This is a genomic window from Micromonospora sp. NPDC023956, from assembly GCF_040639195.1.
In the GTDB taxonomy this organism is placed as follows: domain Bacteria; phylum Actinomycetota; class Actinomycetes; order Mycobacteriales; family Micromonosporaceae; genus Micromonospora.
In genome coordinates, this window is record NZ_JBEZZN010000004.1 from 320,472 (window position 1) to 377,298 (window position 56,827).

Sequence of the window (56,827 nt, forward strand, 5' to 3'; positions counted from 1 at the left end):
TCGGTGAGCGCGAGGAGTGAGCTTGCGAGCCCCGCAGTCGCGAACGGAGGGCGGGTTCGGTGAGCGCGAGGAGTGAGCTTGCGAGCCCCGCAGTCGCGAACGGAGGGCGGGTTCGGTGAGCGCGAGGAGTGAGCTTGCGAGCCCCGCAGTCGTGAACGGAGGGCGGCCCCGGTGAGTGGAACACGGATCGTCCGGGGGCGGGAGTGGGCCCGGCCGGTACGCCCGGCCCGCCGTGAGGTGCTCAGCGCGCTGCCCGAGTTGGAGCAGGGGCGCCCGCCGCTGCTCTTCGTCCCGGGCTTCGGTCACGGCGCGTGGGCATTCGCCGAGCACTGGCTGGAGCACGCCGCCGCCCGGGGCTTCCCGGCGCACGCGGTGAGCCTGCGCGGGCACGGCGGCAGCGAACCGGCGCCGGAGGCGTCGCTGCGGGCGTACACCCACGACGTGGTCCAGGTGGCGGCGGAGCTGCCGCGTCAGGCGGTGCTGGTGGGGCACGGCGCGGGGGCTCTGGTGGTGGCGCACGCGCTGGCCCGGTACCCGGCGCGGGCCGGAGTGCTGGTCGCCCCGGTGTTCGGTGGCTGGGGCACGCTCGGCGCGGCGCTGCGCCGCAACCCGGTCGGTACGCTCCCCGCCCTCTGGGGTGGCCGGCTGCGGCTGAACCGGCGGCAGCTGTTCAGCCCGGAGCTGCCGGAGACCGCCGCCCGGGCGCACCTGGCCCGGCTGGGTCGGGCCGGTCGGCGCGCCCAGTGGCGGCTGCTCTTTCCCGGTGCCGTGGAACCGGCGGTGGGTCACCCGCCGGTGCTGGTGCTGGGCAGCCCGGACGACCGGGTGGTTCCGGCGGCGGCGCTGACCCGCGCCGCCCGGCGCTATGGCTCGGCTCCGCTGCTCTTCCCCGGCATGGGGCACGACCTGATGCTCGACGCGCGGTGGCGGGAGCCGATCGACGCGGTCCTGGACTGGCTGGTCAAGGAGCCGACGCCGGCCGTCGTGCCGGTCTGAGCAGCGGCCCGCTCAGCCGGTGGTCACCCCGGGCGGTACGGGGCCGATCTCGTCCAGGGTGGTCAGGTAGGAGCGGACCCAGGACCGGATGTCGTACCGGTGCAGGTGTTCCCGCATCGCGCGCATCCGGGCCGCCGCGTCCTTCGGATCGGCCTGGAGGGCCGCGAGCAGGCCCTGCTTGAGCCCCTCCAGGTCGTGCGGGTTGACCTGGTACGCCTCGGACAGCTCCGCCGCCGCGCCGGCGAACTCGCTGAGCAGCAGCGCGCCGGAGTCGTCGACCCGGGCGGCGACGTACTCCTTGGCGACCAGGTTCATCCCGTCCCGCAGCGGAGTCACCGCCATCACGTCCGCCATCCGGTAGAGCGCGGCCAGCTCGGCCCGGTCGAAGGGCTGGGTGAGGTAGTGGATGGCGGGCTCACCGACCCGGCCGAACTCGCCGTTGATCCGCCCGACCTCCCGTTCGACCCGGTCCCGGAGGATCTGGTACTGCCCGACCCGTTCCCGGCTGGGCACGGCCACCTGCACCAGGACCGTGTCGTGCACCTTGATGTGACCGCCGGCGATCAGCTCGCTGTACGCCTTGAGCCGGTGTTCGATGCCCTTGGTGTAGTCCATCCGGTCGACACTGAGGATCACGTGTTCCGGGTCGCCGAGGTCCTCGCGGAGCCGGTCGGCACGGGCCACCACGTCGGGCCGGGCGGCCAGCGCCGCCATCTCGGCGGTGTCGATGGAGACCGGGAAGGCGCCCACCCGCACCGTGCGGCCGTCCACCTCGATCTGCCGGTCGGTGGCGGGCACGCCGAAGACCTTCGCCACCAGCTGTGCGAAGTTGTGCGCGGCCTGGGCACGCTGGAAGCCGACCAGGTCCGCGCCGAGGATCCCGCGCAGCAGCTCGGCCCGGCGGGGGAGCTGCATGAACAGCTCGGGCGGCGGGAACGGCACGTGCAGGAAGAAGCCGATCCGCAGGTCGGGGCGGAGTTCGCGGAGCAGGGCGGGCACCAGTTGCAGGTGGTAGTCCTGCACCCAGACCACGCCACCCGGCTCGGTCACCTCGGCGGCGGCCTCGGCGAACCGCCGGTTGACCCGCTGGTACGCCTCCCACCAACGCCGGTGGTGTTCGGGCTGCTCGACCGCGTCGTGGTACAGCGGCCAGAGGGTGGCGTTCGCGAAGCCCTCGTAGTGGTCCCGGAAGTCCTCCGGGGTGAGCGGGACGGTGTGCAGCCGGACGCCGTCGACGTCGGGCAGGGCGGGGGCGGGACCGGTGCCGCCGGCCCAGCCGATCCAGGTCGCGGGGGTGTGCTTCAGCAGGGGGTGCAGGGCGCTCAACAGGCCGCCGGGGCTTCGGCGCCACTCGCAGGCGCCGTCGGGTGCCACGCTGTTGTCGACGGGAAGGCGGTTGGCCACCACCACGAGGGAGCTCTGGCGCATCTCGGTCATTCCGATCTGCCGAGGGATGACCGCCCTGAGTGGGAGGAACCGGGCAGTCAGCGAGGGGAGTGACGTTACAGCCGTATTCCTACTGACCGTAAGTTACACCACTGTTACTTTCCCTGTCCCGGGTGGTGGGTGTCCCGCCATCCGGACGCCCGGGTGGCACGGATCCGGACCGACGACGGTCAGACGACCGCGCCGTCGTCCGGGTCGTGATCCTCCGGGTCACCGGGCCGCAGCCGCCAGATCAACGTGACGAACCCGGCGAGGATGCCGGTGAAACCGAGCAGGGTCACCACCGCCCGGTCGGCCGGCAGGACCGACGGGAAGAGGAAGAGCACGAAGCCGACGATGACGGAGAGCACGCCGGCCACGGCGTACTTGGAGACCGCCGGTAGCGGCGGGGGCGGTGGCGGGGTGTAGCCCTCGTCGTCCGGGCCGTCGGGCAGGTCCGCACCGAAGGTGTCCAGACCGTCCAGGAGCGAGGGCTCGTCCTGCCGGCGCCCGACCGAGATGCCGGAGAAGTCGGCGGCGGAGGGGAGCGGACGGACCCCGGTGACGGTCGGGGCGGTGCCCTCCTCGGTGCGGCCGAGCGCGCCGGCCGGTGGCTTCGGGGTGTCGTCCAGTTCCTCGGCGGCGGGCCAGGGCGTGGGGCCGGGGGTCGGGGCGCGGTGGAAGCCGGCCACGATCCGGGCCCACTCGGCCTCGACGTCGGGCTCGCCCGGGCGGGTCGGCCCGCTGACGCCCTCGTCGCTGAGCTGGGTGAGGTAGTCCCGGGCGGTGGTCAGGTGGGAACGGTCGACGTAGAGCCGGTCGACCGGCCGGGCGGGCACGGTGGTCGTCCGGGTCACCGGGTTCAGGTCGGCCGAGGGTTGCAGGTACGCGGCGATGCCGCCGGCGGCGAGCACGTCGAGCAGGTGCTCACCGACGCGTGGATCCACGTCACCCGCCACGGCGTACTCGCTCGCGTCGAGCCCGTTGTCCCGCCGTCCCCGGCGTGCCCCACCCGCTGACACCGGCGTCCTCCTCCTCGCACCTGGCGGCGCAGGTTCTCCGGCGCCCCCGCCCGCACGCCGTGTCCTGAATCGTGACACGTCCGCCCCCGGTTCCGGGAGTGCGTTGTGGCGCGTTGCCGAAAGTCAACGACGGCGCCGCAGGTCGCGGCCATGGATTTTTGTCTGTTTGTGCGGGAAGTGCGAGCACGCGGCGGAGCAGGGCGACCCGTGTGACCTACCCGTCCCCGTTGGTACCCGGGCGCGCGTTGTGGGGCTCGGCTTCCGGTTCGTAGGCTCAGGGCCGACGGTTCGTGGGCCTCGGCCGACGCTCGGCGTGCGCCCCGGACGCTCCGGCGGTGCCGTCACGGACCCCTTCGGGAAGGACAGCGGTGCTGTACTGGCTGATGAAGTACGTCATCCTCGGCCCCTGGCTGAGGTTGATCTTCCGACCTCACGTCGAGGGTTTCGCGCACCTGCCCGCCACCGGGCCGGTGATCCTGGCCAGCAACCACCTCTCCTTCTCGGACTCGATCTTCCTGCCGCTGATCGTCCCCCGGCGGGTGACCTTCGTGGCCAAGGCCGAGTACTTCACCGGCAAGGGGATCAAGGGCTGGCTGACCCGGTTGTTCTTCGTCGGCACCGGCACCCTGCCGATCGACCGTTCCGGCGGCCGGGCCGCCCAGGCGGCGCTGGACGCGCAGCTCGCGGTGCTCCGGGCCGGCGGGGTCGCCGGCATCTATCCGGAGGGCACCCGGTCCCCGGACGGCCGGCTCTACCGGGGCAAGACCGGGGTGGCCCGGCTGGCGCTGGAGAGCGGCGCCCCGGTGGTGCCGGTGGTCATGGTCAACCTGGACGAGATCCAGCCCCCGGGCAAGCTCGTCCCCAAGGTCGCGCAGGTGCGGATCCGGTTCGGTGCGCCGCTCGACTTCTCCCGGTACGCCGGCCTGGCCGGCGACCGCTTCGTCGAGCGCGCGGTCACCGACGAGATCATGTACGAGCTGATGGAACTCTCCGGCCGCGAGTACGTCGACGTCTACGCCCAGAAGCTCAAGAACCAGCCGGCCACCCCGGTCCCCGCCTGACCTGCCCCGCCCTGCCCCCCCGCCGTTCCGTCCCGGTCGGACGGGATCAGGAGGCGAGCGTGGGTGAGGACCGGGCGGACACGTCCGGGTCGCCGATGCGGAGCAGGCCCGGAGCGCGGTTGCGCAGGGCGAACGCGCGGACCTCGCCCTGTACGGTGGCCGCCCCGGCCGGGTCGCCCGCCCGCTCCAACTCCTTCGCGGCGAGCGCGAGCGCGAGCATCCGGTCGGTGACCGCCGGGATCCGCCCGTACAGCTCGGCGGCGGCGCCGTAGAGCTGACCGGCCCGAGCGTGGTCGCCGTCGGTCGCGGCGAGCGCCGCGGTGACGGTCTGCCGGGCGGCATCGGTCCACGGGGTCCGGTGCGGCGCCCGCTCCAGCATCCCGCGTACCCGTACCGCCGTGTCCCGTCCACAGAGCACCGCCGCGTACGCCGCCGCCGCGATCCACTCGCCGCTGAGCAGCGCCGGCACCGCCGACCACGAGTCGTCCAGCTCCGCCAGGAGTTCCCCGGCCTCACCGGTACGCCCCTGCAACGCCCGGCAGAGCGCGCTGATGCCCAGCGTCGTCCAGTGCAGCCGCCGGAACCCGCTGCGCCGGGCGGTGTCCAACGCGTCGCTGACGTCGTCGACCGGCCGGGGCGCCGGTGGGCCGACCGCGGTGAGCACCGGTCCCGCCCCGCCCGGCCGGCCGCTGCGCTCGCCCGGCGTGGCACCCGGCCCGCCCCGTTCGCCCGGCACCGGCTCGTCCCGCAGGATCCGCAGGCCGGCACGCAGCCCCCGGACCTGCATGTCCCACCGGCCGGTCGGCGTGTCCACGAAGGCGTCCGCCGCCGTCAGCAGCGCGCCGAACTCGCCCTCGAAGTACGCCCGCATCGCCTCGCCGGAGTACCCCGTGGTCAGCCCGGGTGAGCCGGACAGCTCCGCCGCCTCGGTCAACAGTTCGTTGGAGCGGATCCAGTCGCCCTCCTCACACACCACGTAGGCGAGGTTCTGCATCGCCCGCGGCAGGGCGAGCAACCGTTGGGTCCGGGCGGCCTCGAACGCCGCGTGCAGCTCGTCCACCCCGGTCCGGTCCCCGGCCTGGTAGCGGGCGGTGGCGGCGGTGATCTGCGCGTCCACCCGGGCCTCCACCAGGCCGAGCCGCTCGGCGATCCCGGCGGCGGTGCTGGCCGCCGCCACCGCCTCGGCGCTCTCGTTGTTGAGCATGTGCAGCCGCCCCAGCTCGGCGTAGGCGTCCGCCTTCTGCTCGCTGTCGGGCAGCCCCTCGAACAGCTGCACCGCGCGGGCCAGCCGGGCCAGCGCGGTGTCCCGGTCGGTGCGGATCCACGCCGCGCGGCCGAGCAGCGTCCAGGCCCGGGCGGCACAGCCCACGTCGCCGTGCGTGAAGAGCCGTTCGGCCAGGTCGGTCAGGGTTTCGGTGCCGCCGGCGTCGAGGAACGCCGCGCCGTCGCGGAAGAACGAGATTTCCGCGCCGAGCAGCTCCAGCTGGAGCCGGTCCAACGGGTCGGCGTCGTCGGCCAGACCGAGGGCCCGGGACGTGTGGTGCGCCGCCGCGTCCAGGGCGTGCAGGCTGTACGCGCGCCGCGCCGCCCGGTGCAGCGCCTCGCGCGCCGTCGCGGCGTACCGGCCGGTGTCCAGCCCGAGGGTCCGGGCGATCTCGTGCGCCGCCCAGCGGTGGTTGGCCAGCACCTCGGCCAGGTCGGTGTCCCGCCCCCGGGCCAGCGCGTCGATCCAGTCGGCGGTCCGTTCGTGCCGGGCGACCCGCTCGGTGCGGGGCAGCCGCTGGTAGCAGACGTCCCGGACCAGGATGTGCCGGAACTGGTACTCGGCCTGCCCCGCCATGGTGGACGCCGGCAGCTCGACGACGAAGTCCCGCTGCCCGAGCCGGCGCAGCGCCCGCTCCACCGCCTCGACCGGCTGCCCGAGCGCGGCGGCCACCGCACCGGGCCAGAACTGGGTGCCGACCACCGAGGCGGCCAGCAGCACCGCCCGGTCGGCCGGGTCGAGCAGGTCGACCCGGTTGGCGATCACCGCGTGCACGTTGTCCGGGATCGGCAGCCCGTCCTGCTTCTTCAGCAGCCAACCCCGCCCCGACTGGCGCAGGAAGCCCTGCTCGATCAACATCCGCACGTACTCGTGGGCGTAGAGCGGGTTGCCGTCGGCGACGTCGACCAGCGGGTTGATCAGGTCGGGGGAGAAGACGGACTGGCCGAACAGGTGCGCGTACAGCGAGGTGATCCCGCTCGGGCGCAGCGGCGGCAGGGTGATGGTCAGCGACCCGGCGATGGTCCCCGCCCAGCTCGGGTCGCGGTTGATCAGTTCCGGCCGGGCGGTGCAGAGCACCAGCAGGGGTACGTCCCGCGCGGACGCCCCGAGCAGCTCGATCAGGCGCAGCATCTTCTCGTCGCCCCAGTGCAGGTCCTCGAAGACCAGCACGGTCGGGCGGCGGGCGGCCAGGGCCAGCAGGAAGCGCCGCCAGGCGGACTGGGTCTCCTCGGCCGGCAGCGTGGGACCGGGCAGGCCGACCAGCGGGCGCAGCGCGTCGACCAGCCGGTCCGCCTCGCCCGGCCCGACCAGGTCGGCCACCGCCGCCCGCAGCCGGGGCGCGGCGGCGGTGGCCGGATCGGTGTCGAGGATGCCGGCCTCGGACTTGACGATGTCGGCCAGCGCGGCGAACGTGACGTTCTCACCGAACGGCGGGCACCGACCGGTGCGCCAGGTCAGCGAGGCGTCCGCGCCGGCGCGGGTGTGCCGGTAGAGCTCCCGGACCAGTCGGCTCTTGCCGATGCCGGCCCGGCCGAACACGGTCACCAGTTGCGGCATCCGCTCCCGGGTGGCCCGGTCCAGCGCGTTGACGAGCAGACCCAGTTCGTGTTCCCGGTCGATGAGCGGAGTGGCGTCCGGTTCCCGGTCCGGCTGCCGACGCTGGGCCGCGCCGAGCGCCAGCCACACCTCGGTGGGCGACGAGCGTCCCTTGAGGGTGACCGCCGGCTGCTGCTCGTACCGGACCGCACCCCGGGTGAGCGCATACGTCGTGCCGCAGACCAGGACGCCACCGGGCGGGGCCACCGACTGCATCCGGGAGGCGGTGTTGACCACGTCACCGGCCACGATGGCCTGACCACCATGGTGCGCGGCGGCCACGTCCACCAGCGCCTCGCCGGTGGCCACCCCGACCCGGAAGCGGAGCCCGTCCGCGCCCACCGGGGCGAAACGGGCCAGCACCCGTTGCAGCTCCAGTCCGGCCCGGACGCAGCGCAGCGCGTCGGTCTCGGTCGCCACGGGCGCACCGAAGAGGGCCATCACGGCGTCCCCGATGTACTTCTCCACCACCCCGCCGTACTGGCCGATCACCCGACGGGCGGCGGAGAAGAAGCCCGTCTGCAGTCCCCGGACCAGTTCCGGATCGGACTGTTCCACGTAGGGGGTGAAGTCGATCAGGTCGACGAAGAGGACGCTGACCCGGCGACGGTCCTCCTGCGCCGGTGCGGCGGGGGCGGGGCCGCCGCCCCGGACCGCCGGGTGCGTGTCGCGGCCGGTGCGGGCCCGGCCGCAGCCGGTGCAGAACGCCGCGTCCGGGGTGAGTGGCCGGTCGCAGTGTTCACAGGCGAGGGCCAGTTCCACACCGCAGCCACCGCAGAAGCGGTCGTCGGGCGCAGCGGGTCGGCCACACTGGACACAGTGGGCGGCGATGCCAACCTCCCGGGACGATCCGAGCTGAGTGCGCCGGCCGGGCGCGTCGCGCCGGCGCGGCGGTGACCGAAAGTGGCCGTCGACGGCCCACGGGGCCGTCCTGAGTCAGTATCCCGGTAACGAGCTGCTGTCGGGTACCCGCCTGTTGGCTTACGGACAGTGTCTTTGTTACGGGGAACGGCTACATTCAGTCAGCCGAGTTTCGATCACACAGGGGGAGAATTCCATGGTGTACGTCCGACTGAACGCGGAGTGGACCGACACCGACGGCGTGAACCACGCCGCGGGGGAGACCGTCGACGTGGACGCCGCGACCCTGGCCGAGCTCCAGGCCGCCGGCATCGTCACCGAAGGCCCGAAGTCGGGCGGCGGCGAGACCACGGAGTGGGTCGGGCCGACCAGCACGAAGCCCTGACCGCCGTACGCCACCCGGTGTCCCGCGTGCCACCCGGCGCGCGGGACACCGTCGTTTCCACCCCCACGCAGCACGCAGGGTGCCGCGTCACCGGGATCCGCCCCACCGGGCGCGACGCCTGACGGGAACGCGCCCCCACGGGCCCCGCTCCAGGTCAGCCACCAGGTCAGCGGTCGTGTTCGTCGACAGTGGCACGCGCCGGCCCGGTCAGCGGTCGGGCATGCCCGCCCGGCGGCGTAACGCGGCCACGTCGGTCACCACGATGCGGCGTCCCTCGGTGCGCAGCCAGCCCCGGCTGGCGAACGAGCCGATCGCCTGGTTGACGCTCTGCCGGGAACCCCCGGCCATCTCCGCCAGCTGGGACTGGTTGAGCTCGATCGTGATCATCGGAGCCTGGCTCTCGCCGGCCAGCCGGACGAGCGTCTTGGCCACCCGGCCGGGCAGGTCGAGGAAGACGTGGTCGGCGTTCTGTTCGGTCAGGCGCCGGATCAGGGCGCCCAGGGAGCGCATCACCGCGTCCAGGATGCGCGGGTTGGAGTGCACCAGCTCCATGAAGGCCGGTCGGGACAGCGCCAGGGCGCTGCAGTCCTCGATCGCCTCGGCGGACGCAGACCGGGTCGAGGCGTCGAGCAGGGACACCTCGCCGAGCACGTCCGGCGGTCGGATCACCGACAGCACCGCACGCTCGCCGGTCGGGGCGGTGCGGAACACCGCCACCGCGCCCCGGCGGAGCACGATCAGGGACTCGCCGGGGTCGTTCTCCACGAAGAGCAGCTGCCCCTTGCGGTAGGTGCGCGGCACGGCCGCCGCGATCACCCGCTGACGAACCTCCGGCTCCAGGCCGGCGAACATCTCGACTCCCGTGAGCGCGTCACCCGGCTCCGGCAGGCGCATCTCCACGGCCCAACCCCTCCCCGGTCAAGGACCACAACTCGCAGCCGGGTGAACCTGACAGCCCCCGGGTGGAGGTGAACTGACACCGGTTCGGCGTCCGGTAGCGGTACACATCAGATCATGACGTCCCTGTCGCTTGCTGTACACCCCTGAAATCACTTCCGTGACAATCCTGAGCTGCGGCGGATGCCACGGTGAGGGGAGAACTCCACCGTCGGGCGGTGACCGTACGGGGGTGCGGTGGAACGGGTCGCGGACCATCTGCGACCGGTCGGCGCGGGGGGCGGGACCATCCCCGCGCCGACCGTCCGTGCCGCCGGTGACGGGCCTGCTCCCGCAGCCCCCCGCCGGTCGGGCCGCCGGACGGGTGCGCGAGGATGACCGGGATGGTCTACCGCTACTTCTACGACTGCGAGTTCATCGAGGACGGCCGCACCATCGACCTCGTGTCGATCGGCGTCGTCGACGAGTACGGCCGTGAGTTCTACGCGGTCTCCACCGAGTTCGACGACTCCCGGGCGGTGCCCTGGGTGCGTCGCAACGTGCTCGACAAGCTGCCCTCGCCCGCCGACCGGGCCTGGCGCTCCCGGGAGCGGATCCGGGAGGACCTGCTCGACTTCCTGGTCGAACCGGTGCGCGGCCGGCCGGACGAGCAGATCGAACTCTGGGCGTGGTACGCCGCCTACGACCACGTGGTGCTCGCCCAGCTCTGGGGCTCGATGATCACCCTGCCCCGGGAGATCCCCCGGTTCACCAAGGAACTCCGCCAGCTCTGGGACGACCGGGGCCGCCCGCCGCTGCCGTCGGCCGAGGCCTCCCGGCACGACGCGCTGGTCGACGCCCGGCACAACCTCGCCCGGTGGCGGGCGATGACCGGCGACTGAGTCGTCCCGCTCCCCGGCGTCCCCCGTGCTCCGGCAGGGCGGTGACCGTCCGTCACGCGCTGCGGTCGGCGCCGGGTGACCCGCTTCCGTCGTCCGGCCCGGAGCTGGTTCCGCCATAGCAGGTTTGGGCGGTTCCGTCCCGGGCACCGGGACGTCAGCCGGCGCGGGCGGAGCAGTCGGCCCGCGTGGAACCGACGCGAGGGAGTGTCACGATGAGTCCTGAGCCGACCACGGACGCCGAGGGTCGGCACCGGGTCACCGAACTGATCCGCGCCGCGCGCGTCTGCATGCTCACCACGATCGCCGTCGACGGTCGGCAGGTCAGCCGTCCGATGGCGCTCCAGGAGGCGGAGTTCGAGGGCGACCTGTGGTTCTTCACCCGGGTGGACTCGGCCAAGGTCCGGCAGATCCGGGTCAACCCGGAGGTCAACGCGGCCTTCGGCGACCCGCGGCGACACACCTGGATCTCCGTCTCCGGCACCGCGCGGGAGGAGAACGACCGGGCCGACGTCGAACGGCTCTGGCACCCGGCGCTGCGGGTGTGGTTCCCGGACGGACCCGACACGCCCGGACTGACCCTGATCAGGATGCACGCCAGCTCGGCCCAGTACTGGGCCGCGCCGGACAGCACGGTGGTCACCCTGCTCGGTGCCGTCCGGTCGGCGGTGACCGGTCGGCCGCCCGGACCCGGCGACAACCGCGCGGTCCGTTACTGAGCTGTGTGCTCTCCGTGGCCAGCGGATGGACACCTTCCGGGGCGCGCTGTCGGGGCACCGCCGTGCCGACTACAGTGCGCTCTGACGGCCCGCCCCGGGCCGGCAACGGCGCCGTGGTCGGATTGACCCATATCCTGGGGCTTTGTTGGGCTAACCGAAGCTCCAGGAGGATGAGCAGATCATGCGTATCGGCGTGCTCACCGGCGGTGGCGACTGCCCCGGTCTCAATGCGGTGATCCGGGCGGTGGTCCGCAAGGGCGTCGCCAGCTACGGCCACGAGTTCGTGGGCTTCCGGGACGGCTGGAAGGGCCCGCTGGAGGGGCTGTCCCGCCCGCTGGGCATCGCGGAGGTCCGCGGCATCCTGCCCCGCGGCGGCACCATCCTCGGTTCGTCCCGCACCAACCCGTTCAAGATCGAGAACGGGGTCGAGCGGATCAAGGAGAACCTCGCCGCGCAGGGCGTCGACGCCCTGATCGCGATCGGTGGTGAGGACACCCTCGGCGTCGCGACCAAGCTGCACGAGCTGGACGTCAACGTCATCGGCGTGCCGAAGACCATCGACAACGACCTCGGCGCCACCGACTACACCTTCGGCTTCGACACCGCCGTCAACATCGCCATGGAGGCGATCGACCGGCTGCACACCACGGCCGAGAGCCACCACCGGACGCTGGTCGTCGAGGTGATGGGGCGGCACGCGGGCTGGATCGCCCTGCACGCCGGTCTCGCCGGTGGCGCCAACGTGATCCTGCTGCCCGAGCGGCAGTTCGACGTCGAGCAGGTCGCCGGGTACGTCGAGAAGCGCTTCCAGCACCAGTACGCCCCGATCGTCGTGGTCGCCGAGGGCGCGCAGCCGCTCGACGGGCAGATGGTCCTGCACAACCAGGAGCTGGACGCCTTCGGTCACGTCCGGCTCGGCGGCATCGGCCAGTGGCTCGCCGAGCAGCTCGAGGCCAAGACCGGCAAGGAGGCCCGCACCGTCGTGCTCGGCCACATCCAGCGCGGCGGCACCCCGACCGCCTTCGACCGGGTGCTCGCCACCCGGCTCGGCCTCCAGGCGATCGACGCCGCGCACGAGGGCGACTGGGGCAAGATGGTCGCCATGCAGAGCACGGACATCGTCCGGGTGCCGCTCGCCGACGCCACCCGCGAGCTGAAGACCGTGCCGCTGGAGCGGTACGCCGAGGCCGAGGTCTTCTTCGGTAGCTGACCGGGTGGGGCGGCGGACGTCTCGGCGTCCGCCGCCCCCGCACCGGGTCGTCGCGATCCGACGGTGTCGCCGTCGGCGCTGCCGAGGAAGAGGAGAGGGGTACGGCGGGATGTCGACTGGGGTGCACACGGTCGCGGTGATCGGTGCCGGCAAGATCGGCGAGCTGATGCTCTCCGGCCTGCTCCGCTCGGGCTGGCCGGCCGACCGGTTGCTGGCCACCGCACGGCGTCGGGAACGCGCCGAGGAGATCGCCACCCGGTACGGCGTCCGCGTGGTCGACAACATCACCGCGGTACGGGACGCGGAGGTGCTCGCGATCTCCGTCAAGCCGCAGGACGCGGGGGTGCTGCTCGACGAGATCGGGCCCAATGTTCCCGCCGGGAAGCTGGTCATCTCGCTCTGCGCCGGGCTGCCCACCGGATTCTTCAGCCGGCGGTTGCCCGCCGACACCCCGGTCGTCCGGGTCATGACGAACACCCCGGCCCTGGTCGACCAGGCGATGACCGCGATCTCGGCCGGCGCGCACGCCACCGGGGAGCACCTCGCCCTGGCCGAGGAGATGTTCACGCCGCTCGGCGCGACGATCCGGGTGCCCGAGTCGCAGCAGGACGCGGTCACCGCCCTCTCCGGCTCCGGTCCGGCCTACTTCTACCTGCTGGTCGAGGCGATGATCGACGCCGGGATCCTGCTCGGCCTGCCCCGCCAGGTGGCCCACGAGCTGATCGTGCAGACCGCCATCGGGTCGGCGGTGATGCTGCGCGACTCCGGCGAGCACCCGGTGAAGCTCCGCGAGGCGGTCACCTCACCGGCCGGTACCACCATCTCCGCTATCCGCGAGCTGGAGAAGCACGGCGTACGGGCGGCGCTGCTCGCCGCCCTCGAGGCGGCCCGTGACCGGGCCCGCGAGTTGGCCGCGCAGGCCACCTGACCGGTCCACGGCTGCGGGTCCGGTGTGCCGCGCCCGGTTGCGCGCCGCGCCCGGACGGAGATCAGCCACCTCGTCGGGCTGCGGCCGGTCCGGGCCCGGTGGAAGCGCGGCTCGTCGGCTTGCTGTCGGTTGCGCCGTGATTGATGGCTCTCGTCCGTGCCCGCTCGTGGGGTGAGAACGAGCGAATCCGGCATGTCGACGGGGCTCGTTCCCCGACCGGACCGGTGTCGTTGCTGGTGACCGGGCCCCGGGCCCGCGCCGCCGAGCGACCGGCCACGGCGTCCGTGGAGGTTGCCGGTCCTGCGCGGTGAACCGTTCCGCCCGCTCCGTCCGTGCCTCTCACCGGGGAGTTGGTCCGACCGTCGCGGTCGACTCGTCCCGCTCCTGCCACGGCGGCGCGACCCTCCGTATGACATCTATTGACTTAACGCCATCAATAGAGCATAAAGGTTGTAGCGGACTTCTTGCTCAGTCAAAAGTCGACTTCTCCTGTAGTTCCGGGCCGCAACCGGGTGCCACCCGCGGCGGGAGAGGGGGTGGGAGATCCGTCGGTGCCACGAGAACCGGCACCGGTCCGTGCGACGCCCGCAGGTACCTGTCGACGAGAGGGACGATTGTGACTGTCAACCGCCTTACCGACCCGGTGATCAGCCTGTTCCGAATGGTCATCGGACTGCTGTTCCTGACGCGCGGCCTGTCCTCGATATTCGGCGTCTTCGGGGGCAGCCAGGGTAGCGGGGACGCTATCCAGGTCGGCCTCTGGCCGCACTGGTGGGCCGCGTTGATCCAGCTCGTCGGGGGTCTGCTCGTCCTGCTCGGTCTCTGGGCCCGGCCGGCCGCCGTGATCTGTTCCGGGTCGATGGCCTACGCCTACTTCGTCGTGCACCAGCCGATGGCATTGCTGCCGATGAACAACCGGGGTGAACTCGCCGCGCTGTTCTGCTGGTCGTTCCTGCTCGTCGCGGTTCTGGGTCCGGGTCGCTGGGCCCTGGACTCCCTGCTCGGTCGGCGACGGGACGGAACGCGCGCAAGGGAAGCGGCCACTGTGGTCTGATCACGACGTCGATCGGGGTGGCCGCTCCGGCGGGGCCACCCCGATCGGGGTCGATCTGTTCGCGACGGGTGCGGGCTTCCCGGCGGGGCCCGCCCGGCGGTGCGGGGTCACCGCCGCTCCGTGGTGTTCAGGCGCAGGTGCCGTCGACCAGGAACCAGCACCTGGTCTGCGGTGACGACCGGAAGAAGTCGAGCAACAGGGCGCCCACCTTCCCCTCGCCGGTCTGGGCGGGGTGGGTGCCGTCGTCGGCGAGATCGGAGCGTGCCCAGGTGAGCCCGTCCGACCTCGGGGTCGTCCCGTTGGCCCACAGGTAGGGGCCCCAGGCCAGCCAGGGCGCGACACTGTTGTAGTTGAGGTTGCCGGCCCGGGGGTCGACGGGCGAGCCGGCCATCTGGTCGATCTGCGCCTGGATCACCCACTTGACGGCGAATGCGCTCTCGTACGCGTAGGGCTCCGGATTCAGCCTGGTGGTGGCGTACCCCGCGTAGATGCGGCTCGAGAAGAACACCAGTTGCAGGTTGGGGTACCGGATCCTGAGCGCCCTGGCGATCGCGCCCTGTTGGGTGACCAGCCGGTAGGCGTCGGCGTTCGAGGCGGGTAGGGAGCTGGTGGGGTTCGCGTTCGCCACCTTGACCCAGACCGCTTGGACCTGGTTCTCGGTGAGCCCGAGCGGGGCGAGACCGGTCGTCCGGACGCGCTCGTAGTTCTCCGCGTTCGGTGACGTCCAGGTGTCGGCCGTCTGCCCACCGGCCGCTCCGTCGACGATGGCCAGGGTCGAGTGGTCGACCTGCGGGTCGACTGCTGCCCGCCCGCTGAAGGACCAGGGCGCGCACTGCCCGTTGGGTCGGCGGGCGCAGAACTCCTGGGTGGTGTTGGACATGCCGACGGAGAGCAGCACGACCTTGCCGTTGACATTCGGGGCGCCGTTCGCGTCCAGCGGTCGTACCCGTCTGGCGCGGTTGATCCCGGCATTGCCGTGGGCCGCCGGGAGGACGTTGCTGCCGTTCGGATAGAGGCCGCCCGGGAAATTGAGATAGGTGCGATTGGCCAGGTCGTTCAGGGGGATGGACGGCGCCGTGACGGCGGCGGCTTCGGAACCGAGCGGGACGGCCAGGGCAAGGGCGACGAGCGCCACCAGGACTCGGCGGGGGTGGGCCATCCGCGCTCCTTCGGTCGTGTCAGATGAACCTCGGCACACTATATGCATCCATGTTTGCCAATGGAATTGTGCGTCGACGCGGGGTGGAACTTCTGCGTGTTGACACCGCACTTCATTGAAGTCTATAAATATTCTGCACCGTGTCCCGACGTCGGGACACGGCAGTTGGCCCGACTGTGCCCCGGTGTCGGCACCTCGTCGGGCGGCCGGCACCGCTCTCTTCCTGCCCCCACCGGATCCTCCGGTCCGTCGTCGTCCCCGGCGCCGGCCCTTTCCGACCGGCTCATCAGAGACCACCCGTCACCCGTCGAGAGGAACCACCATGCCCAGGCACGGAGGAACCCACGCCGCCCTCGCCGTCGCGGCGCTGCTGACCACCCTCGGGCTGGCCGCGCCGGCCGCGGCCGACCCGCCGCCGACCGTAGCCGTCGGGGTGCTCACCCACACCGGCGTCGGCGGCCCGGACGTACGGGTCGGAGATGTGGCGCAGGCGAAGCTGAAGGCCGGGACCACGGCCAACCTGTACTCCGGCCTGACCTCCACCACCCGCGTGTCGTGCGCCGAGTCGACGTTCACCGCCTCGATCCGCACCAATCCGGTGGCGCCCGGCACCGCGACCGCGAGCCTGACCGCGCAGACCTTCGGTAGTTGCACCAGCACCATTCCGGGCACCTTCGGTGCGAGCAAGGTCGTGGTCGACAACCTGCCCTTCGCCACGGCGATCTCCAGCGGGGGGGCGGTGAAGGTGAGCGGCACCAACGCCGCGCCGATTCAGGTCACCGTCACGCTACAGAACGCGATCGGCGCGCTCACCTGCGTCTACCGGGCCAACGGCAACACGATCTCCGGGGTCGCCTCGAACGCCTCGGCCGCGACCTCGATCGCGTTCACCCACCAGCCGTTCACCAGGGTCTCCGGCCCGAACACCTGCTTCGCCGCCGCCTACTTCTCGGCGACGTACGCGCCGGTGCGCGACATCAGCCAGCCGGGTTCCCCGATCATCTACGTGAACTGAGCGGTGACGAGGGCGTCCGGCCGGCCCGCCGGACGCCGTCGCCGGGCAAGGGCACGGCCTTCGGTCGCGCGCGGGTGCGGGTTCCGCCGCGAGGTTCGGAGGCCCCGTCGACGTTTGTCAGAGTCAGGTCAATTCCCGGTCCGCGTCCTTGCCGTCGCCGACAGCCCCTGGCTCACTGATCCGGGACGGACGGTCTGTCCCCGATGGATGGGAGTGACAGTGCGACGTTTGTGGTGGGCGGCCATGGCCGTGGCCGTGTCGGCCGTGGGGACGACGGCCGCCTGGTCAGGTGCGCCGGCGACAGCGGGTCAGGTGGCCGTGCCGGCGCCGCCGCCGTTGTCGACACCCGGGGACGTGTCGAAGATCAGCGTGATCGCGTCGACGACCACGGGTGGGTGGACGTACGACACCTACCGCAACCGGGCGTACGAGTGCTCGCTCGGTGGCTTCCAGACCTTCACCATCGGCACCCGGGTCGGATCGTCGGCCACCCAGCCGGCTCCGCTGTGGACCTACCTGCACGGTGGCGGCACCGGCTACTTCGACCCCTCCGGCACCCCGCAGCCCGACGACAACCACATGAGGGAAGAGACGCCGCAGCAGCAGCGCGAGAGCCTGATCGAGGTCGCCCTGACCGCCCGCCTCAGGTCGGCGAGCGCGAACAACCGGCTCCTGGCCGTCTCCATGTGCAACCGCGACATCTACGGCGGGGTGGGACTACCCGACCCGAACAACGTCACCCCCGAGGGCCGGAACCGCACCACCAACGGCCTCCTCAGCACCAAGGCGGCGGTCCAGTTCACCACCAGCCGGTACCGCACCAACGACAACTTCCTCTACGGGACGAGCGCCGGTTCGCACGGCACCTTCCACGTCTCCTACGGCCTCCAGTTGCAGGGGCTCGCCCCGGCCGGGCTGGTCGCCGACTCGGGAGTGATCAACACGCTCGCGCAGGAGCGACCCAACCCTGATCCCGCCTGCGGACGCACCGACGAGTGGCGCGACATCTTCCCCCGGCGTCTGCACCCCGCCATCACCAACGGCGACAACGACCCGGACCAACTGGTCTCCTCCGGGGCGCTCAGGGTGCCGGTCCTACAGGTGTGGAGCCGCAACGACGGGGGACAGTGCGGCGCGAGGCCGATGGCCTGCCCGCTGCGGGACGGCAGCACACCCACCATGGGGTCGACCGACTGCACCCACGAGCTGCTGCGCCTCGCCATCGCCGACCAGGGGCCGACGTCGAGGTCGTACAGCATGCGCCTGTGCGTCAGCCCGCCCGGCCAGCCCGGCACCTGCACCGTCCACACCCCGACCACGGACGTCGGCGCGGTGAACACCCTGCCGAGCGAACCCGCCGACTTCAACGCCAAGATCCTGTCCTGGGTGCAGCAGCGGAGCCTCGACGACCGGGACTGACGCCGCCGGCTCCCGGCTACGGCTGCTCGCCGCCGGCGCCCGCCCACCGCATCCGGCTCCCCGACCGGTTCACCTGGCCCCGCCGGGACTGCCCGCCGACCGTGGACAGTTGCCGATCGATCACGACGGTAACTGTCCACGACAGGCCACGGGCGACGGGTGCGCGGGGGTGGTGCGGCGACCGTCAGTCGCGGTCTTCCGTCTCCAGGGGCCACTCCAGGCCGACCGTCCGGGACTGGCCGGTGCGGTCGAAGTAGCGCTGGAGGTCGCGGCCCTGTTCGGCGTACCAGTCGATCTGCGCCCGGTGCAGCTCGTCCACCGGCATCCGGGCGATCCGCTCGTGCCGGGCGGCGATGGACCGGGCCAGGTCGACGGCGGCCCGGGCGTCACTGGCCGCCTCGTGGGCGGTGCCCGGCTCGACCTCGTAGTAGGGGCAGAGGTCGCCGAGCTGCCGTCCGCCCGACCAGTACCGCTCCACCTCCCGGTGCAGGACGGACGGGTCGACGATGACGGCCCGGTCCCAGGCGATCGACGGCAGGCCGTGCCGGGCGAGTTCGGTGTGCAGGGCGGTGACGTCGTAGGACGCGCAGAAGGCGACCAACGGCGTCCCGTCGGCGATCAGCTTCGCCACGGTGCTGCCGATCTCGGCCAGTGCCTCGAACGCCGGCCGACCGTTGGCCCGGACCATCTCGTCGGTGATGCCGTGCAGGGCGGCGGCGTCCGCTGGGATCGGCACGCCGGGATCGATCAGCCAGGTGTCCTGGGTGCCGTCGGCGTAGGTGAGGGCCGCCGACACGATCCGGGTCCGCATCGGCTGGGGCACGGTCGCCTCCAGGTCGAAGCCGACCAGCGGCAGGTCGTGCCAGCCGGCATGGGTGCCCCGGGGTGGCGCGGTCCGCACCGGAGCGCATCCGTGGTGGTACGAACTCCAGCGGTTACCGACCCTGATCGCCTGGCCGGCTCCGGCCTCGACCCACATGCGGCACGTGCCGCAGCTTCCGCCGTACTTGTTGATCACGTTCTGTTGTCTCCTGATAGGGGTGGTGACGTGGGGCCGATCGGGCCGCTGCGCACGAAGGGACTGGATCATGATGGCCGGTCGGAACCCGCTCTCGACGCGGCCGAACAGATCGTCCACCACCCTCTTCGGACTGTCCACAATGGCCGTGCGGTCCCGTCGCCGGGACCGGTCATGCCTCGCCTCCCGGAACAATCGCCGTCCGACCAGGAGAGTCGGTCTGTCGGTGCCGGCACCGTCGTGGGTAGGGGTGTCGCCGGCTGACCGGGCTCCGTCCGTGCGGCGCGAACCGTCCCGGGGGCGGGGCTGCTCAGCGTGGCGACGATCTTCGGCTAGGGGTTCGAGATTGAAAAATATCGACGTCCACCCCTATTTGGCCTTCCGGGCGAGGCTATTAAGTGATATCTATCTCTTGCTGATCTTTCTCCTAGCCCCCGGGAGTGTGCGACGTGCGGAGATCCCGCTTGGTAACCCTCGCCCTGAGCCTCACAGCGGCTCTGGGTGCCACCCTCGTGACGGCCGTTCCCGCTCAGGCGGCGGCCACCGACCGGTACGTGGCCATCGGTGACTCGTACGCCTCCGGCGTGGGCGCCGGCAGCTACACGAGCGAGAGTGGCAGCTGTAAGCGCAGCACCAACGCCTATCCCGCGCTGTACGCCGCCAACATCAAGCCGGCCTCCTACAAGTCGGTCGCCTGCTCGGGGGCCACCACCACGAGCGTCATCAACACCCAGCTCTCCGCGCTCACCTCGACCACCACCCTGGTCAGCGTCCAGGTCGGTGGTAACGACGTCGGCTTCGCCAACATCATGACCACCTGCGTGCTCTACGGCACGAATCAGTGCGTGGCCGCGGTGGACGCCGCCATCGTCAAGGCCCGCAACGACCTGCCGCGCCTGCTGGACGGCGTCTACAACGGCATCAAGACCCGGTCCCCCTCGGCCCGCGTCGTGGTCGTCGGCTACCCGGTCTTCTACCAGCTGAACACCCCCTGCGTCGGGCTCAACGACACCGCGCGGGCGAAGATCAACGAGGGCATCAACCTGGTGGACGACATCATCCGCGCCCGCGCCACCTCGCACGGCTTCCGCTTCGCCGACGTGCGCAGCGCCTTCGTCGGCCACCAGCTGTGCAGCTACGGCACCAAGTGGCTGCACGCGCTGAACGTCCTCGACATCGGTGTGTCGTACCACCCGACGGCGGCTGGCCAGTCCGGCGGCAACTACCCGGTCTTCCGCTCCGTCGCGGGCTGAACCGGAACCTCGTCCGCACCGGGCCCGCCGCGTACCGACGCGGCGGGCCCGGTGCGTCGGTACGCCCCTACCGGTTCTGCGTCCCGGCTGTCGGCCGGGCGGACTCCAGGTTGCCGGCCATCACCGCGAGCACCCGTACCGTCTCCACGTACTGCTCGGTGGTGAGGCCGCGCATCAGCAGGTCGCGGGCGGCCTCGACCCGGGCGGCCAGCTGGGTGTGCGCGGTCCGACCGACCGTGCTCAGGGTGAGCCGCCCGTCCTCGCCCCGGGTCACCCAGCCGCGTCGGGCCAGCTCGTCCACCGTGTCGCCACCGTCCGCGCCGAACGGGGCCAGGGCCTCCGCCAGCTGCGCGGTCGTGCGTGGGCCCTCGTGCAGCAGGTGCAGGGTCTGCCAGTGCCGCCGGCCGAGCCGGTCCTCGGCGAGGGTGGTCTCGAACTGTGTCTCGATCAGGTCGTGCAGGTGGCGTAGCCAGTAGCCGATGGGCCGGCTGGTCGGTTTCATGGCACTCCCGGTCGTCCGAAATGCGGGCGGTCGGTCCGCAGTGTGAACGGGTGGGCCCTCGACACGGTCGAGGCGGGCTGTAGGGGTGGCCGCCCCGGCTCAGTCCGTCGCCGGCAGGACCCGCTGGATCGCCGCGTGCAACTCCGGGGCGTCCGGCTCGACCGTGGGGGCGAACCTCGCGGCCACCGTGCCGTCCGGCGCGACGAGGAACTTCTCGAAGTTCCAGCGGACGTCACCGGTGTGGCCGTCGGCATCCGTGGCCTCGGTGAGCCGGGCGTACAACGGGTGCCGCCCCGCCCCGTTGACCTCGACCTTCTCCGTCAGCGGGAAGGTCACCCCGTACGAGGTACGGCAGAACTCGCCGATCTCGTCGGCGGTGCCCGGCTCCTGCCCGGCGAACTGGTTGCACGGCACCCCGAGCACCACCAGCCCGCGCCCGGCGTAGGCGTCGTACAGCTTCTGGAGACCGGCGTACTGCGGCGTGAGGCCGCAGTCGGAGGCCACGTTCACCACGAGGAGCGCGCGCCCCCGGTGCCCGGAGAGGTTGGCCGGCCCGCCGGCGAGGGCGTTGATCCCGATGTCGAAGACGCTCATGCCGGCGAGGTTACCGCCGCGTAGGCGGACGCCGGCAGGCGCCGGGCCGACCGGGACGGTGAACGCCCGGTGACCACCCGTCCACGCCCCGTCCGCGACCGGGTGCCGACGGTGCCCCCCTGCTGACCGGCGGCGATCCGTTAAGGAAATCGACACATGCACATCTTGACGAAGTAATGACAGCGTGAGTAGCGTCTCAACCACCCCTTCTGGAAAGTTTCCTAACTGTTTAGGGAGACGCCGCATGAGAAGATCACTCCGCCGGGCCCTCTGGGCCAGCGCCGTGGTCGCCGTGACCGTCGCTGCGGTCCCGATGACCTCGGCCTTCGGCGCCGGCAGCGTGACCACCACCTTCACCAAAGCGTCGGACTGGGGCACCGGTCACGAGACGCGGGTGACCATCAGCAACGGTTCGGACGCCGCGGTCAGCACCTGGCGCATCGAGTTCGAACTCCCCTCCGGCACCAGCGTCAGCAGCTCCTGGGACGCCGACGTCACCCGCGACGGCAACCGGTACGTCGCGGTGAAGAAGAGCTGGGCCGGCGGTGTCGCGCCGGGTGCCACCTTCAGTTGGGGCTACAACGGCACCGGGGCGTACCGGGCCCCGCTGAACTGCACGATCAACGGCGCACCGTGTGGCGGCGGCACCCCGCCCCCGACCACCGCGCCGCCGACCACGGCCCCGCCGACCACCCCGCCCCCGACGACCCCGCCCCCCACCACGCCGCCGCCGACCGGCGACAAGAAGGTCGTCGGCTACTTCGCCCAGTGGGGCGTCTACGGCCGGAACTACCACGTCAAGAACATCCACACCAGCGGCTCGGCCGCCAAGCTGACCCACATCATGTACGCCTTCGGCAACACCACCGGGGGTCGCTGCACGATCGGTGACAGCTACGCCGACTACGACAAGGCCTACACCGCCGCCGACAGCGTGGACGGTGTGGCGGACACCTGGGACCAGCCGCTGCGCGGCAGCTTCAACCAGCTCCGCAAGCTGAAGAAGATGTACCCGCACCTCAAGGTCGTCTGGTCCTTCGGTGGCTGGACCTGGTCCGGCGGCTTCACCCAGGCCGCGCAGAACCCGGCCGCCTTCGCCGAGAGCTGCTACAACCTGGTCGAGGACCCGCGCTGGGCGGACGTCTTCGACGGCATCGACATCGACTGGGAGTACCCGAACGCCTGCGGCCTCACCTGCGACACCAGCGGCCCGAACGCGTTCAAGAGCGTGGTCTCCGCGCTCCGGTCGAAGTTCGGCTCCTCGGCCCTGGTCACCGCCGCGATCACCGCTGACGGCAGCAACGGCGGCAAGATCGACGCCACCGACTACGCCGGTGCCGCCGGGAACCTGAACTGGATCATGGCGATGACCTACGACTACTTCGGCGCGTTCAACGCCCAGGGACCGACCGCCCCGCACTCGCCGCTGTACTCGTACACCGGCATCCCGCAGCAGGGCTTCAACTCCGACGCCGCGATCCAGAAGCTCAAGAGCAAGGGCATCCCCTCCAACAAGCTGTTGCTCGGCATCGGCTTCTACGGTCGGGGCTGGACCGGGGTCACCCAGGCCGCCCCGGGCGGCACCGCCACCGGCCCGGCCCCGGGCACCTACGAGCAGGGCATCGAGGACTACAAGGTGCTCAAGAACAGCTGCCCGTCGACCGGCACCATCGCCGGCACGGCGTACGCCAAGTGCGGCAGCAACTGGTGGAGCTACGACACCCCGGCCACCATCGGCGGCAAGATGACGTACGCGAAGAACCAGGGCCTCGGCGGAGCGTTCTTCTGGGAACTCTCCGGCGACACCAGCAACGGTGAGCTGATCGGCGCCATCAAGGGCGGCCTCGGCTGACCCGGACGCACCATCCCGTCGGGGGTGGGGAGGCGGCCCGTCCGCTCCCCACCCCCGACGCCGTCGTGGGTGGCTGGTGCCGACCCGACCCGGCCTGACCCCGCCAGCCGCGCGGGCGGTGGTGGCGACGGGGCGGGGCGGTGGATCGTTGATCCGTCAGGTGCTCCGGCCGACGGCGGGGGCGGGGGTGCCGAACGCCCGAGCGGGTGGTGACGTCTCTATGCATCGGAGTCGATGTGACAGACTCGCGGCTCGGTCGGCTCGACGCGGCGGGCGAGGAGGCTCCGATGGCGGTGAAGCGGGGGACGCTGTCCCTGGCGGTGGTACTGGCCGCGCTGACGGTCACCCTGTCCGGCTGCGGGATCGGCGACGACGAGCCCGCCGAGGAGCCGGACCGGGCCCCTGCCGAGGAGGCGGCCACCCGGTCCCGGGAGCGGGTGCAGGCGTACCTCGACGCGATGGTGGCGAAGGACGTCGCCGCCGGGCGCAGCCAGTTCTGCGCCACCGCGCACGCGTCCTTCGACGCCGCCGCGACCAGCCCGAACGGTGACTTCGCCGCGCACTTCACCGTCCCGAGCGCGGTCGTCACCGACGTCCGGCCCGGCACGCGCGGGCAGGAGGTCAGCACCTCCGTGACGGTGTCCGTCGGCGGGCAGTCGACCACCCGCGCGCTGCTGTTCACGGTGACCCGCAGCGGGGCCGACTGGTGCATCGCCGACGAGGTTCCGGGTGACCCGCCGGCCCCGGACGGCGCCCCGCCCGCAGAGCCGAGCCCCTCCTCCGCGCCGTAGGGAATCCCCGGCCCTCCCGCCGGCGACAGCCGACGAGGTGAGCCCGTCGTCCGCGCCGTGGGGCTTCCAGAGGCGGCCGGACAGCCGCCCCGGCCCCGGGCGGGCGGGTCGCCGGGACAACTCCCAAACACCGGAACCCGCCCCCTCGGCGAGGATTCACCGCCGCCGTCGCCGTAGGCTTTCCGGCATGCGCCATGAGTGGCATCAGCTGACCCACCCCGCCGTCGGTAACCCCGGACTCCAGACCAGCCGCCCGACCGTGGACTCCGCCGAGGACGCCGCGCTCGGTCTGGACAACTGGCGGAGCCTTCCGCGCGCCCAGACACCGCCGTGGCCCGACCCGGCGGCGGTCGCCGAGGTCTGTACGGTGCTCGACACCGTCCCCTCGGTCGTCGCCCCGTACGAGGTCGACCAGTTGCGCAACCGGCTGGCGCTGGTCTGCGAGGGGCAGGCCTTCCTGCTCCAGGGCGGCGACTGCGCGGAGACCTTCGTCGACAACACCGAGAGCCACCTGCTCGCCAACGCCCGCACCCTGCTCCAGATGGCGATCGTGCTGACCTACGGCGCGTCCCTGCCGGTGGTCAAGGTCGCCCGGGTCGCCGGGCAGTACACCAAGCCCCGGTCGCTGCCGACCGACGCCCGTGGCCTGCCGGCCTACCGGGGCGACATGATCAACTCGCTGGAGGCGACGCCGGAGGCCCGGGTCGCCGACCCGCAGCGCATGATCCGGGCGTACGCGAACTCCGCCGCGGCGATGAACATGCTCCGGGCGTACCTGGCCGGTGGGCTGGCCGACCTGCACGCGGTGCACGACTGGAACAAGGGCTTCGTCCGGAACTCCCCGGCCGGCGAGCGCTACGAGGCGATCGCCCGGGAGATCGACCGGGCGCTGGCCTTCATCCGGGCCTGCGGGATGACCGACGAGGAGGCGCTGCGCACCGTCACCCTCTACTGCTCCCACGAGGCCCTCGCCCTGGAGTACGACCGGGCGCTGACCCGGGTCTCCGACAGCCGGGCCTACGGGCTCTCCGGGCACTTCCTCTGGATCGGCGAGCGGACCCGGCAGATCGACGGCGCACACGTCGACTTCATCTCCCGGATCGCCAACCCGATCGGCGTGAAGCTCGGCCCCACCACCACGCCGGACGAGGCACTCGAACTCTGCGAGAAGCTCAACCCGGAGAACGTCCCCGGCCGGCTCACCCTGATCAGCCGGATGGGCAACCACAAGGTCCGGGACGCGTTGCCGCCGATCGTCGCCAAGGTCGCCGCCGCCGGGGCGAAGGTGGTCTGGCAGTGCGACCCGATGCACGGCAACACCCACGAGTCCTCCAACGGCTACAAGACCCGGCACTTCGACCGGATCGTCGACGAGGTGCTCGGCTACTTCGAGGTGCACCGCAACCTGGGTACCCACCCGGGCGGACTGCACGTCGAGCTGACCGGTGAGGACGTCACCGAGTGCCTCGGCGGCGCGCAGAACATCGCCGACCTGGACCTGCCCGGCCGGTACGAAACCGCCTGCGACCCGCGACTGAACACCCAGCAGTCGCTGGAACTGGCCTTCCTGGTGGCCGAGATGCTCCGTGGCTGACGCGAGGAGTGAGCGTGCGAGCCCCGCAGTCGGCGGCCGAAGGAAGCACGGTGGCTGACGCGAGGAGTGAGTGTGCGAGCCCCGCAGTCGGCGGCCGAAGAGAATGCAGTGCCTGACCAACGAGCGAGAGGCGCGGGCGAGGACATGACAGTCGACCTGCGGTCCGACACCGTCACCCGGCCGACCAGCGGGATGCGGGAGGCGATGGCCGCCGCCGAGGTGGGCGACGACGTCTACGGCGAGGACCCGTCCGTCAACGCGCTGGAGGCCGAGGTCGCCGCGCTCTTCGGACACGAGGCGGCGCTCTTCGCCCCGACCGGTTCGATGGCCAACCAGATCGCCCTGCAACTGGTGGTGCCCCCGGGCGAGGAACTGCTCTGCGACGCCGACGCGCACGTGGTCACGTACGAGATCGGCGCGGCGGCGGCGTACGGTGGCATCTCCTCGCGGACCTGGCCGGCGGTCGGTGGGAACGTCGACCCGGACGCGGTGGCCGCGATGGTCCGTCCGGACGGCTACTGGGCGGTGCCCACCCGGGCGATCGCCGTGGAGCAGACCCACAACCGCAGCGGTGGCGAGGTGCTGCCGCTGACCACCCTGCACGCGCTGCGCCGGGTCGCCGACGACGCCGGGGTGGCCCTGCACTGCGACGGTGCCCGGATCTGGCACGCGCACGTCGCCGACGGGGTGCCCCTGGTCGAGTACGGCGCGCTCTTCGACACCCTGTCGGTCTGCCTCTCCAAGGGGCTCGGCGCGCCGGTCGGCTCGCTGGTGATCGGCAGCGCGGAGCGGATCGAGCGGGCCCGTTACCTGCGTAAGCGGATGGGCGGTGGCATGCGGCAGGCCGGCGTCCTGGCCGCCGCCGGCCGGTACGCGCTGGCCCACCACGTGCCGAGGCTCGCCGAGGACCACGCGAAGGCCGCCCGGCTGGCCGAGGCGATCGCCCCGTTCGGGCTGCTCGCCACCACGGTCCGCACCAACATCGTGCCACTGGACCTGACCAAGTCGTCCCTGGACGCGCACACGCTGGCCGCCGCCGCCCGTGCGGAGGGGGTGCTGATATCGGTGCTCGGGCCGCGTACCGCCCGCCTGGTCACCCACCTGGACGTCGACGACGCCGGCATCGACCGGGCCATCGCCGTGCTGACCCGGATCCTGGCCGGCTGACCCCGATCCTGCCCGGCACCCCGACCCGCCCGCCGCGCAACAAACCAAGCTCCCGACACCCCCCGGCTCCCACCCCACCCTCACTCCACCCCTCCCCGTCGATCATGGAGTTGTGGTCGGTGATATGCGGTAATTGTCGGTTTTGGGTGGCGCCCTAACTCCATGATCGACGGGGAGAGGGCGCAGCGGGCGGGGAGGGCGGTGCCGGGGGAGGGGGTGGTTAGGGGCGGAGGCGGCGGAGGGTGGCGATGTCGGCGGCGTGGCCGACGTGCTTCTCCGTCGGGGTCTCCACGACGACCGGCACGCCGGCGGTGGCCGGATGGGCCATCAGCTCGGCGAACGCCGGCTCGCCGATGCTGCCCTTGCCGATGTTCTCGTGCCGGTCCCGGGTCGAGCCGCAGAGGTCCTTCGAGTCGTTGGCGTGCACCAGCCGCAACCGGTCCGCCCCGACGGTGGCCACCAACGTGTCCAGGGTCGCGGTCATCCCGCCCTCGACGGCCAGGTCGTGCCCGGCAGCCCAGGCGTGACAGGTGTCGAAGCAGACCCCGAGCCAGGGGTGCCGGTCCACCGCGTCCAGGTACGGCCCGAGCTGCTCCACCCGGGACGCCAGTGACCGGCCGCCCCCGGCGCTCGGTTCGACCAGCAGCATCGGCCCACCCTCCGCCGCGGCGGCGTCCAGCAGCGGCAGCAGCGACTCGCGTACCTGCCGCATGGCGGCCGCGTCGTGGGCGGCGTCCACCGAACTGCCGGCATGGAACACCACCCCCCGTGCGCCGATGGCCCGGCCCCGCCGCAGCGCGTGGTCCAGGGTCTCCATCGACCGGGCCACCGTGGCCGGGGTGGGGGAGCCGAGGTTGACCAGCAGCGACGCGTGGATGAAGACCGGGATGTCCCGGGCCGCGCAGCCGTCGGAGAAGAGGGCGTCCTGGGCCGGGTCACCGGGTGGCAGCGCCCAGCCCCGCGAGTTGGAGACGTAGACCTGCACCACCTCGGAGCCGGCGGCGTCGGCGTACGGCAGAGCCGCCTTCGCCAGCCCTCCCGACGTGGGCGTGTGCGAGCCGACGGGCCGGTCGGTGCCGGCCATCTAGAAGCACCCGATGGTGATCGGGGTGCCCGGGGCGACCTGCGAGTTCTCGGCCGGGTTCTGGAAGCGGACCACGCCGTTGGGGTTGAACTGCACCACCACCGGGAAGCCCTGGCTCTCCAGCACCTGCTTGCCCTGTGGGCAGGGCATGTCCACCACCCGGGGTACGGCCACCGGGGCCGGCCCCTTGCTGATCTCCAGCTTGACGTCGGTGCCCTTCTCCACGCCGGCGCCGTCGGCGGGCGACTGCCCGATCACCTCGTCCTTCGGGCGGTCCGAGTCGCGGTAGGTCTCCACCGGCACCAGGCCGAGTTGCTGGAGCGCCCCCCGGGCCTCGGTGACGTTCTTGCCGACCAGGTTCGGCACGGTGATCGGGGCACGTCCCCGGCTCAGCACCACGGTGACCTTGGTGCCCACGTTCACCTCGGCACCCGCCTTCGGGTCGGTGTCCAGCACCACCCCGGCCGGCAGGTTGTCGTCGTAGCGCGCCTTGCCCTTGACCGCCTCCAGGCCCAGGTGACGCAGGTCGGCCTCGGCGAGTTCGAACTCCTTGCCCACCACGTCCGGCACCGGGAAACGGTCCGGTCCGAGGGAGAGGGTCAGGGTGACCGTGCCGCCCCGGACGATGCGGTCGGCCGACGCCGGATCCTGGACCAGGACGCTGTCGCGGGGCACCTTCGCGTCGTACTTCGGCTCGGCGTAGGTGACGGAGAGCCCGGCGCGGGACGCCTGCGCCTCCGCCTCGGTCTTGGTCAGGCTGACCAGCTCCGGGGCGACCGTGTACCGCCCGATGCCGAACCACCAGCCACCACCGGCGAGGAGCAGTGCGACCACCAGCACGGCGGCGATCAGCGGCAGCCGGCCCGGTGGGGCCTCGGCGAGCTGCCGGCGCAGCCGCGTCCACGGGTTGTCCGCCGAGGGCGCGGCCCGCCGCCGGTGCGGCCGGTCCGGCGCGGAGGTGTCCCGCGACCGGCGGCCGGTCTTCGGCTCGGGCAGCCGGGCCCAGGCGGGACGCTCGGCGGGCCGGATCGACGCGACGGCCATGGTGGGCTGGGCGACGGCCGGAACGGCGTCGTCGGTGATCCGGCGCAGCACGGCGGTGTGCGCGTTGTTGCCGAGGTCCTCCCGGGCCATCTGCACCTCGGCCAGGAACGCCCCGGCGTCCGTCGGACGGGCCCCCGGCTCGCGTCGGGTGGCCCGGGCGACCAGTTCGTCGAGCGCCTTCGGCAGCCCCGGCACCAGGGTGGACGGGGCCGGTACGTCCCGGTCCACGTGCTGCCAGGCGACGTCCACCGGGCGGTCGCCGTCGTACGGCACCCGACCGGTGAGCATCTCGAACAGCACGATGCCGGCGGAGTAGACGTCGGTCCGCGGGTCGGCGTGCCCGTCGGTGACCAGCTCCGGCGCGACGTACGCGACGGTCGCCATCAGCTGGTTGCCCTGGTCCTCGCTGCCGCTCGCCTCGACCGCGCGGGCCAGGCCGAAGTCGGCCACCTTCACCACGCTGTCGACCAGGTTCGCCGCGCCGCCGGTGGGGGCCTCGGCGACCAGCACGTTCTCCGGTTTGACGTCCCGGTGCACCACACCGGCCCGGTGAGCCGCGCCGATCGCGGCGAGCATCTGCTCGGTGATGGCCAGTGCCTCGTCCGGGTTGAGCCGGCGGCGTTCGGCCAGCACGTCCCGCAGGGTCCGGCCCCGTACGTACTCCATGACCAGGTACGGCAGACCCCGGTGGGTGCCCTGGTCGTAGACGGCGACCACGTTGGGATGGGTGAGCCGGGCGATGGTCTTGGCCTCGTCGGTGAACCGCTCGACGAAGCCGGCCAGGGGTGAACCGGGGTCCGGTGCCTGGGTGGGATGAATGATCTTGACGGCGACCGTGCGCTCGAGACGTTCGTCCGTGGCGGTGTACACGGTCGCCATCCCGCCGCGGGCCACGCGACCGCGAATGCGGTAGCGCCCCTCGATTAGCGAGCCCAGCAACGTGTCGGCGACCTGTGTGTCCATCGGGGGGCAGTCTATGTCTCCGGGAGGCGGCGGCAGAACAGGATGCCACAGTGCGGCCGGATCGTCACCTCTGCGCACCTGTCGTCCCATCCCGTTGGCCGGTGGACGGCAGGACGTGGCAGGGTGATCGGGTGAGCGAATCCGTACCCGCCGACCGGGCCGTTCCGGGCCCCGGTCCCGCCGCCGACGACGCCTGGCTGAACCTGCCCGACGTCGCCGAACGCCTCGACGTCTCGATCAGCAAGGTCCACCAGATGATCCGTGACCGCGAACTGGTCGCGGTCCGCCGGGACGGCATCCGGAAGATCCCTGTCGACCTGGTCGCCAACCAGACCGTGCTCAAGCACCTGCCGGGTGTGCTCAACCTGCTCGCCGACGCCGGCTACGACGACGACGCCGCGCTGCGCTGGCTGTACGAGCCGGACGACACCCTGCCGGGCACCCCCGCCGTGGCCCTCGGCGGTGACCTGGCCCGCGAGGTCAAGCGCCGGGCCCAGGCCCTCGGGTTCTGACCGTGCGGCAGTTCGCCTACCTGGGGGTGCTGGCCGGGTGCCTGGTCTGTGCGCTCTGGCTGGAGCCGGTGTTCCGGGTCAACGTGCTGCGCCGTTGGCGTCGGCTGCTGCTGACCCTGGTGCCGGTGGTGCTGGTCTTCGCGCTCTGGGACCTCGCGGCGATCGCCGCCGGGCACTGGACCTTCGACCCGGAGCAGACCACCGGCGTGCTCCTCCCCGGCGACCTGCCCCTGGACGAACTGCTCTTCTTCGTGGTCGTACCGGTCTGCACGATCCTCGGCTTCGAGGCGGTCCGCGCGGTCAACCGCTGGCCGGCGGGGGACGAACCCGCCGGCCCGCCGGTCGAACCGGTCCGGACGGCGGCGGACGGTGCGGGGGCGTCGTCCACCCGGCCGGCCGACCGGGTGCCGCCGGGCCGGGCGGAACGGGCATGACGTACACCGTCGCCACCCTGCTCGGCGCGGCCTGCGCGGTCGTGATCGACCTGTACGTGCTGCGCACCCGGCTGCTGCTGCGGCCGGTCTTCTGGGCCACCTACCCGATCATCGTGTTCTTCCAGCTCGTCTCCAACGGCATCCTGACCGGCCGGAACATCGTCCGGTACGACCCCGAGGCGATCATCGGCGTCCGGCTGGCGTACGCGCCGGTGGAGGACCTGGTCTTCGGCTTCGCGCTGGTCCTGCTCACCCTGTCGGTGTGGATCTGGCTCGGCCGGCGGGGCGTGCAGCCCACCCCCAGCGCCGGGGAGGGCAGCCGCCTGCTCCGCCTCCTCCGTCGCCCCCGTCCCTGACCCCGGGTGTCAGTCGGCGCGTCGGGTGGCGGCGATGGCGAGGTCGACCAAGGCCTGTCGGGCCTCGGTCTCCAGGTCGACGGTGGCCAACGCGGCCAGCGCGCTGTCGGTGAGCGCGGCGATCCGCTCCTCGGTACGCGCCAACGCCCCGCTGGTGGTGATCACCTCGCGCAGCCGGGCCACCCCGGCCTCGTCCAGCCCGGAATCGCCGAGGTGCCGGTCGATCAGCGTCCGCCCCGCGTCGTCGGTCCCCGCCACCGCCGCCGCCACCAGGTACGTCCGCTTCCCCTCGCGCAGGTCGTCGCCGGCCGGCTTGCCGGTCTGCGCCGGGTCACCGAACACCCCGAGCACGTCGTCGCGGAGCTGGAACGCCTCGCCCAGCGGCAGCCCGTACGCCGAGTAGGCCGCCTGGACCTCCCCGGTCGCCCCGGCCAGCGCGGCACCGAGCAGCAGCGGCCGTTCGACGGTGTACTTGGCCGACTTGTAGCGGGCCACCTTCCCGGCCCGCTCCAGCGAGGTGTCCCCGGTGGCCTGGGTCAGCACGTCCAGGTACTGCCCGACGGTGACCTCGGTGCGCATCTCGTCGAAGACCGGCCGGGCGCGGGCCAGGGTCCGCGCGTCCAGACCGGCGCCGTGCAGCATCTCGTCGGACCAGACCAGACAGAGGTCGCCCAGGAGGATCGCGGCGGCGTCACCGAAGCCCTCCGCGTCCCCGCTCCAGCCGGCGGCCCGGTGCCGGGAGGCGAACCGCCGGTGCACCGCCGGCTCGCCCCGCCGGGTGTCCGACCGGTCCATCAGGTCGTCGTGGATCAACGCGCTGGCCTGGACGAACTCCAGCGCGGCGAGGGTGGCGACCACCTGGTCGGAGTCGATCCCTCCGGCGCCCCGGTAACCCCAGTAGGCGAACGCCGGCCGCAGCCGCTTGCCGCCCCGCAGCACGAACGCCTCGACCGCCTCGGCGACCGGCGTCAGCGCCTCGTCGACCCCGGTCAGCCAGCCACGCTGGGTGGCCAGGAATCCGGTCAGCGCCTTGTCGACGCGTTGTCGCAGGCCGGCACGGTCGACGGGGGAAACGGGAGCTGCGTGGGTCACGTCACGACGCTAGCCGGTCGTCGCCGACGACCGCGCACCACCGGGGGTGTGACGCGCCGGGGAAGGTATGGACGGACGGCCGTGACCAGCGCCGCGTGCCGGCGGACGGCCGGTTCCGTCCGGTACGCGGCCAGCCGGCGCCCCACCTCGGCGAGGTGCCCCGCCGCTCGGGCGGACCCGGCCCGGACGGCGGCGAGCAGGGCCTCCCCGGCCACCGCGCAGGCCTGTTCGACCTCGCCGAGATCGAGACAGGCGTGGGCCAGCCAGCCCCCGTAGACCGCTGAGGCGCGCGGCTGCCCGGGGCGGCAGCCGGCGCGCAGCAGCGGCTCGGCGCGCAACGGTCGGCCGAGCACGGCCAGCGTCCGGCCGGTCATCGCGGCCAGTTCCGTCGGGTCGAGCCAGTAGAGCCAGGGCGGTTCCCGGCGGGCGTCCTGCCGGTCGGCGACCCGTCGGGCGGCGGTGAGTGCCTGCCCGGCGACCGAACGCCGGCCGTCGAGCGCGGCGGCCAGTGCCGCCCGGTGCAGCAGCACCGCCCGCAGCCCGGCCGGGGCCCCCGGACCGGCTCCGGCGTGCGCGGCGCGGGCCAGCAGCAGCGCGCCGGGCGGGTCGCCGACCCCGGCGAGCAGGTGGCTCGCCGAGCCGAGCACGTGCCCGGCCAGTAGCCGGTCACCGGCCGCCGCGGCGGCCCGCAACCCCAGCCGGTACGCGGCCAGCCCACCGGCCGGGTCACCGGCGTCGGCGGCGAGCCACCCGGCGAGCTGCGCCGCCTCGGCCAGCACCGGCAGCAGTCGCCGCCGCCCGGACGGGCCGGCCAGACGGACCGCCCCGGCCACCCGTCGCAACCGGTACGCGCCCAGCCCGGCCAGGTCCGCGCCGCCCGACAGGTCGTCGAGCCGACGCAGCCCGTCCAGCCATCCCCCCGGTTCGTCCAGCTCCCCTTCCGGGCCGCCCCCGGGGTGCGCGTCGTTCCGCCACCCCGTCGGGCCGGGGCCGCGCGGGGCCGCGCCGACGATCGACGTGTCGCCGGTCGAGGGGCCGGACGGCAGCGGCCACCCGTCCGGAGCGGCCAGCCACCGCTGGGCCAGGGCCAGCAGCGCCCGCCGGGTCCGGCCCCCCTCCGTCCCCGGGTACGCGTCAGTACGTCGGCTCGCCGCGACCGCCCCGGACAGTCGTTGCGGGGAGACCTCCAGCACGACGGCGAGCCAGCCGAGCCAGAACTCCCCGGGCAGGCGTACCTGCCGTTCCCAACGGGACACCTCGTGCCGGCTGAGCGTGGCCACCCCGGCGGCGGCGCAGAGCCGGGCGGCGAGCTGGGCCTGGCTCCAGCCACGGGTCAGCCGGAGCCGGGCGAGCAGGGGCCCGGACAGCTCCGGACCGTGCGTCGGGGGCGGGATCATGGAGCCTCCGGGAGGGGTCGGCGCGGCGGCTCCCGGTGGCCGGGAGATCCGGACCGGTACGCCGTCGATCGGACTGCGGACCCCCGCACGGCTGGCGACCGACCCCCACCGGCCCACCGCGCTACCCACTGCCTACCCGACGGGTACGACGCTTTCCGCAGCACCCGTCCGACGGTCCTCGACCGGGAGTTCGGTGGGCCTCGAGCGGACCGCCCATCGGCGGGCCGCCGGGAACGCCCCCGCCCGGTAGAGTCGGGGAGTGGCGCTCGGTCTTCCCTCGGTCCTCCCCAGCTCGCAGCCGTCGATCGGGGAGCTGATCCGCGACTGCCAGCCGACCTTCTCGTTCGAGTTCTTCCCACCGAAGACCCCGGCCGGTGAGACCCTGCTCTGGCAGGCGATCCGCGAGCTGGAGTCGCTGCGGCCCTCGTTCGTCTCGATCACCTACGGCGCCGGGGGCTCGACCCGGGACACCACCGTGGCGGTCACCGAACGGATCGCCACCGAGACCACCCTGCTGCCGATGGCGCACCTGACCGCCGTCAACCACTCCGTCGCCGAGCTGCGGCACGTGATCGGACGGCTGGCCGGAGTGGGGGTGCGCAACGTGCTCGCGGTGCGGGGCGACCCGCCCGGGGACCCGACCGGGGAGTGGATCCCCCACCCCGACGGGGTGCACTACGCCGAGGACCTGGTGCGGTTGATCCGCGACTCCGGTGACTTCAGCGTCGGGGTCGCCGCCTTCCCGTACCGGCATCCCCGTTCGCCGGACGTCGCCTCCGACACCGAGCAGTTCGTCCGCAAGTGCCGGGCGGGGGCCGACTTCGCGATCACCCAGATGTTCTTCGACGCCGACGAGTACCTCCGACTGCGGGACCGGGTGGCGGCTGCCGGATGCGGCACCCCGATCCTGCCCGGAGTCATGCCGGTCACCCAGCTCGCCACCATCGCCCGCTCCGAGCAGCTCTCCGGCGCGCCCTTCCCGCGCGCGCTCGCCGAACGGTTCGAGCGGGTCGGTGACGACCCCGAGGCCGTCCGCCGACTCGGCATCGAGCAGGCCAGCGAGATGTGCCGACGGTTGCTCGACGAGGGCGTGCCGGGCATCCACTTCATCACCCTGAACCGCTCCACCGCCACCCGGGAGGTCTGGCGGAACCTCCAGGTCAGCGTGCGGGTGTGACGGGGTCGTCCCCCGGCTCCTCGTCGCCGTACCGGTCGTCGGAGGCGGCCGGAGGCAGGCCCGGCGCGTCCGGGCGCGGATCACGATCGGATGCCGCCGTCGCGACACCCGGCGGGCTCTCCTACGGTTGATCCGTGGTGGGCACTCCGCTGAGATGGGACGACTACGCGACCGCCTGGGCCCGACTGCACGGGGGCTTCGATCCCCGGACGGCCGCCCCGGTGGTCCGCGGCTGGCTGCGTTTCGCGTACCACGTCGGCTTCCTGCTGGGCCGGCTGAGGGTCACTCCGACGGCGGTCACCGTCGCCGGGGTGCTGCTCTGCTTCTGCGTGCCGCTGCTCGCCGTACGCCCCGCCGACGGGCCGTTGCTCGCCGCGCTGTTCGTCCTGCTCGCCTCGGTGGCCGACAGCGTGGACGGCGCGGTGGCCGTGGTGACCGGCCGTACCACCCGGCTCGGCTACGTCTACGACTCGCTGGCCGACCGGCTCGGTGAGGTCGCCTGGCTGCTGGCGTTCTGGCTGGTCGGGGCGCCGGGTGCGCTGGTGGTGGCCGGTGGCGCGCTCTCCTGGTTGCACGAGTACGTCCGGGCCCGTGCCATCGCCGCCGGGATGCGCGAGATCGGCGCGGTGACGGTGGGGGAGCGGCCGACCCGGGTCAGCGTCGCGCTGGTCGGGCTGCTGGTGGCCGGTCTGGCCGGGCTGGTCCGGCCGGAGCTGGCCGCCGGCACGATCACCCTCGCCACCGCCGTCTGGGTGCTGCTCGCCGGGTTCGGCCTGGGGCAGTTGCTCTCCGCCGTCCGCCGCGCCCTGCTCGCCGCCGACGCTCCCACGCCGGCCCGGGTCCGCTGAGCCACCCACCGGCACCGGTGGTCGGGGTGGTCGCGCTGCGGTGAGCGCCAGCCGGCGGGGGAGCCGACCGTGGGGTCAGGCGGGGCCGATCCGGTCGGCCACGATGCGGGCGGAGAGGGTCACCATGGGCAGGCCGCCGCCCGGGTGGGTGGATCCGCCGACCAGGTGCACGCCGTGCGCCGGGGCGCGGTTGGCCGGCCGCAGCAGTCCGCCGGCCGTGCCGTAGATCGCGCCGCCCGGGGTCCCGGTGGCGCTGTCCAGGTCGGCCGGGGTGCGGATCTCGCGGAACAGCAGCCGGTCCCGCACGTCGACCCCCCGTTCGGCGAGCACGTCCAGGATCCGGTCCGCGTACGCCTCGGCGAGCCCCGGGCGACGCCAGTCGACGGCGGATGCGGCGGTGCCGTGCCGGGCCGCGTTGACCAGCACGAACCACGCCTCGTGGTCGTCGGGGCGGACCCTCGCGTCGTCGGCCACGGTGACGAAGACCGTCGGGTCGACCGCCGGCCGGGCGCGGGCGCCCCGCCCCGGGTCGCCGAAGACCGCGTCGAACTCGGCGTCGTAGTCGCGGGGGAAGAAGACGTTGTGGTGTGCCAGGCCGGTCGGTCCGCGTACCCCGAGCAGCAGCACGAACCCGGCCAGGCTGCGGTCGGCGAGCCCGGCCAGCCGGCCGGGGCTGGGCAGCAGGTCGCGGTAGACGGTGAGCGCGTCGACGTTGGCCACCACCACGTCGGCGGGGACCGGCGCCGCGATCCCGTGCAGGCGTACCCCGTGCACCCGCCCGCCGGCCGCGTCGATCCGGGTGACCGCGGTGCCGGTCTGCACGACCACGCCGAGGTCCAGGCAGCGCGACAGCAGCGCGTCGGCGAGCGTGCCCAGCCCGCCGCGCAGGTACCAGCCGCCGAAGGCCAGCTCGGCGTAGGGGACGGCGACCAGCGCGGCCGGGGCGCGACGCGGGTCGGCGCCGGTGTAGGTGGCGTACCGGTCGAGCAGCATCCGCATCCGGGGGTCGCTCAGGTGGCGGCGGCCCAGCCCGCGCAGGGTCCGGCCGGGTGCGATCGCGGCCAGGTCGCCCAGCCGCCAGGCCAGCGCCGCCAGGTCCCGGGGGGAGTCGACCGGCCGGCGCAGGATGTCCCGCCAGGACGCCTCCCAGACCCGGGCGGCGCGCCGCCACAACCCCCGCCAGTCGGCCGCCGAGCGCTCCCCGAACGCCGCGCCGATCCGTTCGGTGAACTCCACCGGGTCGGCGCAGGAGTCCAGGGTGGTTGCGCCGCCGGTGGCCGCGCCGGGCCCGCCACCGGGGAAGACGTGCCGCACGATCGGGTCCAGCGGGACGAGGTCCAGGTACTCGTCGAGCTTCGCCCCGGTGGCCTCGAACAGCTCGGTGAAGACCTCGGGGAGGGTGAGCAGACTCGGGCCGGTGTCGAAGTGGAAGGAACCGGCCGGCGTGTCGTGCGTGTACCGGCCGAGCTTCCCGCCGACGGTGTCGGCCTGCTCGAAGACGGTGACCTCATGCCCCGCCGCGGCCAGCCGGGCGGCGGCAGCCAGCCCGCCCACCCCGGCACCGACGACCACAACCCGAGCCACGTGTCGTGCCCTCCTAGCCGACCGGACGACCGCGCCAGGAGAGGCGGCGTCGCTTCCGCAGATGGTACGACCGAACGGTCAGCCAACCGAGGACCACGACCGACACGGGGTGGGCGAGCGCGTCGGGCCACCACCGGCCACCGGTCGCTCGGGCGCTGACCACCCGTCCGGTGACGCCGAGCAGGTAGCCGGCTCCCGCCAGCGCGGCGACCGTCGGCGCGCCGGCCAGCAGCGCGGCCACCAGCAGCAGCGGCGGCGCCACGTAGAGCAGACCGAGCAGGGCCAGCACGGCCGCCGCCGCCCCCGGGTGGCCGAACGAGGCCCAGAGCGACTTGGTGTAGCCGTCGCGCAGCTGCGGCCAGGTGTCGTACATCCGGCAGTCGGCCAGCCGGGAACCGTCGGCCAGGGCGATCCGGCCGCCGGCCCGCTTCACCGCGCGGGCCAGCTCGATGTCCTCCAGCACCCGGTCCCGCACCGCCGCGTGCCCACCGGCGGCGGTGTAGCCGGCCCGGTCCACCACCAGGAACTGCCCGCCGGCCGCCGCCAGCGACGGCCGGGCGGAACGCTCCATCGCGCGCAGCGGCAGGAAGGTCAGCCACAGCCACTGCAACAGCGGCTGGACCAGCCGGTCGCCCACCGTCGCCACCAGGATCCTCGGGTACGGCGACAGCAGCGTCACCCGCGCGGCGCGCAGCTCGGCGACGGCCGCCGCCACCGCGCCCGGGGCGAGGACGACGTCGGCGTCGACGAAGACCAGCGCGGTGGCCGCCGGGTCGGCCCGCTGGGCGAGCTGGTGGCAGGCGTGCGGCTTGCCCAGCCAGCCCGGCGGCGGCGTGACCCCGGTCAGCAGGGTGACCCGGGGATCGCCGTCGACCACGGCGCGGACCACCTCGGCGGTGCCGTCGGTGGAACCGTCGTCGAGCACCACGATCCGCAGTTCCGGTACGTCCCGCTGGGCGAGCAGGGCCCGTAGGCACGGGGTGACCCGGGCGGCCTCGTCGCGCACCGGGAGCAGCACCGCCACCGGTTCCCCGACCCGGCCCGGCCGGTCGGCGGGGCGGCGCAGCCAGCGGGTGACGTTGACCAGGGTGTGCCCGGTCAGCGCGGCGAGCCCGGCCAGCAGGACCAGTACGGCGACGACCGGCACGGTCATGCGCTGGCGTCCACCCGCCGCGGGTCGGACCCGTGCCCCGGACCGGCCGGTGGGCGCTGCCGCCGGTGGCCCCGGGCGAGCGTCACCGCCAGCGGCACCGCCGCCACCGCCATGCCGGCCGCGCCCCAGAGCGCCGAGGCGGGCAGCCCGAGGAAGACCGCGTGGGCCAGCACGCTGGAGGCGTACGTCCAGAGGTAGAGCGCGTACATCGGGTGGTCGGCCGGGCCGGTCCGGTCGACCGTCGCTCCGGCCAGTGGCCGCAGCAGCGTCATCATCAGCACCCCGAACAGCAGCCAGCCGAGGTAGTTGCTGACCGGGATGCCGGGCAGTCCGGGCAGGGCCGGGGTGGCGTCCCGCCAGCGCCAGTACCCCTCGGCGACCATCTGCGGGTCGAGGAAGAGGTCCCAGGCGGCCAGCCCGACGGCGGCCAGCGCGACCCGCCGTACGCCGGGCCGGACCAGCCGCACCGCGGCCAGCCACGCCGGCCAGGCCATCCAGGTCCAGGCCAGCGGGATGATCAGGGGCACTCCGGCGAGTTTCGGTCCGAGTTCGCCGGAGTAGTCGTAGCTGCCGAACGGGAAGCCGGTGGCCACCCCGAGCGCCTCGATGGCGAACCCGCCCCCGGTGGCGACCGCGACCAGTGCCGCCGCCGTCCGGGGGCCCCGGGTGAGCAACGCGTGGCCGACCGAGAGGAGGTAACCGAGGACGACCGTGGCCACGGTCAGCGCCGCGCGGGTGCCCCCGCCGGTCAGCGGGTAGCCGATCTGGGCGAGGACGAGGACGCCGAGCAGCACCCAGGTCGACCGGGGTGGCCGGGCGTCCCCGTCGGCACCCCGTCCCGGCCGGGGTCGGGCGGCGTCCCGGTCGCCGGCCACGACGGGTACCGGCCGGTCGCCGCTCATGACGGGTAGGGGCCGGTCGCCGGGCGCGGGCCGGAACCGGTCGGGCCGGAGACGACCGGGCCGGCGGAGGTCGCGGAACCGGCGGATCTCGCGGGGCCGGCGGATCTCGCGGGGCCGGCGGAGGTGGCGGGGCCGGCGGGGGCGGCGGAGGTGGCGGGGGCGGCGGGGACCGGCGGCGGAAGCGGGAGGGCCCGGCCGAGTACGCCGAACGCGCGTTCGTCGCCGGGGAAGTGGAAGTCCCGCAGCACGTCGACGAAGCCGAACCGGCGGTAGAGCCGCCAGGCGCGGGAACGCTCCTCGTCTGCCTCCGGGGTGGACAGCAGCGTGGTGTTCCCCTCGGCCATGGAGAGCAGCGCCCGCAGCTGCCCCGCGCCGAGGCCGTGCCCCTGCGCCGGGGGCCGGACGTGCAGCTCGACGACCTCGAAGCAGCGGGTCAGCCAGAGACCGCGCCGGGGCGGGTCCAGGGCCCGGCTGACCTGGTCGTGCCACCACTGTCCCGGGGTGCCGAGGTAGCCGTACCCGAAGCCGGCCAGGTGACCCTCGGTGGTGAGGCTGGCCACCGCGCGGAAGCCCGGCCGCCGGACGTGGGTGGCGATGTAGCCGCGCCGGGACTCCAGCAGGTCCGGCCGGTACCCCATCGCCTCGCCGTAGACGGCGACCACGTCGTCCAGTCGCCGGACGAGATCGTCCGGGGTCCACCGCACCAACCTCATGCGTGTCCGCCCTCCATCGTCTCCGTGTCGTCGCCACCGGTCCAGCCCAGCACCGCCCGGTCACCGGTCACGGCGCGCACCTCGAACCGGGCGAACAGTTCCTCCGCGTACCAGTCCTCGGTGGGGGTGCGGGTGATCGCGGCCCGGTGCTCCGGGTGACGGTACGCGAACTCGACCAGGCTGGCCGGATCACGCCACACGCTGACCGTGCCCTGCCAACCCAGCGGTGCCTCCCCGACGCCGAACCGGGCGAGCAGGCCGGGCGCGTGGCGCAGCGCGGCGGCCACCGGGGGGACCGCCCGCCAGAAGGTGACCGCCCGTCGGGGGCGCAGTCGGGCGCGGGTCAGCGCGAGCACCGGCCCGGTCACCCGACCGCCGGTCGGGTCGCCGAACGGCTGCCGGCCGGACCAGGCGCCCCGGCTGGTCACCGGCCGGAGGTCGAGCCGGACGGCCGCGCGGGCGAGCCGGGCCCAGGACCGGCCGACCGGGGAGTCGTCGAATCCGGCCGCCGCCTCCGCCGACGCCCAGACGGTCAGCGCGGCCCAGCGGGTCGGGTCGACGTCGCCGGGGCCGAACCCGGTGCCCGTGCCGGTGCCGAGCAGCTTGGCGAAGCGCACCCCGTCGGTGGCGCGCAGCCGACGGGGGCCGAACGCCATCCGGGGCAGTACCCGGGGCAGGTCGGTCCGCCCCACCCGCCAGACGTGCAGGGTGACCAGCTCGGGGACGGGGTTCGGCCGGCTCATGCCACCCCGGCAGGGGTGCCACGGACGGTGGCGGGCCCGGCGGACCCGGCGTGCGCCGTGGTGGCGTCGCGCGCGTCCTGCACCGCCCGCACGGTGGGGTGTGGCTGCATGCTGGCCATTCTCCCCGGCCCGCCGTGGCCCGTCGCGCCGGCCACGCCCGCCCGGGACGGACACCCCCGTCGGGCCGCCGCCGGGTGTGCCGGGGCGGTCGGAACGCCGCCGGGTGTCCCGGGGCGTGCCGGACCGCCGGTGGCGGCGCTGGCCCCGGTGGGCCGCCGGGGGGAGAGGGTCCCGGTGCGGGTCAGGTGCGCCGGCCGGGGGCGGTCGGGCCGGTGGTGACCACGGCGACCACGTCCGGTGGACCGGGTCGGCCGCTCTCCGCCGCCGGTGGGGGCGGCCCGCCCGGGGCGACCCGCGCCGTCTCGGCCAACGCGACCCCGACCAGCACCAGCAGGCCCCCGCCGAGCTGGGCGGTGTTGAGCGCCTCCGACGCGCCGAGGGTCACCCAGGCGACCGCCGAGGCGATCACCGGTTCGACCATGCCGACGATCCCGACGCTGGTCGCCGGGAGGTGCCGCATCGCCCCGGCCACCAGCAGGTACGGCACCACCGAACCGAGCACCACCACGTACCCGAGCAGCAGCACGACCGGTACGCCCCGGCTGGTGCCGGCCAGGGGGGACCAGTCGCCGACGCCGGTGACCGCCCGGGTGAGCAGGCCGGCCACGGCAGCCGCGCCGAAGGCCCAGGTGCAGAGGGACACGGTGTCCCGTCCCTCGACGCCGCGTGCGCCGAGCACGTAGTAGATGGCGAGGAAGAACGCGGCCCCGAGACCGGCCAGCACCCCGATACCGTCCAGGGTGAACCCGCCCCAGACCTCGGCGACGCAGGCCAGCCCGACCAGGCTCAGGGCCAGGCCGCCCCAGAGCCGGGGCCGGACCGGGTGTCGCTGGCCGAACCGGGCCCAGAGGGCGACCAGCAGCGGGGCGGAGTACTCGAAGAGCAGCCCGATGCCGACCGGCAGCCGGGAGATGGCGACGAAGTAGAGCATCGGTACCAGGAAGAAGCCGGTCAGCCCGTACCCGACCAGCAGCGGGACCTGCCGGGCGGTGACCCGCAGCCGCCGGACGCCGGGGCGCAGCAGCACGCTCAGCGCCAGCAGGACGGTGAACGCCCCGGCCGCGCGGAGCAGGGTGAGCTGGGGCGCGTCGATGCCGGTGCGGAGCACCAGCTTCGAGACGGTGCCGTTGACGGCGAAGAGGACGCCCGAGGAGAGCACCATGACGACGCCGAGGGCGGGACGACGGGGTGTGCGCACGCTGCGAGGCTACCGAGGTCGGAGGGCGGGCCGACGGGCGAGATCCCCCGAGGCCGCGTCGTGTCACACGTTGCGTTTTCCCCGGCGGCAGGGTGTACTGTCAGCAGTGGTTAGAACGGGTGTTCGATTGAGTCGGACGCCGGTTCCCACTGCCCGGGAGGGGTGTTTCGCGGCGCTGCTCCCGGGACGGTGCGGTGACGCGAACCGCACCGGGCACCGGGCAGTCGCGAGCCCGGTCCCGTCAAGGCAGGATCGCCGTCCGCCGCCCACGACCCCCGGGCGGCGGGCGGCGAACCCGCCGGTCAAGCCGGCCGGGTGTGGTGTGGGGAAGCGTCCACACCCGGCCGGCCGTACCGGGTGCGTCTTCCTCCGCACCAGCCCAGACCCGGGCCCCGCCGCCGGACGGATCCGCCTCCGCCGGTGGTGGGGCCACCTCGGCGACGCGGAGGAGACTGTCATGCCGTCCCACCCGGCACCCACGGTGCCCGCGCACGTGCTGCCGCACCGCAGTCCGGCCCAACTTCTCGCCGTGGCCCGTCGCGGGCTGGCCGAGGCCGCGCAGACCCGCCCCGACGGCCTGCGCTACGCCGCCGCCCACCTGGCGGCGCTGCGCGCGGCGGCGGCTCTGCTGGCCGCCCGCGCCCGTCCCGCCCCCGCCCGCCGCAACCGGATCACCAGCGCCTGGGTCCTGCTCGCCGGGGTCGCCCCCGAGTTGGGCGAGTGGGCCACCTTCTTCGCCGCCGGTGCCGGCAAACGGGCCGCCGCCGAGGCCGGCATTCCCCGGGTGGTGACCGCCCGCGAGGCCGACGACCTGCTCCGTGCCGCCGAGCAGTTCGTCATGGTGGTGGAGACGGCGCTCGGCCTGACGCACCAACCGGCCCTGGACGGGCTCGCCGCCTGACCCGGCCGCAGCCCTCGGACGAGCCGCTGCCGCTGTTCGGGGCGCCGGCCCACGCGCGCCCATACCCACCACTGACTCCAGTACGACCACGACGGGGGGCTTGTCCATGGCGGGCCGGATGGTGCTCGGTTCCGCCGCGTTGGCCGGTCTGGTCCGGCCGGCCAGCGCAGCCGATGCGGCGGACGCCCAGCGGATGCTGCCGGTCCTGCCCGAACTCACCGGGCTGCTGCCCAACCGGGGCCTGCGCCGGGGCAGCACCGTCTCGGTCGCCACCGGCCAGCCCCGGCGCAGCGGTGGGACGTCCCTGATGCTGGCCCTGCTGGCCGAGGCGTCCCGGGCCGGCTCGTGGTGCGCCGTGGTCGGGGTGCCGACCTTCGGCGCGGTGGCGGCGGCCGAGGCCGGTATCGCCCTGGACCGGCTCGCCCTGGTGCCACATCCCGGTCCGGAGTGGGCCACCGTCGTCGCCGCCCTGATCGACGGGGTCGACGTCGTGGTCACCGCGGTCCCCGCCGCCGTCTCCGCCTCGGTCGCCGGTCGGCTGGCCGCCCGAGCCCGGCAGCGCGGCAGCGTCCTCGTCCCGTACGGCCGGTGGGCGGGGGCCGACGTCACGTTGCAGGTGGTCCGGGGCGTCTGGGAGGGGATCGGGCCGGGGCGGGGCCGGCTCCGCCGGCGGGAGGTGACCGTCTCGGCGCGGGGCCGGGGCGCGGCGGCCCGACCGAAGGAGATCACCGTCTGGCTTCCCGGCGACGGCCGTACCCGGGTCGTCCCCCGGTCCACCACCTCCCGTCCGGCCGCGCCCTCCCCGGTGCCCCGACGGGGCCCGTTGACCCTGGTCGGGTCGGCGTGACCACACCGTCCGGTTGTCCCGCCCGAACGGTGGCCGGGGCCGGTCGGACCGCCCCCGAGCCGACCCGCGCCACGGATCCGGCCCCGACCGCCGACCCGTCCCGGGCCATCCGGACCATGCTGCTCTGGTGCCCGGACTGGCCGGTGATCGCCGCCGAGATCGTCGAGGGGGTGCCGGCCATCGGGCCGGTCGTCGTCCTGCACGCCAACCGGGTGGTCTCCTGCTCGGAACGCGCCCGCGCCGACGGGATCCGGCGCGGTCTGCGTAGACGGGAGGCGCAGGGGCGCTGTCCCGGGCTGACCGTGGTCGAGTACGACCCGGCGCGGGACACCCGCGCGTTCGAGCCGGTGGTCGCCGCCGTCGAGGACCTGGTCGCCGGGGTGGAGGTGGTCCGACCCGGGGCCTGCGCGGTGGCCGCCCGGGGACCGGCCCGGTACCTCGGCGGCGAGGAGGCGGCGGCCGAGCGGATCATCGAACACGTCGCCCAGACGTGCACGGTGGAGAGCCAGGTCGGCATCGCCGACGGGGTCTTCGCCGCCGGACTGGCCGCCCGTACCGGGCAGGTGGTGCCGCCCGGCGGCACACCGGGGTTCCTGACCGCCCTGCCGGTCGAGGCGCTCGGCCGGCCGGCCCTGGCCGACCTGCTGCGCCGGCTCGGCATCCGGACGTTGGGCGACTTCGCCGCGCTCCCCGCCGGAGACGTACTGGCCCGGTTCGGCTTCGACGCGGCGCTGGCCCACCGCCTCGCCGCCGGGCGGGACCACCGACCGCTCGCCGTCCGGGTGCCCCCGGCCGAGCTGACCGTCAGCGCCGACTACGACGAGCCGCTCGACCGGGTGGACGCCGCCGCGTTCGCCGCCCGAGCGCTGGCCGAACGGCTGCACGACCGGCTGGCCGCGCACGGCCTGGCCTGCACCCGGCTCGGGGTCGAGGCGGTCACCGCGCACGGTCAGGAACTGCACCGGGTCTGGCGGCACGACGGCCTGCTCACCGCCGCGGCCATCGCCGACCGGCTCCGCTGGCAACTCGACGGGTGGCTCTCCGGCGGCACCGGCCGTCCGGGGCGGCCGACCGCCGGGATCATCCGGCTACGGCTGGTTCCGGACGGGATTCTCGCCCAGGTCGGGTTGCAGCCCGGCCTGTGGGGTGCCACCGGCGAGGAACGCGAGCGGGCGCACCGGGCACTGAGCCGGGTGCAGGGCCTGCTCGGCCCGGAGTCGGTGGTGACCGCGGTGCTCGGCGGCGGACGCTCCCCGGCCGACCAGGTCCGTCTGGTGCCGTGGGGCGACGAACGCCTTCCCGCGCGTCCCGGTGAACCGGGCTGGCCCGCCGCCGACCGGTCGACGGGTCCCGGTTCCGCTGAGTCGACGGGCTCCGGACCAGCCTTCCCGGCGGACCACCTTCCCGGCGGGTCGTGGGCGGGGACCGCTCCGGGGGACCGGCCGGGCGGTCGGGCGGGACGGCGGTCGGGCCCGGTCGGCCGGTCCACCCGCCCGGAACTGCCGCCCTGGCCGGGGCGGCTGCCGCCGCCCGCGCCGGCCGTGGTGCTGCCCACCCCGCTCGCCGCGACCGTGCACGACGCCACCGGCGAGCCGGTCGGGGTCAGCGCCCGGCTCCAGCTCAGCGCCGCACCGGCCCGGGTGGCCGTCGGTTCCGCCCCGCCGGTGGAGATCGTCGGCTGGGCCGGGCCGTGGCCGGTCGACGAACGGTGGTGGGCCCCGGCCGAGGCGCGACGCGCGGCCCGTTTCCAGCTCCTCCTGGCCGACGGCGCCGCCCTCCTGCTGGCGGTCGAGGCCGGCCAGTGGCTGGTGGAGGCGATCTATGACTGAGCGCGGGCCGTCCGTGCCCGAGCGCGGAGCGCGCCGCCGGGCTGCCCGCCCCGCACCCGGGGCGCCCCGGTGAGCTTCCACAATCCGAAGCTGCCCTGGTCCGAGCTGGAGCGGGTGCTCACCGGGCGGTCCGGCGACGGCGACCGCCCCGGGGAACGGCACCTGCACGTGGTGGATCCCCTCGCCGTCGACGGCGACGGCGGGGACGCCCCGGCCTGGACCCGGAGCCGGCAGCCGTACCGGCCACCGCTGCCGCAGGACCCGCCCGACGGCGTGGTGCCCTACGCCGAACTGCACGCGCACACCAACTTCAGTTTCCTCGACGGCGCCAGCCACCCGGAGGAACTGGCCGAGGAGGCCGCCCGGCTCGGGCTCACCGCGCTCGCCGTCACCGACCACGACGGCTTCTACGGGGTGGTCCGCTTCGCCGAGGCGGCCCGCGCCCTGCGGCTGCCCACCGTCGTCGGCGCGGAACTCTCCCTCGACCTGCCCGGCCCGCAGAACGGCGAACCGGACCCGCTCGGCGCGCACCTGCTGCTGCTCGCCCACGGCCCCGAGGGGTACGCCCGGCTCGCCACCACCATCTCCCGCGCCCAGCTGCGCGGCGGGGAGAAGGGCCGCCCGGTCTACGGCACGCTGGAGGAGATCGCCGAGGAACTGCGCGACCACGTGCTGGTGCTCACCGGCTGCCGTAAGGGGCACGTGCCGGCGGCCCTGCTCACCGCCGGGGTCGACGCCGCCGCCCGGGAACTGGACCGGCTGACCGCCCTGTTCGGCGCGGAGACCGTCGCGGTGGAGCTGACCGACCACGGCCACCCGGTCGACGCCGACCGCAACGACGCCCTCGCCGAGCTGGCCGCCGCCGCCGGCCTGCCCACGGTCGCCACCAACAACGTGCACTACGCGACGCCGGGGCGACGGCGGCTGGCCACCGCGCTCGCCGCCGTCCGGGCCCGGCGCAGCCTGGACGAGATCGACGGCTGGCTGCCCGCCGCCGGCACCGCGCACCTGCGCAGCGGCGCCGAGATGGCGGCGCGGTTCGCCGCCTACCCGGGCGCGGTGGCGCGGGCCGCCGAGTTCGGCCGGGAACTCGCCTTCGACCTCCAGCTCGTCGCGCCGAAGCTGCCGGCGTACCCGGTGCCGGCCGGGCACACCGAGATGAGCTGGCTGCGCCACCTCACCGAGCACGGCGCGCGGGAACGCTACGGCCCGCGCGCGGCGCACCCCGAGGCGTACGCCCAGCTCGACCACGAGCTGGGCATGATCGAGAGTCTCGGCTTCCCCGGCTACTTCCTGGTGGTCTACGACATCGTCACGTTCTGCCGCGAGCAGGACATCTACTGCCAGGGGCGGGGCTCGGCGGCCAACTCGGCGGTCTGCTACGCGCTGCGGATCACCAACGTGGACGCCGTCCGGCACCGGCTGCTCTTCGAACGCTTCCTCGCCCCGGAACGCGACGGCCCGCCCGACATCGACGTGGACATCGAGTCCGACCGCCGGGAGGAGGTCATCCAGCACGTCTACGCCCGCTACGGCCGGGAGCACACCGCCCAGGTCGCCAACGTCATCTCGTACCGGCCCCGCTCGGCGGTGCGGGACGTGGCGAAGGCGTTCGGGTTCTCGCCCGGCCAGCAGGACGCCTGGAGCAAGCAGATCGACCGGTGGGGGTCGGTCGCCGCCGTCGACGTCGAGGGCATCCCCGAGCAGGTGGTGGCGTACGCCAACGAACTCCAGACCTTCCCCCGGCACCTGGGCATCCACTCCGGCGGCATGGTGATCTGCGACCGGCCGGTGATCGAGGTCTGCCCGGTGGAGTGGGGGCGGATGCCCGGCCGCAGCGTCCTCCAGTGGGACAAGGACGACTGCGCCGCCGTCGGCCTGGTCAAGTTCGACCTGCTCGGCCTGGGCATGCTCTCCGCCCTGCACTACGGGTACGACATGATCGGGATGAGCCTGGACCTGGGCGACATGACGCTGGACGACCCCGAGGTCTACGACATGCTCTGCCGGGCCGACTCGGTCGGGGTGTTCCAGGTGGAGAGCCGCGCCCAGATGGCCACCCTGCCGAGGCTGAAGCCGCGCTGCTTCTACGACCTGGTGGTCGAGGTGGCGCTGATCCGTCCCGGCCCGATCCAGGGTGGCTCGGTGCACCCGTACATCCGGCGCAAGAACGGCCAGGAACCGGTGACCTACCCGCACCCGCTGATGCGCAACGCGCTGGAGAAGACCCTCGGCGTACCGCTGTTCCAGGAGCAGTTGATGCAGCTCGCCATCGACCTGGCCGGCTTCGACGCGGCCGGGGCCGACCAGTTGCGCCGGGCGATGGGGGCGAAACGCTCGGCGGAGCGGATGGCCCGGATCGCCGAGCGGCTCTACGCCGGGATGGCCGAGCGCGGCATCACCGGCGAGCTGGCCGACGACGTCTACCGGAAGCTCTCCGCCTTCGCCAGCTACGGCTTCCCGGAGAGCCACGCGATGAGCTTCGCCTACCTGGTGTACGCCAGCTCGTGGCTCAAGCGCTACCACCCGGCCCCGTTCCTGGCCGCGCTGCTCAACGCCCAGCCGATGGGCTTCTACTCGCCGCAGACCCTGGTCGAGGACGCCCGCCGGCACGGCGTCGAGGTACGCCGCCCGGACGTCAACGCCAGCGGTGCGAAGGCCACCCTGGAGTCCACTCCGCAGACCCGGTGGGGGAGCGGGCCGGGGGAACCGCCGCACGCCTGGGGGCTGGGCGGTCCGGCGGTCCGGCTGGGCCTGTCGAGCGTGCGTACCCTCGGCGACGGGGTGGCCGAGCGGATCGAGGCCGACCGGGCGGCGCACGGGCCGTACCGGGACATGCCGGACCTGGCCCGGCGGGTCGGTCTCACCGCCGCCCACCTGGAGGCCCTGGCCACCGCGGACGCCTTCGCCGGTTTCGGGCTGAGCCGGCGGGAGGCGCTCTGGGCGGCCGGCGCGGCGGCCCAGGAGCGGCCCGACCGGCTGCCCGGCACGGTGACCGGCGTGACCGCGCCCACCCTGCCCGGGATGGACGCGGTGGACCGCCTGGTCGCCGACGTCTGGGCGACCGGCCTCTCCCCGGAGAGCCACCCGGCCCGATTCCTCCGGGACCGGCTGGACGCGCTCGGCGCGGTGCCGGTCGCCCGGCTCGGTCAGGTCGAACCGGGTCGGCGGATCCGGGTCGGCGGCATCGTCACCCACCGGCAGCGCCCCGCCACGGCCGGCGGGGTGACCTTCCTGAACCTGGAGGACGAGACCGGCATGCTCAACGTGACCTGCTCACCGGGGCTCTGGCAGCGCTACCGGCGGGTGGCGAAGACGAGCAACGCCCTGGTGGTCCGGGGCATCCTGCACCGGTACGAGGGGGTCACCAGCCTCACCGCCGACCGCCTCGACGCGCTCGACGCCCCGGTCACCCCGGCCTCCCGCGACTTCCGCTGACTGTTATTAGTGGTTGACCAAAGGGGCGCCCCATCTGAGGGGGTCTCAAACTGAAAACCTATCGAGCCATAAGCCTTCTTAGCCATTGCGCAAAATTTCTCAGCTTGGTAACGCTCTCTTCGTCAAGGGGGTCTGGGCTGAAGTGCATGATGTCGTTCCGAATTTTACGCACCTCGTCCAGGGTCTCAATAAAAATTTGTCGGTCTAATTGCCATTGAAGCCGGGCCCATCGAGCTGGGTTCTCGAGGAGTCGTTGATACTCGCCAAACGTCAGGTGGGCTGCTTCACTGACGACGCGATCGGTGTCTGCGGGGTCCACCATTGCGGCAAGCTCTTCGGAAGTGAAGGACGTGTCGATGATGGAGCGTAGGCGCCTCTCCACCTCCCCGATGATGAAGAATGGGTTGGCGGTGCGGGCAAACTCTTCGCTGAGGTCTGCGGTGGTCACGATCCCGCGAATTCGTCTGTCTTTCGCCTGCACAAAAACGAACCCGGCGTCGACGATCCGTGGAATCTGCGCAAGCAGGTCATCGTCCTCGCGTACGACTTCAGCGGCCACGGTCACATCCGGCAGTGTGGCATTGGTTCCACGGATTTGTGCGTGCGCGATAGATTCCCAACTTACAGCGCCTCTGAGGTCACGCTCGCCTGAAAGCACTGCCAGTTGCGAGTACCCGTAGCGGAGCATCAGCGACTGGGCCTTCGGGATTCCATCCTGAGGGCTGATGGAGACTACTCCGGAATTGGCCGACTTCAGGCTCCCAACTCTCAAGTAAATTTCAGCTTGCGTGTCGGGGTTCTTTTGAGTGGGAGTCGCCTCCTGGGTAGGGGTCAAGGGTTCTTCAGGCTGAAGTGGAGTGATCTTGACTGTCGAATCAATCCAGACATCCACGAATGGCGGGCTTGTCTGTAGTCCCTCCGCCTCCAAGGACTCTCGGATCTGCTCAGCGATCCAATAACCTCGGCGTTTCGCTCCCCAATAACTCAGGAGTTCTCGCACGGATACCTCAACCGGGCTGGTGGTTGCCCGTTCCTTCGCCTGGGCAAGGAAGGCTTCAAGATTAGCGTCCACGCATACTCCGTCCTGTCTTGTGTGGGCACCCTAGTCGTATCTGCCGGATGTGGGCAATCGGCCATCCGTTTGCTCCGGAAGCGTGCTGCTTGATGCGGGTGCGGCTCGATCAAGCACGGGGAAAGAAGCCCTTTGTTGCACGAAGCCCAGTGCCCGGTGCTCGACGGGGCCGTGATAAACCGACCTCGGCCACCTTCCGTAGCCCCGCCGGCTGCACGAAGATCGACCGCCGCGCGACGGCATCGCCCTTGGTGTCGAGTTGGTATCCGTCGAGCCACATCCACCCGTCGAACGTCGGCCAGTCGAGCACCCGGATGAGCCGGAACATGATCGGCTTGTGGAACTGCACGCTGGCCGCCTGTGAGACGTGCAACAGGTCTCCGGAGCGCAGGACGGTCACGGAAGCCAACCGAGGAACCGCCGGTGGAGCGTCCCCGCCGGAGCCCAGGCCATGTCCTGACTCGCGGCGAGAAAACACGATGCCATGTAGAGCGCGAGGGATGCCGGAGCGCGGTCGAACTCGGCCTGGAGTTCACGGCGTCGGGTGCGGCAGGGCCACGGGAGCGAACACCCGCCGCAGGTCCAGGTGGGCAGCACGGGGCCGTGGGTGGTCACCGGCTCTCACCCGGCCAGTGCCCACGGTTGATCGGGATGCGGTGCCGGACCCGGCAAGGCAGGTCGGCTCCGCACCGGCACATGCGCCGCCACCGCGTCCACGACCACACCGGCCGGTGCCGACGCGCGAAGGTAAGGGCGGCCGCTACGACGTACTCCTCGAAAGTGACGCGCCTGGGCATGTTGGACCCTTCCTTGAGACGCCTGGCAAGCTTCCGTCACTCTACGTGCTGTATTGACGTCAACACAACACTACGACAGGATGTGCTCACCTAGCGTGCGGTTGTGTCCAGTGACCGCGACTTCGACCCCGACGTCGCTACGTGGAAGCAACTCGCTGACCGGCTGCGTCAGGCCATCCGCTCTGGCGAACTTGCACCTGGTCAGCGAGTTCCTTCCGAACTCGGCCTGACTCAGGAGTACGGACTCAGTCGGCTCACGGTCCGTCGCGCGCTTCAAGAGCTGCGGAGCGAGGGCCTGATCGTGGTCGTGCAGAGTCGCGGAACCTTCGTCATGGGCGAACAGGAACGCGTTGTCGTAACCCTCGGTAAGGGCGATCAAGTGCAGGCTCGAATGCCCGATCCCGAGGAACGCCGGAAGTACCGCCTACGCGAGGGGGAACCCCTCGTCCTGGTGGAGAGAGTCGATGGCGGAATCGAGGGGTACGGCGCCCACCGCGTCACCGTCGTGGGTGGATAGCGGCTGCGACGGCGGTCCCAGGGATCAGTATGTGCCGCCGGCATCACCCGGCGAAGGCGACATCGGCGCGACCTGCCCGAGCGGGCTGGCTCAGGCGGCGACGGCGGCGAGGGCCGCGCCCGCGCTGCCGAGCAGCCCGACCAGGACGATCCGGCGGAACACCAGCGGCGGGAGCCGGTCGAACACCAGGTTCCCCCACCACCAGCCCAGCGGTACGGCGGGCAGCGTCGTCAGGGTCAGCCGCAGCACCCCGGCATCGATCCGGCCGGCCAGCGCGAAACCGGCCACCCCGATCAGCCCCGCCCCGGAGAAGACCGCCGCCAGGGTGGCCCGGAAGGTGCGCGGGTCGTAGCCGAGGGAGTGGAAGGCGGCGACCAGCGGTGGTCCGTTCGTGCCGGTGGCGGCGGTGAGCACCCCGACCAGGACGCCGACCGCGCCGATCCCGACCGCCCCGGTGTGCAGCCGCGCGCCCGACCAGACCAGGACGACGCTGCCCAGCACGACGACCGCGATCAGCGCGCTGAGCAGCCGCTCCGGGAAGGTCACCAGGACCAGCAGCCCGACCGGCACGCCGAGGAGGGCGGCGGCGGTCAGCGCGCCGGTCACCCGCCACCGCACATGGTGGCGGTCCCGCGCGGCGGCCACCACGGTCAGCCCGATGTTGGTCAACGCGGCCACCACCACCGCGGTACGCGGGTCGATGGCCGTGGCCAGCAGGGGCACGGCCACCAGCGCGAACCCGAAGCCGCTCACCGACTGCGCGAAGGCGCCGAGCAGCACGATGCCGAAGGCGACGATCGACAGAAGCACCCGCAGAGCGTGACGCATCGACCCACGGCGAGCAACGCGCGCGGCTCGAGGGCGGCTCGGCGACCAAGAACACACCTGGTGGGCGTTTCGGAGCCGACCCGGTGGAGAACTTCCCGACTGCTCTTTGTGATCATGTTCTATCAGTACGTTGTCGTCTACCACAGGGGGATCAATGATGATTCGCCAGTCAGCCCAGGCTGTGGCGAACGCCCGGCGGACCCGTCTCGGCGCGGGCTGGGTGCCCAACCACCACGCTGAACCGCGTGAGTACCCGGTCACCGCCGGCCCGGTCGCCAACGACCGGCGGGCGCAGGTCGTCGACGACGAGATCGGGGCGCCGGAGTCCTGCTGATCCACCCGTCCGGGTGGTGGCCGGGGTCCCCTGCTCGCGTTCTCCGTCGAGGAGGGGACCCCGGCACACACCGTCCGACGAGGAGGGGCACCTGCGCACGCCCTTCGGCGGCACTAGGCTCGACCGGGTGGAGCAGACACGAGGCCGGTTCACCGGGCCGCCGCTGACCCCCCGTACCGCCGTGATCTGGTCGGTGCTCCAGGCGGAGCTGGACCGTCGCGGTGCCGAGGAGCTGACCGTGCTCGACGTCGGCGGCGGCACCGGCGGGTTCGCCGTGCCGCTGGCCCACGCCGGGCACCGGGTGACGGTGGTCGACGCCAGCCCGGACGCGCTCGCCGCGTTGACCCGGCGGGCCGCCGAGGCGGGCGTCGGCGCTCGGGTGCGGGCGGTGCAGGGCGACGGTGACGCGCTCGCCGGCCTGGTCGAGCCGGCCAGCGTCGACCTGGTGCTCTGCCACGCCGTCCTGGAGGTGGTGGACGACCCGTCGCCGGTGGTGGCGTCGCTGGCCGCCGCGCTGCGTCCGGGCGGCGCGGCGAGCGTGCTGGTGGCCGGGCGGGCCGCCGCGGTGCTCGGCCGGGCGATGAACGGCCACCTCACGGCCGCGGCGACCCTCGCCGCCGGCCCCAGCGGCAGCGTCGGCCCCCGGGACACCCTGCGTCGACGGTACGACGCCGACGCCGCCGCCGCGCTGCTGCGCGACGCCGGGCTCGCGGTGGAGGAGATCCACGGGGTACGCGTCCTCGCCGACCTGCTCCCGGCGGCGGTCGCGGACGGCCAGCCGGCCGCCCTGCTGGACCTGGAACGGGCCCTGGCCGCCCAGCCGCCCTACCGGGACCTCGCCGCGCAGTTGCACCTCTTCGCCCGCCGACCGGTGGCCCCGTCCGACCGGCACGTCCGGGCATGACCGGAGCGCAGAGTCCGGACCCGTCCGGACCGCTGGACCCGGTGACGCCCCGGTACGGCGCCGGCAGCCTCGCCGACGTGCTGCCCAGCGCGTTGGCCGTGCTCGGCGTGCCCGACAGCCCCGACCCGCTGCGCCTCACCGCCGACCTCGACGGGATCCGCCGGGTGGCCGTGCTGCTCGTCGACGGCCTCGGCTGGTACCAGATCCCCACCGCGCGCCCGTACGCCCCGACCCTGTTCGGGTTCTACGCCCTGCTCGGCCGGCGGCTGACCGCCGGTTTCCCGTCGACCACCCCGGTCAGCCTGGTGAGTCTGGGCACCGGGGCGGCACCGGGCGCGCACGGGGTGCTCGGCTTCCGGGTCCGGGTGCCGGAGACCGACCGGCTGCTCAGCCACATCGAGTGGGGCCGGGAGCCGGAGCCACGGCGTTGGCAGCCGCTCCCCACCCAGCTCGAACGGGCCCGCGCCGCCGGGGTGACGGTGACCGTGGTCAGCCGTCCCGAGTATGACGGCAGTGGCCTGACCGTGGCCGCGAACCGGGGCGGCGACTACCGGGGCGCGGCCGGCGTGGACGCGCTCGCCACCGAGATGCTCGCCGCGCTCGCCGCCGGGGACGGCCCCACCCTGGTCTCCGGCTACCACCCCGACCTGGACCGGCAGGGCCACCTGTACGGGGTGGACTCGGTGCCGTGGCGGATCGCCGCCGCCGAGGTCGACCGGCTGCTGGCCCGCCTGGTCGACGGCCTGCCCGGCGACGCCGCCCTGCTGGTCACCGCCGACCACGGGCAGTTGAACATCCCCGCGGAGCACCGCGTCGACCTGGACGCCGACCCCCGGCTGCTGGCCGGGGTGCGGGTGCTGGCCGGCGAGCCGAGGGTCCGCTACCTGCACGTCGCACCCGGCGCGGTCGCCGACGTGGTGGACACCTGGTCGGCGGTGCTCGGCGACGCGGCCCGGGTGCTGACCCGCGACGAGGCGGTGGCGACCGGCTGGTTCGGGCCGGTGCCGGAGTCCCACCTCCAGCGGATCGGCGACGTGGTGGCGGTCTGCCGGGACGACTGGGCGATCGTGGCCACCCGCTCCGAGCAGCCGATCGAGTCGCGGCTGGTCGGCTACCACGGCGCGGACACCGCCACCGAGATGAGCATCCCCCTGCTGGTGGTCCGGGGCTGACTGTCGTACCCGCCGGCTAGCCTGCGGGGATGGGGCGTAGCCAGTCGTTGCCGCGCGGCGGTGATCCGCGTTTCGGCCCGGACGCCGACGACACCGACTGCCCGATCCTGCACGTCGACATGGACGCCTTCTTCGCCTCGGTGGAGGTCCGCCGCCGCCCCGAGCTGCGCGGCCGGCCGGTGGTGGTCGGCGGCGTCGGCCCGCGCGGAGTGGTCAGTTCCGCCAGCTACCCCGCCCGGCGGTACGGCGTCCGCAGCGCCATGCCCACCGCGCGCGCCCGCTCCCTCTGCCCGAACGCGGTCTTCCTCCCACCGGACTTCCCGGCCTACTCGGCGGCCTCCCGGGCGGTGATGCGGGTCTTCCGGGACGTCACCCCGCTGGTCGAGCCGCTCTCGCTGGACGAGGCCTTCCTCGACGTGGCCGGCGCCCGACGCCTCTTCGGCCGCCCCGCCGAGATCGCCCGGCTGATCCGTGCCCGGGTCGCCGAGGAGCAGGAACTGACCTGCTCGGTCGGGGTGGCGCCGACGAAGTTCGTCGCCAAACTGGGCTCCACCCGGGCCAAGCCGGACGGGATGCTCGTCGTCCCCGCCGCCCGGGTGCTGGAGTTCCTCCACCCGCTGCCGGTGGACGCGCTCTGGGGGGTCGGCGAGCGCTCCGCCACGGCACTGCGCCGGCTCGGCCTGGCCACCATCGGCGACCTCGCCGAGGCTCCGGCCGGCATGCTGCGCCGGGCGGTGGGGGAGGCCGCCGCCGCGCACCTGCGCGAGCTGGCGCACGGGCGGGACCCGCGCGGGGTCAGCCCCGAGCAGGTGGAGAAGTCGATCGGCGCCGAGACCACCTTCGACACCGACGTCGACGACCCCGAGCAGATCCGGCGGTCCCTGCTCGCCCTCGCCGAGAAGGCGGGTGCCCGGCTGCGCCGGGCCGGCCAGGTGGGGCGGACGGTGGCCCTCAAGGTCCGGCTGGCCGACTTCACCCTGGTGAGCCGCTCCCGCACCCTCGGCGTGCCGACCGACGTCACCCGGGAGATATTCGACACGGTCTGGGCGTTGTACACCGCTCTCGACCCGGGGCAGCTCGTCCGGTTGGTCGGCGTACGGATCGAGGGGCTCAGTGCCACCGAGGCCACTCCGCGCCAGCTCGCGTTGGGTGCTCCCGAGTACGGATGGCGTGAGGCCGAAGCGGCGGCGGATGCCGCTGCTGCCCGTTTCGGGCGGTCCGTCATAGGTCCGGCCAGTCTTCTGGAGGGCCGCGATCGGCGTCGGCGGGAAAATCCGCCCCAGCCGTAGGTCGTCCCGCTTTCCGACGCGCGAGGGCCCTCGTAGACTTGCGGGTAAGCAGCCGGTCGGCTGCCACGGTCTGTCGGTCCGAACGGGCCGACCAACGTGACCGGGGAGGAGTGCCGTGCCGCTCTCGGAGCACGAGCAGCGGCTGTTCGAGCAGATCGAGCGGTCGCTTGCCGAGGACCCCAAATTCGCCTCGGCCGTGCGCGCCAGCGACCCGCGTTTCCACACGCGGCGTCGCCTGCTCGTCGCTGCCGGCGTGATCATCATTGGCCTGGCCCTCGTGGTCTACGGCGCGGTGATCAAGACCCCGCCGCTCGCGGTGGCGGGTTTCGTCGTGATGCTGGCGTCAGCGGCGTTCGCGGTGCAGTCGCACCGCCGGGCGCAGTCGCCCGACCTGCACGTGGTCGGCGGCACCACCAGTCGGCGGCGTCCCCGGGCGGGGCGCACCGGCCGTCGGTCGTCGCTCCTCGACCGGCTGGAGGACCGGTGGCGGCAGCGCCCGGAGGGGCACCGCTGACCATCGACTGACGGGGCGGGACCAGTCCCGCCCCGCGTCGCTTCGTCGTGCCCGTCGTCCGGCGCCGGTCGCCGTGCCGGGTGCCACTGCTGACCACGGCTGTCCCCGCCCGGCCCCCCGGGGGTGACAGGGAAACGCCCGGCCGGGCCGCCCGGTGAGGGTGCCACCGGTGCGGGCCGACCGGGCGTCGGTCGCGGGTCAGCGGGCCGGACGACCCGCCAGGAGCCGCCGGGGGTTCCAGCGCAGCATCCGGGTCCGGGTCCGACCGGTCGCCGCGACCAGCCGGGACGAGGCGTCGGTGACGGCCGTGCGCCAGCGCAGCAGCACCGACGGCGGCAGCGTCGCCGCGACCAGCCGGGTGCGGCGGTCAGCCCGTGCGCCGAGCGCGTGCCGGACCGCCCCGAG

At 73.4% G+C, this 56,827-nt stretch carries 51 protein-coding genes and 1 pseudogene (1 of these 52 running past the window's edge); 30 read left to right on the top strand and 22 right to left on the bottom strand.

Features of this window, described 5'->3' with window-relative positions; all coding sequences use genetic code 11:
* Window positions 1-171 precede the first annotated feature (171 nt).
* Window positions 172-996 (top strand): alpha/beta hydrolase, encoded by an 825-nt coding sequence (locus AB0F58_RS11050; protein ID WP_357141236.1) that lies wholly within the window; start codon window positions 172-174, stop codon window positions 994-996.
* 12 nt (window positions 997-1,008) lie between these two features.
* Here AB0F58_RS11050 and AB0F58_RS11055 read toward each other — a convergent pair whose 3' ends face one another.
* Window positions 1,009-2,424 (bottom strand): trehalose-6-phosphate synthase, encoded by a 1,416-nt coding sequence (locus tag AB0F58_RS11055; protein WP_357141239.1) that lies wholly within the window; start codon window positions 2,422-2,424, stop codon window positions 1,009-1,011.
* A gap of 188 nt (window positions 2,425-2,612) precedes the next feature.
* The gene (locus tag AB0F58_RS11060; protein ID WP_357141241.1) at window positions 2,613-3,443 is read right to left on the bottom strand and encodes a DUF308 domain-containing protein; all 831 of its coding nucleotides are present in this window, start codon (window positions 3,441-3,443) and stop codon (window positions 2,613-2,615) included.
* Between the two features lie 368 nt (window positions 3,444-3,811).
* On the opposite strand from AB0F58_RS11060, the gene AB0F58_RS11065 reads away from it, so the two are divergent.
* Window positions 3,812-4,504, top strand: coding sequence for a lysophospholipid acyltransferase family protein (locus AB0F58_RS11065; RefSeq protein ID WP_357141242.1), 693 nt, complete (start codon window positions 3,812-3,814; stop codon window positions 4,502-4,504).
* Window positions 4,505-4,550: 46 nt separating this feature from the next.
* Here AB0F58_RS11065 and AB0F58_RS11070 read toward each other — a convergent pair whose 3' ends face one another.
* Window positions 4,551-8,195: an adenylate/guanylate cyclase domain-containing protein gene (locus tag AB0F58_RS11070; RefSeq protein ID WP_357141829.1), complete on the bottom strand. Its 3,645-nt coding sequence runs from the start codon at window positions 8,193-8,195 to the stop codon at window positions 4,551-4,553.
* 226 nt (window positions 8,196-8,421) lie between these two features.
* On the opposite strand from AB0F58_RS11070, the gene AB0F58_RS11075 reads away from it, so the two are divergent.
* The gene (locus AB0F58_RS11075) at window positions 8,422-8,610 is read left to right on the top strand and encodes a hypothetical protein (protein ID WP_357141245.1); all 189 of its coding nucleotides are present in this window, start codon (window positions 8,422-8,424) and stop codon (window positions 8,608-8,610) included.
* Between the two features lie 207 nt (window positions 8,611-8,817).
* Here AB0F58_RS11075 and AB0F58_RS11080 read toward each other — a convergent pair whose 3' ends face one another.
* Complete coding sequence (locus AB0F58_RS11080; protein ID WP_357141248.1) at window positions 8,818-9,510, bottom strand: Crp/Fnr family transcriptional regulator; 693 nt, start codon at window positions 9,508-9,510, stop codon at window positions 8,818-8,820.
* 380 nt (window positions 9,511-9,890) lie between these two features.
* Here AB0F58_RS11080 and AB0F58_RS11085 point away from each other — a divergent pair, with 380 nt between their 5' ends.
* From AB0F58_RS11085 to AB0F58_RS11105, 5 genes are all read left to right on the top strand, one after another.
* Window positions 9,891-10,388 carry a polyadenylate-specific 3'-exoribonuclease AS gene (locus AB0F58_RS11085; protein ID WP_357141832.1) on the top strand — a complete coding sequence of 166 codons (498 nt, stop codon included), beginning with the start codon at window positions 9,891-9,893 and terminating at the stop codon, window positions 10,386-10,388.
* A 212-nt stretch (window positions 10,389-10,600) separates the two neighbouring features.
* The gene (locus AB0F58_RS11090) at window positions 10,601-11,104 is read left to right on the top strand and encodes a pyridoxamine 5'-phosphate oxidase family protein (RefSeq protein WP_357141251.1); all 504 of its coding nucleotides are present in this window, start codon (window positions 10,601-10,603) and stop codon (window positions 11,102-11,104) included.
* Between the two features lie 181 nt (window positions 11,105-11,285).
* The gene (locus AB0F58_RS11095) at window positions 11,286-12,314 is read left to right on the top strand and encodes a 6-phosphofructokinase (protein ID WP_357141253.1); all 1,029 of its coding nucleotides are present in this window, start codon (window positions 11,286-11,288) and stop codon (window positions 12,312-12,314) included.
* Between the two features lie 109 nt (window positions 12,315-12,423).
* Entirely contained in the window at window positions 12,424-13,242 is an 819-nt protein-coding gene (gene proC / locus AB0F58_RS11100; protein WP_357141256.1) for a pyrroline-5-carboxylate reductase, read from the top strand.
* Between the two features lie 661 nt (window positions 13,243-13,903).
* Complete coding sequence (locus tag AB0F58_RS11105; protein WP_357141258.1) at window positions 13,904-14,296, top strand: DoxX family protein; 393 nt, start codon at window positions 13,904-13,906, stop codon at window positions 14,294-14,296.
* A gap of 127 nt (window positions 14,297-14,423) precedes the next feature.
* Here the strand turns inward: AB0F58_RS11105 and AB0F58_RS11110 are convergent, their stop codons facing one another.
* Window positions 14,424-15,455, bottom strand: coding sequence for a hypothetical protein (locus AB0F58_RS11110; protein WP_357141261.1), 1,032 nt, complete (start codon window positions 15,453-15,455; stop codon window positions 14,424-14,426).
* 322 nt (window positions 15,456-15,777) lie between these two features.
* On the opposite strand from AB0F58_RS11110, the gene AB0F58_RS11115 reads away from it, so the two are divergent.
* Window positions 15,778-16,470, top strand: coding sequence for a Tat pathway signal sequence domain protein (locus AB0F58_RS11115; RefSeq protein WP_357141264.1), 693 nt, complete (start codon window positions 15,778-15,780; stop codon window positions 16,468-16,470).
* Between the two features lie 354 nt (window positions 16,471-16,824).
* Entirely contained in the window at window positions 16,825-17,889 is a 1,065-nt protein-coding gene (locus AB0F58_RS11120; protein ID WP_357141267.1) for a hypothetical protein, read from the top strand.
* Window positions 17,890-18,073: 184 nt separating this feature from the next.
* Here the strand turns inward: AB0F58_RS11120 and AB0F58_RS11125 are convergent, their stop codons facing one another.
* Window positions 18,074-18,790 (bottom strand): exonuclease domain-containing protein, encoded by a 717-nt coding sequence (locus AB0F58_RS11125; RefSeq protein ID WP_357141269.1) that lies wholly within the window; start codon window positions 18,788-18,790, stop codon window positions 18,074-18,076.
* A gap of 629 nt (window positions 18,791-19,419) precedes the next feature.
* Between AB0F58_RS11125 and AB0F58_RS11130 the strand changes: the two genes are divergently transcribed.
* Window positions 19,420-20,160 (top strand): SGNH/GDSL hydrolase family protein, encoded by a 741-nt coding sequence (locus AB0F58_RS11130; protein ID WP_357141272.1) that lies wholly within the window; start codon window positions 19,420-19,422, stop codon window positions 20,158-20,160.
* A gap of 67 nt (window positions 20,161-20,227) precedes the next feature.
* On the opposite strand, the gene AB0F58_RS11135 is transcribed toward AB0F58_RS11130, so the two are convergent.
* Window positions 20,228-20,662: a hypothetical protein gene (locus AB0F58_RS11135; RefSeq protein WP_357141275.1), complete on the bottom strand. Its 435-nt coding sequence runs from the start codon at window positions 20,660-20,662 to the stop codon at window positions 20,228-20,230.
* A 99-nt stretch (window positions 20,663-20,761) separates the two neighbouring features.
* Window positions 20,762-21,256: a glutathione peroxidase gene (locus tag AB0F58_RS11140; protein ID WP_357141277.1), complete on the bottom strand. Its 495-nt coding sequence runs from the start codon at window positions 21,254-21,256 to the stop codon at window positions 20,762-20,764.
* A gap of 244 nt (window positions 21,257-21,500) precedes the next feature.
* Between AB0F58_RS11140 and AB0F58_RS11145 the strand changes: the two genes are divergently transcribed.
* The 4 genes from AB0F58_RS11145 (at window position 21,501) to AB0F58_RS11160 (ending at window position 26,660) form a co-directional block, all read left to right on the top strand.
* Window positions 21,501-23,108 (top strand): glycosyl hydrolase family 18 protein, encoded by a 1,608-nt coding sequence (locus AB0F58_RS11145; RefSeq protein WP_357141279.1) that lies wholly within the window; start codon window positions 21,501-21,503, stop codon window positions 23,106-23,108.
* A 287-nt stretch (window positions 23,109-23,395) separates the two neighbouring features.
* A complete protein-coding gene (locus AB0F58_RS11150; RefSeq protein WP_357141835.1) occupies window positions 23,396-23,899 on the top strand; it encodes a hypothetical protein in 504 nt (167 codons plus the stop codon).
* Window positions 23,900-24,086: 187 nt separating this feature from the next.
* Window positions 24,087-25,493, top strand: coding sequence for a class II 3-deoxy-7-phosphoheptulonate synthase (locus AB0F58_RS11155; protein WP_357141281.1), 1,407 nt, complete (start codon window positions 24,087-24,089; stop codon window positions 25,491-25,493).
* 144 nt (window positions 25,494-25,637) lie between these two features.
* Window positions 25,638-26,660, top strand: a complete 1,023-nt coding sequence (locus tag AB0F58_RS11160; RefSeq protein ID WP_357141284.1) for a GntG family PLP-dependent aldolase — start codon at window positions 25,638-25,640, stop codon at window positions 26,658-26,660.
* Between the two features lie 220 nt (window positions 26,661-26,880).
* On the opposite strand, the gene AB0F58_RS11165 is transcribed toward AB0F58_RS11160, so the two are convergent.
* Window positions 26,881-27,744, bottom strand: a complete 864-nt coding sequence (locus AB0F58_RS11165; RefSeq protein ID WP_357141286.1) for a deoxyribonuclease IV — start codon at window positions 27,742-27,744, stop codon at window positions 26,881-26,883.
* On the bottom strand, window positions 27,745-29,751 hold the full coding sequence (gene pknB / locus AB0F58_RS11170; protein ID WP_357141288.1) for a Stk1 family PASTA domain-containing Ser/Thr kinase: 2,007 nt from the start codon (window positions 29,749-29,751) through the stop codon (window positions 27,745-27,747). It lies immediately after the preceding gene.
* 131 nt (window positions 29,752-29,882) lie between these two features.
* Here pknB and AB0F58_RS11175 point away from each other — a divergent pair, with 131 nt between their 5' ends.
* From AB0F58_RS11175 to AB0F58_RS11185, 3 genes are read left to right on the top strand one after another with little or no spacing between them, the layout of a single operon-like run.
* Window positions 29,883-30,263, top strand: a complete 381-nt coding sequence (locus AB0F58_RS11175) for an Rv2175c family DNA-binding protein (protein WP_145816248.1) — start codon at window positions 29,883-29,885, stop codon at window positions 30,261-30,263.
* A 2-nt stretch (window positions 30,264-30,265) separates the two neighbouring features.
* Window positions 30,266-30,697 carry a lycopene cyclase domain-containing protein gene (locus AB0F58_RS11180; protein WP_357141291.1) on the top strand — a complete coding sequence of 144 codons (432 nt, stop codon included), beginning with the start codon at window positions 30,266-30,268 and terminating at the stop codon, window positions 30,695-30,697.
* Window positions 30,694-31,053 (top strand): lycopene cyclase domain-containing protein, encoded by a 360-nt coding sequence (locus AB0F58_RS11185; RefSeq protein ID WP_357141294.1) that lies wholly within the window; start codon window positions 30,694-30,696, stop codon window positions 31,051-31,053. Before AB0F58_RS11180 ends, AB0F58_RS11185 begins: the two co-directional genes overlap by 4 nt.
* A 9-nt stretch (window positions 31,054-31,062) precedes the next feature.
* Here AB0F58_RS11185 and AB0F58_RS11190 read toward each other — a convergent pair whose 3' ends face one another.
* Together AB0F58_RS11190 and AB0F58_RS11195 are read right to left on the bottom strand one after the other, a co-directional pair.
* Window positions 31,063-32,145, bottom strand: a complete 1,083-nt coding sequence (locus AB0F58_RS11190; protein ID WP_357141297.1) for a polyprenyl synthetase family protein — start codon at window positions 32,143-32,145, stop codon at window positions 31,063-31,065.
* Window positions 32,142-33,542, bottom strand: a complete 1,401-nt coding sequence (locus AB0F58_RS11195; RefSeq protein ID WP_357141301.1) for a helix-turn-helix transcriptional regulator — start codon at window positions 33,540-33,542, stop codon at window positions 32,142-32,144. The genes AB0F58_RS11190 and AB0F58_RS11195 overlap by 4 nt, the downstream gene beginning before the upstream one ends.
* Before the next feature lie 259 nt (window positions 33,543-33,801).
* Here AB0F58_RS11195 and metF point away from each other — a divergent pair, with 259 nt between their 5' ends.
* Window positions 33,802-34,719 carry a methylenetetrahydrofolate reductase [NAD(P)H] gene (gene metF / locus AB0F58_RS11200; RefSeq protein WP_357141304.1) on the top strand — a complete coding sequence of 306 codons (918 nt, stop codon included), beginning with the start codon at window positions 33,802-33,804 and terminating at the stop codon, window positions 34,717-34,719.
* Window positions 34,720-34,853: 134 nt separating this feature from the next.
* A complete protein-coding gene (locus AB0F58_RS11205; RefSeq protein ID WP_357141306.1) occupies window positions 34,854-35,567 on the top strand; it encodes a CDP-alcohol phosphatidyltransferase family protein in 714 nt (237 codons plus the stop codon).
* A 75-nt stretch (window positions 35,568-35,642) separates the two neighbouring features.
* Here AB0F58_RS11205 and crtI read toward each other — a convergent pair whose 3' ends face one another.
* The 6 genes and pseudogenes from crtI to AB0F58_RS11235 all read right to left on the bottom strand — a co-directional run bounded on the left by crtI (window position 35,643) and on the right by AB0F58_RS11235 (window position 41,980).
* Window positions 35,643-37,151 carry a phytoene desaturase family protein gene (gene crtI / locus AB0F58_RS11210; protein ID WP_357141309.1) on the bottom strand — a complete coding sequence of 503 codons (1,509 nt, stop codon included), beginning with the start codon at window positions 37,149-37,151 and terminating at the stop codon, window positions 35,643-35,645.
* A 13-nt stretch (window positions 37,152-37,164) separates the two neighbouring features.
* Window positions 37,165-38,304 carry a glycosyltransferase family 2 protein gene (locus AB0F58_RS11215; RefSeq protein ID WP_357141311.1) on the bottom strand — a complete coding sequence of 380 codons (1,140 nt, stop codon included), beginning with the start codon at window positions 38,302-38,304 and terminating at the stop codon, window positions 37,165-37,167.
* Window positions 38,301-39,206 carry a carotenoid biosynthesis protein gene (locus tag AB0F58_RS11220; RefSeq protein ID WP_357141313.1) on the bottom strand — a complete coding sequence of 302 codons (906 nt, stop codon included), beginning with the start codon at window positions 39,204-39,206 and terminating at the stop codon, window positions 38,301-38,303. The genes AB0F58_RS11215 and AB0F58_RS11220 overlap by 4 nt, the downstream gene beginning before the upstream one ends.
* 155 nt (window positions 39,207-39,361) lie before the next feature.
* Window positions 39,362-39,919: pseudogene (locus tag AB0F58_RS11225) on the bottom strand (GNAT family N-acetyltransferase); the annotation flags it as partial.
* Window positions 39,916-40,662 carry a monooxygenase gene (locus tag AB0F58_RS11230; protein ID WP_357141317.1) on the bottom strand — a complete coding sequence of 249 codons (747 nt, stop codon included), beginning with the start codon at window positions 40,660-40,662 and terminating at the stop codon, window positions 39,916-39,918. The pseudogene AB0F58_RS11225 and the gene AB0F58_RS11230, both read right to left, overlap by 4 nt.
* 301 nt (window positions 40,663-40,963) lie before the next feature.
* The gene (locus AB0F58_RS11235; protein ID WP_357141320.1) at window positions 40,964-41,980 is read right to left on the bottom strand and encodes an EamA family transporter; all 1,017 of its coding nucleotides are present in this window, start codon (window positions 41,978-41,980) and stop codon (window positions 40,964-40,966) included.
* Window positions 41,981-42,437: 457 nt separating this feature from the next.
* On the opposite strand from AB0F58_RS11235, the gene AB0F58_RS11240 reads away from it, so the two are divergent.
* From AB0F58_RS11240 to AB0F58_RS11255, 4 genes are all read left to right on the top strand, one after another.
* Window positions 42,438-42,881, top strand: coding sequence for an SAV_6107 family HEPN domain-containing protein (locus AB0F58_RS11240; protein ID WP_357141323.1), 444 nt, complete (start codon window positions 42,438-42,440; stop codon window positions 42,879-42,881).
* A 106-nt stretch (window positions 42,882-42,987) separates the two neighbouring features.
* Window positions 42,988-43,728 carry a hypothetical protein gene (locus AB0F58_RS11245; protein ID WP_357141326.1) on the top strand — a complete coding sequence of 247 codons (741 nt, stop codon included), beginning with the start codon at window positions 42,988-42,990 and terminating at the stop codon, window positions 43,726-43,728.
* A gap of 116 nt (window positions 43,729-43,844) precedes the next feature.
* The gene (locus AB0F58_RS11250; protein ID WP_357141837.1) at window positions 43,845-45,557 is read left to right on the top strand and encodes a DNA polymerase Y family protein; all 1,713 of its coding nucleotides are present in this window, start codon (window positions 43,845-43,847) and stop codon (window positions 45,555-45,557) included.
* Window positions 45,558-45,626: 69 nt separating this feature from the next.
* The gene (locus tag AB0F58_RS11255; RefSeq protein WP_357141328.1) at window positions 45,627-48,995 is read left to right on the top strand and encodes an error-prone DNA polymerase; all 3,369 of its coding nucleotides are present in this window, start codon (window positions 45,627-45,629) and stop codon (window positions 48,993-48,995) included.
* 58 nt (window positions 48,996-49,053) lie between these two features.
* Here the strand turns inward: AB0F58_RS11255 and AB0F58_RS11260 are convergent, their stop codons facing one another.
* Both AB0F58_RS11260 and AB0F58_RS11265 read right to left on the bottom strand, forming a co-directional pair.
* Entirely contained in the window at window positions 49,054-50,067 is a 1,014-nt protein-coding gene (locus AB0F58_RS11260; RefSeq protein ID WP_357141331.1) for a CBS domain-containing protein, read from the bottom strand.
* Between the two features lie 109 nt (window positions 50,068-50,176).
* Complete coding sequence (locus AB0F58_RS11265) at window positions 50,177-50,467, bottom strand: hypothetical protein (RefSeq protein ID WP_357141334.1); 291 nt, start codon at window positions 50,465-50,467, stop codon at window positions 50,177-50,179.
* A gap of 500 nt (window positions 50,468-50,967) precedes the next feature.
* Here AB0F58_RS11265 and AB0F58_RS11270 point away from each other — a divergent pair, with 500 nt between their 5' ends.
* Window positions 50,968-51,381: a GntR family transcriptional regulator gene (locus AB0F58_RS11270; RefSeq protein WP_357141336.1), complete on the top strand. Its 414-nt coding sequence runs from the start codon at window positions 50,968-50,970 to the stop codon at window positions 51,379-51,381.
* A gap of 90 nt (window positions 51,382-51,471) precedes the next feature.
* Here AB0F58_RS11270 and AB0F58_RS11275 read toward each other — a convergent pair whose 3' ends face one another.
* Window positions 51,472-52,191: a sulfite exporter TauE/SafE family protein gene (locus AB0F58_RS11275; RefSeq protein ID WP_357141338.1), complete on the bottom strand. Its 720-nt coding sequence runs from the start codon at window positions 52,189-52,191 to the stop codon at window positions 51,472-51,474.
* A gap of 175 nt (window positions 52,192-52,366) precedes the next feature.
* Here AB0F58_RS11275 and AB0F58_RS11280 point away from each other — a divergent pair, with 175 nt between their 5' ends.
* The 5 genes from AB0F58_RS11280 (at window position 52,367) to AB0F58_RS11300 (ending at window position 56,422) form a co-directional block, all read left to right on the top strand.
* A complete protein-coding gene (locus AB0F58_RS11280) occupies window positions 52,367-52,543 on the top strand; it encodes a hypothetical protein (RefSeq protein ID WP_357141341.1) in 177 nt (58 codons plus the stop codon).
* 127 nt (window positions 52,544-52,670) lie between these two features.
* A complete protein-coding gene (locus AB0F58_RS11285) occupies window positions 52,671-53,447 on the top strand; it encodes a methyltransferase domain-containing protein (protein ID WP_357141343.1) in 777 nt (258 codons plus the stop codon).
* Window positions 53,444-54,619 carry a nucleotide pyrophosphatase/phosphodiesterase family protein gene (locus AB0F58_RS11290; RefSeq protein WP_357141346.1) on the top strand — a complete coding sequence of 392 codons (1,176 nt, stop codon included), beginning with the start codon at window positions 53,444-53,446 and terminating at the stop codon, window positions 54,617-54,619. Before AB0F58_RS11285 ends, AB0F58_RS11290 begins: the two co-directional genes overlap by 4 nt.
* Before the next feature lie 29 nt (window positions 54,620-54,648).
* Window positions 54,649-55,908, top strand: coding sequence for a DNA polymerase IV (locus AB0F58_RS11295; protein WP_357141349.1), 1,260 nt, complete (start codon window positions 54,649-54,651; stop codon window positions 55,906-55,908).
* A gap of 115 nt (window positions 55,909-56,023) precedes the next feature.
* Window positions 56,024-56,422 carry a DUF3040 domain-containing protein gene (locus AB0F58_RS11300; protein WP_357141352.1) on the top strand — a complete coding sequence of 133 codons (399 nt, stop codon included), beginning with the start codon at window positions 56,024-56,026 and terminating at the stop codon, window positions 56,420-56,422.
* 198 nt (window positions 56,423-56,620) lie between these two features.
* On the opposite strand, the gene AB0F58_RS11305 is transcribed toward AB0F58_RS11300, so the two are convergent.
* Window positions 56,621-56,827, bottom strand: the end of a protein-coding gene (locus AB0F58_RS11305; protein ID WP_357141355.1) for a DUF3488 and transglutaminase-like domain-containing protein. It continues 2,268 nt past the right edge of the window; only the last 207 of its 2,475 coding nucleotides appear in the window; its start codon lies off the right edge, out of view — the gene reads right to left on this strand; the stop codon is at window positions 56,621-56,623.

Coding starts and splice junctions, on each gene's coding strand:
- AB0F58_RS11055 (WP_357141239.1), bottom strand. CDS start 2,424: ATGCGCCAGAGCTCCCTCGTGGTGGTGGCCAACCGCCTTCCCGTCGAC.
- AB0F58_RS11075 (WP_357141245.1), top strand. CDS start 8,422: ATGGTGTACGTCCGACTGAACGCGGAGTGGACCGACACCGACGGCGTG.
- AB0F58_RS11085 (WP_357141832.1), top strand. CDS start 9,891: ATGGTCTACCGCTACTTCTACGACTGCGAGTTCATCGAGGACGGCCGC.
- AB0F58_RS11090 (WP_357141251.1), top strand. CDS start 10,601: ATGAGTCCTGAGCCGACCACGGACGCCGAGGGTCGGCACCGGGTCACC.
- AB0F58_RS11095 (WP_357141253.1), top strand. CDS start 11,286: ATGCGTATCGGCGTGCTCACCGGCGGTGGCGACTGCCCCGGTCTCAAT.
- proC (WP_357141256.1), top strand. CDS start 12,424: ATGTCGACTGGGGTGCACACGGTCGCGGTGATCGGTGCCGGCAAGATC.
- AB0F58_RS11105 (WP_357141258.1), top strand. CDS start 13,904: ATGGTCATCGGACTGCTGTTCCTGACGCGCGGCCTGTCCTCGATATTC.
- AB0F58_RS11110 (WP_357141261.1), bottom strand. CDS start 15,455: ATGGCCCACCCCCGCCGAGTCCTGGTGGCGCTCGTCGCCCTTGCCCTG.
- AB0F58_RS11115 (WP_357141264.1), top strand. CDS start 15,778: ATGCCCAGGCACGGAGGAACCCACGCCGCCCTCGCCGTCGCGGCGCTG.
- AB0F58_RS11135 (WP_357141275.1), bottom strand. CDS start 20,662: ATGAAACCGACCAGCCGGCCCATCGGCTACTGGCTACGCCACCTGCAC.
- AB0F58_RS11140 (WP_357141277.1), bottom strand. CDS start 21,256: ATGAGCGTCTTCGACATCGGGATCAACGCCCTCGCCGGCGGGCCGGCC.
- AB0F58_RS11145 (WP_357141279.1), top strand. CDS start 21,501: ATGAGAAGATCACTCCGCCGGGCCCTCTGGGCCAGCGCCGTGGTCGCC.
- AB0F58_RS11150 (WP_357141835.1), top strand. CDS start 23,396: ATGGCGGTGAAGCGGGGGACGCTGTCCCTGGCGGTGGTACTGGCCGCG.
- AB0F58_RS11155 (WP_357141281.1), top strand. CDS start 24,087: ATGCGCCATGAGTGGCATCAGCTGACCCACCCCGCCGTCGGTAACCCC.
- AB0F58_RS11160 (WP_357141284.1), top strand. CDS start 25,638: ATGACAGTCGACCTGCGGTCCGACACCGTCACCCGGCCGACCAGCGGG.
- AB0F58_RS11165 (WP_357141286.1), bottom strand. CDS start 27,744: ATGGCCGGCACCGACCGGCCCGTCGGCTCGCACACGCCCACGTCGGGA.
- pknB (WP_357141288.1), bottom strand. CDS start 29,751: ATGGACACACAGGTCGCCGACACGTTGCTGGGCTCGCTAATCGAGGGG.
- AB0F58_RS11185 (WP_357141294.1), top strand. CDS start 30,694: ATGACGTACACCGTCGCCACCCTGCTCGGCGCGGCCTGCGCGGTCGTG.
- AB0F58_RS11195 (WP_357141301.1), bottom strand. CDS start 33,542: ATGATCCCGCCCCCGACGCACGGTCCGGAGCTGTCCGGGCCCCTGCTC.
- AB0F58_RS11215 (WP_357141311.1), bottom strand. CDS start 38,304: ATGACCGTGCCGGTCGTCGCCGTACTGGTCCTGCTGGCCGGGCTCGCC.
- AB0F58_RS11220 (WP_357141313.1), bottom strand. CDS start 39,206: ATGAGCGGCGACCGGCCGGTACCCGTCGTGGCCGGCGACCGGGACGCC.
- AB0F58_RS11230 (WP_357141317.1), bottom strand. CDS start 40,662: ATGAGCCGGCCGAACCCCGTCCCCGAGCTGGTCACCCTGCACGTCTGG.
- AB0F58_RS11240 (WP_357141323.1), top strand. CDS start 42,438: ATGCCGTCCCACCCGGCACCCACGGTGCCCGCGCACGTGCTGCCGCAC.
- AB0F58_RS11245 (WP_357141326.1), top strand. CDS start 42,988: ATGGCGGGCCGGATGGTGCTCGGTTCCGCCGCGTTGGCCGGTCTGGTC.
- AB0F58_RS11250 (WP_357141837.1), top strand. CDS start 43,845: ATGCTGCTCTGGTGCCCGGACTGGCCGGTGATCGCCGCCGAGATCGTC.
- AB0F58_RS11280 (WP_357141341.1), top strand. CDS start 52,367: ATGATTCGCCAGTCAGCCCAGGCTGTGGCGAACGCCCGGCGGACCCGT.
- AB0F58_RS11290 (WP_357141346.1), top strand. CDS start 53,444: ATGACCGGAGCGCAGAGTCCGGACCCGTCCGGACCGCTGGACCCGGTG.
- AB0F58_RS11295 (WP_357141349.1), top strand. CDS start 54,649: ATGGGGCGTAGCCAGTCGTTGCCGCGCGGCGGTGATCCGCGTTTCGGC.